Raw genomic sequence first — 57,671 nt, forward strand, 5'->3', positions numbered from 1 at the left:
ACGTCAACTATTGAAAGCGCCGTATACCGAACGGTACGTACGGTGCTGTGAGAGGACGGCGGTTAGTCACCGCCTCCTACTCGATTTAGGATTTAATTTATTAACTGGGGAAGCGGCCTCTCAGTCCTTGAAGGAAACAATAGATAAGGCTTCTTGTTCAGGTTCCATACCATAAGAAACACTAAGAGAGCCAGAATCACCTAAAAGCAAAGGAACTACGCTCAAACTCGGCGTTCGCCTCAAACACGTTCGCTTCGTTCCTTTAACGGTGCTTCTGACTCTCTAACTGTTTCTAACGGCATTCCACATTCACAATAATCCTTATCTATTGTTTCCTTCAACTCGTGACTGGCAGCGGATGTTAATAAATGAAATGCCCGGAAGTGTAACCCAGCGGAAGCCACTACGGTTACGCATTTGCCATTTTATTCGTAAGGCATTTGATACCCACGGAATAAAAAGTAGGAAGCCGTTCCAGTGAATGTGAAGAAGGTGTTGGAAATAGTTAAGCGTCAAAATTATGCGTTGGGTTTTCGAAATTTGCCTGTTTGAGCCGAATGGCGAGTTGCAAATTTCGGAAGCCCGTTTTTAGCATAATTTTGACGCTTTAGTATTTCCCACCGACGGAACCTGAACAGGAACAGCTTCCTACTTTTTATGCAGGTCCGGGTAATCATGCCTTCCTGAATTAAATCCCAAGCAAAATTATTTGTTTAAGTTTTTATTCGCCGTAGAAAGCATCAGTTTCAACCGGTTCAACTGGTTGACTTCGCTTGCACCTGGGTCGAAATCAATTGCTACGATATTAGACTCCGGATAGCGTCTGCGAAGTTCTTTGATAACTCCCTTACCTACGACATGGTTCGGCAGGCAGGCGAATGGCTGTGTACATACGATATTTGGCGCACCACTGTGGATCAGCTCTAACATTTCTCCTGTAAGGAACCATCCTTCACCAGTCTGGTTACCAAGAGATACGATGTCCGAAGCCATCTTTCCAAGATCCTGGATCTTAGCTGGCGGCGTAAAGTGCTTGCTTGCTGCAAATGCTTCAGTTGCCGGAGCACGGAACCATTCCAGAACTTTGATACCAAGATTAGCTGTTGTGGCTTTTTTCTTTTCGAATCCAAGTTTTTCAACCTTGAAGTTCTGGTTGTAGAAGCAGTAGAGCAGGAAGTCCAGGAGATCCGGGACAACAGCTTCAGCTCCTTCACTTTCCAGGAGGTCTACCAGGTAGTTATTGGCAGCCGGAAGGAATTTGACGAGAATTTCGCCGACAACGCCGACACGAGGTTTCTTAATGTCCAGTAATTCAATGTTGTTGTCAAAATCTCCAATGATCTCACGGCAGAGACGTTTGAATTTACGCCTGCTCGGGTAGCCGTTAGACAAGAAGTCCTGGCATACTTTCACCCATTTTCTGTGCATTGCATTGACAGATCCGGTAACTGCTTCATATGGACGCAGACGGTATACACATTTCATAAAAATGTCACCGAATATAGCACCATAGATGCCTCGTAAGATCAGCTTCGGAGTCAGCTTGAATCCCGGATTGTCTTCCAGACCGCTTAAGTTGATGGAGATAACCGGAATATTTCCGTATCCGGCCTTCTTAAGAGCACGGCGGATGAATCCGATGTAGTTGGAAGCACGGCATCCACCGCCGGTCTGACTGATGATCACAGCGATTTTATCTGTATCATATTTACCGGAAAGAATCGCTTCCATGATCTGACCGACTACCATCAGAGATGGATAGCAGGCATCATTGTTTACATATTTCAGGCCTACGTCTACAGCCTGTTTGTTGTCATTAGGCAATACCTGAAGGTTATATCCGGATGCGTTGAATGCAGGCTCCAGAAGCTCGAAATGGATGGGAGACATCTGTGGGCAGAGAATTGTATAATTCTTACGCATTTCTTTGGTGAATACGACCTTTTTTATTGCAGAAGAATGAATGGTACGTTTTTCCCCACGTTTCTCTCTGACACGGATTGCGGCAAGCAGTGATCTGACACGGATTCTTGCGGCGCCTAAGTTATTAACCTCATCGATTTTTAAAGAGGTGTAGATCTTGTCAGAGCCATTCAGTATTGATGCCACCTGATCAGTCGTAACAGCATCCAGACCACATCCGAAAGAATTTAACTGGATCAGATCCAGGTTGTCTACCGTCTTTACGTAGTTTGCTGCAGCATACAGACGGGAATGATACATCCACTGATCCATAACATTGAGCGGATGCTCGGCAGGATTTAAGTGGGAGATGGAATCTTCCGTCAGAACTGCAATATTATAAGAATTGATCAGTTCGGGAATACCATGGTTTACTTCCGGATCAATATGATATGGACGTCCTGCAAGAACGATACCACGGTTTCCGGTTTCGTTTAAGAACCTGATCGTCTCTTCGCCTTTTTTTTGCATATCTTTTCTGCATGCAGCGAGTTCTTCCCAGGCAGTATGCGTTGCTTTTTTGATCTCGTCAGCCGGGATATGGAACTTTCCGGATAATTCATCAACCAGCCGGTAAGAGATGGTGTCTTCGCTGGCAAAAGAAATAAATGGATGAAGAAAATCTACTTCTCCGTGAACAATTGCATCAATGTTGTTTTTGATATTTTCCGGGTAGGAAGTTACAATCGGACAGTTGTAATGGTTATTGGCTTCCGCAAATTCATTCCTCTCATATGGAATGCTGGGATAAAAGATGGTGTGGATACCGTTGTTGATCAGCCATTGTACATGTCCGTGTGCCAGCTTTGCCGGATAACATTCGGATTCACTTGGGATGGAATCAATTCCCAGTTCGTATACCTTGCGGTTTGACACAGGAGAAAGAACAACCCGAAATCCCAGTTCATTAAAGAATGTGAACCAGAACGGATAATTCTCGTACATGTTCAGTACACGAGGAATACCAATGATTCCGCGAGGAGCATTTTCCTCTGCCAATGGTTCATAATCAAAATAGCGTTTTAATTTATATTCAAATAAGTTCGGAAGCTTGTTGGTTGTTTTCTGTTTCCCGAGACCACGTTCACAACGGTTACCTGTGATGAACTTACGTCCGCCGCTGAAATGATTGATCGTCAGGCGGCAGTTATTCGTACATCCCTTGCATTTTGTCATAGTAGTAGAATATTCCATGGCTTCAATATCTTCGATGGAAAGCATGGTTGTACCTTCGCAGTCAACGTAACGCTCACGTGCGATCAGTGCAGCACCGAATGCGCCCATGATACCGGCAATATCCGGACGAATGGCTTCGCAGTTGGCGATCTTTTCAAAGCTCCGCAGTACAGCGTTGTTGTAGAATGTTCCTCCCTGAACAACGATGTGTTTACCGAGTTCAGATGCATCGGACACCTTGATAACTTTAAATAATGCGTTCTTGATTACGGAGTAAGCAAGACCGGCTGAAATATCTGCAACCTCCGCACCCTCTTTCTGAGCCTGTTTTACTTTTGAATTCATGAAAACAGTACAGCGGGTACCAAGGTCAATCGGGTTTTTGGCAAATAATGCTTCATGAGCAAAATCTTCTACCGTATAATTTAGAGATTTTGCAAATGTTTCAATAAAAGAACCGCATCCGGATGAACATGCTTCATTCAATTGTACGCTGTCAACCGTCTGATTCTTGATCTTGATACATTTCATATCCTGGCCTCCGATATCCAGGATACAGTCTACATCCGGTTCAAAGAAGGATGCGGCATAGTAATGAGAAACTGTCTCTACCTCTCCTTCGTCTAACAGGAGGGCAGCTTTGATCAGTGCCTCACCATAGCCGGTAGAGCAGGAGTGAACAATCTCCACGCCTTCCGGCAGTTTACTGTAAATGTCTTTGATGGCAGAGATCGTTGTACCAAGAGGATCTCCTTCATTATTATGATAGAAAGAATATAATAAAGTACCGTCTTCGCCTACCAGGGCAGCTTTGGTTGTGGTGGAACCTGCATCAATACCAAGGAATGCTTTTCCCTGATAAGTGGCAAGATCCTTCACAGGTACCTGATGTTTTGCATGACGGTTTTCGAATTCTTTAAAATCTGCTTCCGTTGCAAACAGCGGCTCCATACGATCCACTTCGAATTCCATTTTGATCTTTCCTTCCAGACGGTGCTGCATATCAATGAGAGGCACGTCCAGATCTTTCTTTGAATTCAGAGCAGAACCGGCTGCTGCAAACAGATGGGAATGTGTCGGGGCGATGATGTGTTCATCGTCCAGCTTCAGTGTGCGGATGAAAGCTTCGCGCAGTTCAGAGAGGAAATGAAGAGGTCCTCCTAAGAATGCAACATGTCCGCGGATTGGTTTACCACAGGCCAGTCCGCTGATAGTCTGGTTGACAACTGCCTGGAATATAGAAGCAGCAAGGTCTTCTTTGGCAGCACCATCATTGATCAGAGGCTGGATATCCGTCTTGGCAAATACACCACATCGTGCAGCAATGGTATAGAGAGCTTTATAATTTTTTGCATATTCGTTCAGTCCGGAGGCGTCAGTCTGTAAAAGAGATGCCATCTGATCGATGAAGGATCCTGTACCACCGGCACAGACGCCGTTCATACGCTGCTCTACATTACCACCTTCAAAGTAGATAATCTTGGCATCTTCCCCGCCGAGTTCGATAGCAACGTCTGTCTGAGGTGCATAGTCCTGGAGAGCAGTAGATACAGCGATCACTTCCTGTACAAACGGTACACCAAGATGTTTCGCAAGAGTCAGTCCGCCGGAACCGGTAATGACCGGTGATGCATGGACAGGACCTAATTTATGTACCGCTCTTCCTAACAGATCGGAAAGAGTTTCCTGGATGTTCGCGAAATGCCTCTCATAATCAGAAAATACCACTTCATTATTCTCATCTAATATGGCAATCTTTACGGTTGTAGAACCGATGTCGATACCAAGTGCGTATAATTCTTTTTGATTCATATTATGTAACTCCTTATCATGTTGATCTATATGTCTTTCTTCTTATTAAATGCATTTTGCTTAATTGCAACCTGTAACATTATACGACAAAAGTTCTCAAAAGACAATTAACAAATGTTGAAGATATGTTAAAAAGAGATGAACTTTACTTGGCACAATTGACAAATATCAGTTGGGAAGGTAGAATATCTACAGTGTGAGAATAAACGTAAAGGAGCAGTTATATGAACAATTGGTTAGATAAACTTGAACGGAAATTTAGCAGATATGCTATTCCAAATTTGATCACATATATTATAATATTATATGCAGCCGGATTTGCGCTGGAGTTGATTAACCCGACGTTCTATAGCCAGTTCTTAAGTCTGGATGCCAGCAAGATTCTCCAGGGGCAGATATGGAGAATTGTTACATTTATTATCCAGCCTCCGTCTGACAGTCTGATCTTTATTGCATTTGCACTGTATCTCTATTATATGATAGGGAAGCAGTTAGAGGCAGCGTGGGGGGCGTTTCGTTTTAATCTGTATTTCTTTTCGGGAATGCTCTTTATTGTACTGGGAGCCATACTGGCATATTTACTGACAGGCACTGTGTTACCAATGGATACATGGTATCTGAATTTATCGTTATTCTTTGCATTTGCAGCACTGTATCCGGATATCCAGCTGTTATTATTTTTCGTTATTCCGATTAAGATCAAATGGCTGGCTATACTTGATGGCTTGTATTTTATCTATGCGATTGTGCAGGCTTTTCTTCCGGCCTACGGCGGAGGTGTTTTCGGTATATATTATAATTATAAGGCGAATGCGCTTGCAGCATTTATCTCAATACTGAACTTTATCATTTTTTTCCTGAGTTCACGTAATATGAAGCCTTACACACCAGGTCAGATGAAAAGAAAGAATGATTTCAAACGCAAGATGAGACATGCGGAAAGACCGGTAAACAGCTATGCAAATGGGGCAAAACACAGATGCGCAGTCTGCGGAAGAACAGAACTGGATGATCCGAATCTGGAATTCCGGTATTGTTCAAAATGTAATGGCAATTATGAATATTGCCAGGATCATTTGTTCACACATACACATGTTAAATAATCAAGAGAGGAATAGGAGAAATATGAAAAAAACAAAAATTATCTGTACAATGGGACCAAATACAAATGATGAAACCATGATGAGAAAGTTAGTTCAGAATGGAATGGACATTGCAAGATTTAACTTTTCACACGGTGATCACGAAGAACAGAAGGGCCGTATGGATATGTTAAAGAAGATTCGTGAAGAAGAGAACAAACCGATCGCAATTCTTCTGGATACAAAAGGACCTGAGATTCGTACAGGTGTATTAAAAGATGGAAAGAAAGTACAGCTTGAAGCAGGAGAGACATTTACCCTGACAACAGACGAGATTGTCGGAGATAACAAGATTGTTTCTATTACATACAAAGGTCTGGTAGAAGATGTCAAAGCCGGAAGTACGATCCTGATCGATGATGGTCTGATTGAACTGAAAGTAAAAGATAAAAAGGGAAATAACATCAATTGTGAAATTGTCAATGGCGGCGAGCTCGGAGAAAAGAAAGGTGTTAATGTACCAAACGTTGCGATCCGTCTTCCAGCTATCACAGATAAAGACCGTGATGACCTGAAATTCGGTGTGGAGCAGGGTGTAGATTTTATTGCAGCTTCATTTGTCAGAAATGCAGAATGTATTCTGGAGATCAAATCATTCTTAAGAGAATGTAAGGCTCCGTATATCCCTGTAATTGCAAAAATCGAGAACTTTGAAGCAATCAAGAATATTGATGAGATTATCCGTTGCGCAGACGGAATCATGGTAGCCAGAGGAGATCTTGGTGTTGAAATTCCGGCAGAGGAAGTTCCATACCTTCAGAAGACAATTATCCAGAAATGTAACGATAACTTTAAACCGGTTATCACAGCTACACAGATGCTTGATTCTATGATGCGTAATCCACGTCCTACAAGAGCAGAGGTTACAGATGTTGCCAATGCGGTATATGACGGAACAGATGCAGTCATGCTTTCCGGAGAGACAGCTCAGGGTAAATATCCGTTAGAAGCTTTACAGATGATGGTTCATATTGTTGAAAATACAGAGGAGCATCTGGATTATGATATGATCCTTAGAAAAGCAGGAGAACACAGACTTAAGAGTGCATCCAGCGCACTTGCAAATGCAACAGTAACAACGGCTAATAATCTTCGTGCTAAATGTATCGTAACACCAACTGTATCAGGTGCTACGGCAAGAGTTGTATCTAAGTTCAAACCTAAGACAGGTATTATCGGTATCAGCCCGGATGAGGCAACACTGAGAAGAATGCAGATTAACTGGGGAGTTATGCCGCTGAAATCAGTTGCTGTATATACAACAGAAGATATCTGTGATACGGCAATCGATCTGATCTGTGCAAAGAAGCTTGCAGAAGCAGGAGACATGGTTGTATTAACGCTTGGAATTCCATCTACAAATGTATCTGAGAACAGAACAGTAAGTAACATGATGAGAATTGCGATGGTAGATGACAGAAAATAAAAATAGTAAATAAGCAGGACTGCTTATAAAGAACCAGAAAGCCCAGGCTGAATCAGCCTGGGCTTTCTGGTTCTTTGCATGTTTTTGAGAAAGTTTCTCCTTGACATACAGCGAAAATTCACTTATAGTGTTCCTGTAGAGAACTACTAAAGAACCAAAAGGTGGATGACGAAGATGGAACAGACATCATTTACAGAGCGCCTGATGGAATTCGGACTCACAAGACAAGAAGCAAGCATTTATCAGTGCTTGCTGACAGAGGGAAAGGTAACTGGATACGAAGTTGCTAAACAGACCGGAATATCCAGATCCAATGCATATAATTCTCTGGCTAGTATGACAGAGAAAGGTGCGGCTTACCTTGTAGAAGAGGCCAGTACCAGAAAATATGTGCCTGTCCCGCTTAACGAATTCTGTAAGAATCGTATCCGTAAGCTGGAGGAATCCGGAAAATGGCTGCAGGAACATATGCCGACGGAGAAAGCGTATGTAGAAGGATACATTACAATTGAAGGCGCAGAGAATATACTGAATAAGATAAAGAATCTGTTATCTCAGGTTGATCAGAGAGTCTATATCAGTTGTACAAGAAATTATCTGTTGCTTCTGATCAGGGAGCTTGATACATTGATGGAAGAAAGAAAAAAAGTGGTGATCATCACCGATCAACCGGCGACCTTTCACAATGCAAAAGTATATTTTGGAGAAAACAGAGGAATGCAGATAGGAATCATTGCCGATTCGAAATATGTACTGACAGGTGAATACGGAGAGGGGAGTATGAATACATGTCTCTATTCCGGACAGAAAAACTTTGTGGAATTGTACAAAACAGCACTTGCGAATGAGATAAAGTTATTATCTATACGAGAGGAGAACAAGGATTGATGAAAAAAGAACCATTTGTAACAAAAGCACAGTTAGACGAGATTATTAAAACTTATCCGACACCGTTTCATTTATATGACGAAAAAGGAATCCGTGAGAATATGAAAGCTTTAAAAGAAGCATTTTCGTGGAATAAAGGATACAGAGAGTACTTTGCGGTAAAGGCAACGCCAAATCCGTTTCTGATCAATATTTTAAGAGAGTATGGATGTGGATGTGACTGTTCTTCCTATACAGAGCTGATGCTTTCTGATGCGATCGGGGCAACAGGAGAGGACATCATGTTTTCTTCGAATGATACTCCGGCAGAAGAATTTGTACTGGCAGACAAGCTGAATGCAATCATCAATCTGGATGATATCACACACATTGATTTTCTTGAAGAAGCAATCGGACATATTCCGGAGACGATCAGCTGCCGCTACAATCCGGGTGGAATGTTCAAGATCAGTAATGACATCATGGATAATCCGGGAGATGCGAAATATGGAATGACTACAGAACAGTTATTTGATGCATTTAAGATTTTAAAGGAAAAAGGTGCCAAAGAATTCGGTATTCATGCATTCCTTGCAAGTAACACAGTAACCAATGAGTATTATCCGATGCTTGCGAAAGTTCTGTTCGAAGTTGCAGTAAAGCTTCAGAAAGAAACAGGTGTACATATCAAATTCATTAACCTGTCCGGTGGTGTAGGTATCCCTTATAAACCAGATCAGGAGCCAAATGATATCCGTGCGATTGGTGACGGTGTGCGCCGCGTATATGAAGAAGTACTGGTACCTGCCGGTATGGGTGATGTGGCAATCTATACAGAGATGGGACGTTTTATGATGGGACCTTACGGATGCCTGGTTACAACGGCAATTCATGAAAAGCATACACACAAAGAATATATTGGTGTAGATGCATGTGCAGTTAACCTGATGCGTCCTGCTATGTACGGAGCTTATCATCACATTACTGTAATGGGTAAAGAAAATGCACCTTGCGATCACAAATATGATATAACAGGATCGTTGTGTGAAAACAATGATAAATTTGCAATCGACCGTATGCTTCCGAAGATTGATATGGGTGATGTGCTGGTAATTCATGATACGGGAGCACATGGCTTCTCTATGGGATATAATTACAATGGAAAATTAAAATCTGCCGAAGTGCTTCTGAAAGAAGACGGGACTATACAACTGATCAGAAGAGCAGAAACACCGGCTGATTATTTCGCAACATTCGACTGCTTTGATATCGGGAAAAAACTGATTGAAAAATAGTTGTGGAAAAAATCGGGTTTAGATATAATGATAGTGTCCTTTCAATTAAGAAACGGGCACTATCATTTTTTATGAGGAGGCAATAAAATGAAAAAACATGGTGTACTGGCGCTGGTGCTGGCCGGAGTGATGTTACTGTTATGCGGATGTGGAGGTATGACAACGGACGATGCAAAGGATTATGTACAGTCTGCTTTGGATTGTGGATACAAAGCAGAAGTTAAGAAGTATGCCGAGATAACGGAGACGACAGAAAAAGAAGCCAAAAAAGAATACGAGACAAATCTTGATACGATTATGAAAGAAGCCGGCTTTGATGACACCGGTGTATCAGATGAATTAAAAGCGGACTATCGTTCGATGTTTGAAAAAATGTTAAAGAGTGCAAATTATAAAGTGAAAGAAGCAAAAGAAACAGAAGATGATGAATTTACTGTAACTGTTGAAGTATGTCCGTTTACGGCATTTTCTACTGTATCAGATGAGCTTGATCAATGGGTGACAGACACATATTCGAATGTAGAATCAATCCCGTCAGATGAAGAACTTAATGAGGCAATCATGCGGAAGATGTATGAAATTATGAGTGCAAAACTTGCAGACCCGACGTATGGCGATAAGATGGAAAAAGAAGTTCACGTAAAGGTGAATAAAGACGGAGCATATTATATTCCGAATGATGATCTCATGGCAGTAGATGATGCACTGTTTCCGCAGAATCAGCTTTAGGTTCCGGTTAATAAAATATGAATTAAAAACTATGTAAAACACAGATTTTGGGGATTGACATCCCTGGAATCTGTGTTGTATTATATACAAAAATAATTGAATAACATTCTGTTGTTCGGTCTTATTTAATTTCAGATAAATGATCAAAAGGCAGGTCATGCTTCTCATATGACGTTGCCAGATAACCCATTTATAATCTATCCAAGTGAATATGGAATAATCTGACAGATTTTACGTTGTGTTTGACATGGAAAGGAGGTATTTACAACGGTCGGATTAATATAAATAACAAGAAAGAGAGGAATTGTATGACGAAGATTCAAAAAAGTAAGAAAACGATAGCTTCGTTACTGGCAGGGATATTGCTATGTCAGGTCTCTGCGTTTGGCGTGTCACAGACCAGTGTGAATGCGGAAAATCCGGCAAGGAAGATGAGTTTTGAAGTTGTAGGAGAAGGTTCCGTAACAGTAACAGATGTAGAGGATTGTATAAGAACGGTCCAATCAGGCAGTGAAATAACAGTGCCTGATGGAATGTGTATACGTGTACAATCGGATGCAGAAGAAGACACCAGGATCAGCATGAAGATACTTGATGAAGAAGGCAGATACGAGCTGGAAGACACTTCGGTGACAGAGGGGAAGAGTTACTGGCGTGATATTACAGCTATGGGTATGAACAAGAAAGTAGTCATAACATTCGGGAATGGAGCAGAAAGAAGCAGTGTATATTCAAGAAGAATGGTACAGGCGCGGGGAAATCAGCAAAAGCCGGAAGTAGGGGATGTATTTACCGGAAATTGTGTGGTCACGGCTGTGAACGGTGGAAATGGTCATACGGTACACGGGGTAACCATGGGTGGATTTACCGGAATCCTTGCCGGCGTTACTGCAAACGGAGGGTGTGCGGATCATACGGCTGCTGCGCCATATACAGGGCAGGAATGCACCTATAAATACACCATCACTGCAGTGAATAAAGCAACGGGAGAAGTTACAGGAAACTTATACTGTACGAGTGTGACTGGGGCAACGGATGGCGTGACAAAAGACAGCAGCGGCAGGCTGATCGGGTATCAGAGAGTCAGCGGAACTGCCGTCATACACCGCAGTTACAACGGGTATGCAAAGTTAAAAAAAGGAAAGACACTGACAACGCTTACAGATGGTAATGCAGAATATTCTTTGGAAGGTGCAGCCTACGGAGTCTATTCAGATCGTGGCGCAACGAAAGAAAACGCTGTATTTACAACGGACAAAAACGGAGAGTCTAATACGCTGGAATTAGAAGAAGGTATGTATTATGTAAAAGAAAAGAAAGCACCAAAAGGATATAAACTGGATGAGAGGATATATCCGGTAACAGTTACATCCGGACAGACAGCAGAAGTAAATGTGAAGGATGTACCGGTGTATTCAGATATAGAATTGCTCCTGGATAAAATCGATCAGGAGAGCAAAGAGGGAAAAGCACTTGGCGGTGGAAGCCTGGAAGGTGCAGAGTTTACAGTACGCTTTTATGCAGGCAGATATACGCAGGAATCTTTGCCTGAAAAACCTTCGAAAGTATGGGTGTTACGTACCAAAAAGGAGAATGACGTCTGCAGAAGTAAACTGGGAAAAGAGTATCAGATATCCGGTGATGATTTTTATTATGCAGAAAATGGAGATAAGCCGGTGCTTCCGCTTGGAACAGTCAGCATTGAAGAAACCAAAGCGCCAAAAGGATATATGCTGGAAAAGGCTTATATAGAAGGAGATAACGGAAAACTTGCAGAAAATTATTACCTGACACAGATCGTTCAGAATGGAAATCAGACCAATATACAGGGTGGAAACAACTATAAAATAGCAGACCGTATATGTAGAGGGGATATTGAATTTCAGAAAAAAGATGAAGAAACACAGATGGCAATGGCAGGAATTCCGTTTCAGATCACATCGGTAACGACGGGTGAATGTCACCGGATCATGACAGACGAAAATGGATATTTTTCATCGGCATCTGATTATACGAAACACAGCAAAGATACCAATAGCGGACAATCTGAAAGTGGTGTGTGGTTTGGAACGAACAGTAACGGAGAAAGTGTAGAGGTAAATGATGCATATGGTGCATTTCCTTATGATACCTATCGGTTGGAAGAACTTCGCTGTGAAGAAAATGTAGATAAAGTTCTGTATAAAGGAACATTCCGTATTTCCAGGGACCGGTATGTTGTTGATCTTGGGACAATACTTAATCCAGATCTTACAATTGCAACATCAGCAAAAGATGAAGCAACCGGAACACATTATTCAAATGCAGATGAAAAAGTAACGATCATAGATACCGTCACTTATACAGGTTTGAAAAAAGGGCAGGAATATGTCATGAAGGGTACATTGATGGACAGGAAAACAGGGGAAATGATTCTGGATGGCGAAAACAGAAATATTACTGCTTCTAAGAGATTTAAGCCGAAGACAGCCGAAGGCAGCGTGGAAGTAAAATTTGACTTTGATGCAAAGTCTCTGGCCGGAAAAAGTATTACAATATTTGAAGAATGCATGTTGGATAATACAGTGATCGCAGTGCATAAGGATCTGGAAGATGAAGATCAGATGATTCATTTTCCCAAATTAAAAACTTCTGTAAAAGACGAAGTAACAGATATGAAGATGGTAAAAGCTGAGAAAGATATGCGGATTATAGATACGGTAGAATATCATAATCTGAAAAAAGGGAAAAAATACAAGATTACCGGAATGTTAATGGATAAGGAAACAGGAAAAGCAGCAAGAAGTGCGTCTGGCAGAAAGATAACAGAAAGTGTAGAATTTGTTGCAGAAGGAAAAGACGGAACAGCGGAAGTAGAATTTGTGTTTGATGGAAGTAATCTTGCAGGAAAGACATTGGTCGCATTTGAAAAATTATATTATGGTGAAAAATTATATGCAGTACATACAGATCTGGAAGATGAAGCTCAGACAATCCATGTGCCGTCAGCAGGAACAACGGCTTCTGACAAAAATACAGGGACACATCATGCATATGCCGGTGAATATGTAGAACTTACAGATACGATAGAATACAGGAATCTACTGCCTGGTGAAACCTACACATTACATGGAACGGTAGTCGAGAAGGAGACAGAACAGCGGTTGAGTGAAGAAAAACAGCAGGAATTTATTCCGGAAAAGGCAGATGGCAGTATTGAAATTGCATTTGAAATCAACGGAACTGATCTGTCTGGAAAAACGGCAGTCATATATGAAGAGATTAAAATAGACGGAAAAAGCATCGCAGAACATAAAGATCCGGAGGCAAAAGAACAAAGTATTTATTTCCCGAAGATTGGTACAAAAGCTATGGATAAAAAGTCAAAGACGCAGGAAGGAGATGCAAGAGAAAAGCAGACAATCATAGATCAGGTGTCTTATGAAAATCTGCTGCCTGGCGAAACTTACATATTAAAAGGCGTTTTGATGGATAAAGTGGACGGGAAAGAAATGACAGATAAAAACAACAGAAAAATCACAGGCAGAACAACATTTACGCCGGAAAAATCAGCAGGAACAGTCGAAATGACATTCGAACTTGATGCACGTGAATTGGGCGGGAAAGCGGTTGTGGTATTTGAGAATCTGTATGATGAGGAAGATCATCTGATTGCAGATGAAGCGAATATAGATAATGCGGATCAGACAATTATATATAAGAATAATGAAAAATCTGCAGTATCGCCGAAAATCAACACAGACAATCCGAAACCATCTTCATCCATCCGTAAATCACCGAAGACAGGAGTGGAAAATCATACATTTTTATGGATGTTGACGCTTGGATCTCTGGGAACAGCGGTTGCGGCCGGAATTGCAATTTATAGAAAAAAACGGGATTGATGAAAGTTAAGCACTAGCGGAAGAAATAGAATCTTCTGTTAGTGCTTTTTGTATAAAAAAAGAAACATTTACTTCTTACGAAACCATAGTAATAAAAATGGTAAAAATAGTAAATGTCTCTAATCGCTAAACCCCTTGATTTTACTGGGTTTTTTGACTGCGGATAGTGGGACTTGAACCCACACGAAGTCACCTCCGCAAGATTTTGAGTCTTGTGCGTCTGCCATTCCGCCATATCCGCATATGTGTTGTTCACACAACAAAATAAATTATAACTATAAATGTATCGTCTGTCAATCTTTTTTTAAAAAAAAGAAAAGGTGAATGTGACAGATAAGGGAAGAATAAGTAGGAGTAAAAATTAGCCTTTTAAAAAGAAGCAAATTGGTGTATAGTAAGATAGTGATTTTATAAGAAAATGAACTATTTAGGTGGAGAGATATAATGAGCAGTAAAATTGTTCTGATAGATGGCCACAGTATTTTGAACCGTGCCTTTTACGGGCTGCCGGATCTGACGAATGCAGAAGGCCTTCATACAAATGCAATATATGGATTTTTGACGATTATGTTTAAACTTCTGGAAGAAGAAAAACCAGACTATCTGACGGTGGCATTTGATGTCCATGCTCCGACTTTCAGACATAAAATGTATGCAGAATATAAAGGCACCAGAAAGCCGATGGCTGATGAACTAAGGCAGCAGGTTCCTGTGATCAAAGAAGTGCTTCAGGCAATGGGAGTGAAGACGATCGAATGTGCGGGTCTGGAGGCCGATGACCTGATCGGTACACTTTCCAAGCGTTGTGAGCGCAAGGATATGGAAGTTGTGGTTATTTCCGGAGACCGTGATCTGTTGCAGCTGGCGACTGAGCATGTAAAGATTCGAATTCCGAAGACAAAGCAGGGCAGAACGGAGATAGAAGATTACTATGCCAAAGATGTTTTTGAACGCTATCAGGTGACACCGGAAGAATTCATCGATCTGAAAGCGTTAATGGGCGACACGGCAGATAATATTCCGGGAGTTCCTGGTATCGGGGAAAAGACTGCGACAAAGATCATTACACAGTATCACTCGATAGAAACGGCGCACGATCATGTGGAAGAACTGAAGCCGCCGAGAGCGTCTAAATCATTAAATGAATACTGGGATCTTGCGGTGCTCAGCAAAGAACTTGCAACAATCAATGTGAATGCTGAGTTTTCATATGAACTTTCAGAAGCAAAACTGGGTAACATATACACGGAGGAAGCATATGTCTTCTTTCAGAAACTAGAGTTTAAAAATCTTCTTTCCAGATTCGATGTTGCGGCACCGGCAAATAAGATCGAGGATGGTTTCAGGATTATCACTTCAAAAAGAGAGGCAGAAGAGATTTTTGCAAAGGCTGAAAAGGCACAGACGACAGGAGCAGTACTTTTTAAAGATATGGAAAATGTATTGCCGTTATTTGCAGATCAGGCCGGACTCGGAGGTATCGGTCTGTGCTTCTCAAATGAAGCAGGCTTTTGTATAAAAACCGGGAATGATATATCAGGAGAATGGCTTTTGGAAAAGCTTGCAGATGTGGCAGAAACGACAGATACATTTTCGATGTTTCATCTGAAAGAATCAATGAATCAGATTAAGATCCGGAAACCGGAAAATTGTTTTGATGTGAGTGTGGCTGCATATCTGCTGAATCCACTTAAGAATAATTATACATGGGAAGATGTTGCGAGAGAACATCTGGACCTGATGGTTGATGAAAAGGCAGATCAGGAAATAAAGGCCTGCTATGAAGCTTATACAAATTATGCATCGGTAGAAGTCCTGAGCCGGAAATTAGCGGATACGAAGATGGATACCTTATTCCGGGAAATTGAGATGCCGCTGGTATTTACATTGTTCGATATGGAGCAGAATGGTATCCGTGTTGAGGCAGAGGCATTAAAACAGTATGGCAATCAGCTCGCCGGCAAGATCGGTGATCTGGAAAAGGAGATCTACGAAGAGGCTGGCGAAACATTTAATATTAATTCGCCAAAACAGCTGGGTGTGGTATTGTTTGAAAATATGAAGCTTCCGGGTGGGCGAAAGACAAAGACGGGTTATTCCACTGCTGCAGATGTTCTTGAAAAACTGGCGCCGGAACATCCGGTAGTTGCAAAGATTTTGGAATATAGACAGTATACAAAGCTCAAATCCACATATGCGGACGGACTGGCAAATTATATTCAGGATGATGGAAGGATTCATGGAAAATTCAATCAGACGATCACGGCAACCGGAAGAATCAGCAGTACAGAACCAAATCTTCAGAATATTCCGGTGCGGATGGAGCTTGGCCGCCTGATCCGTAAAGTATTCATTCCGGAAGATGGATACCGGTTCGTGGATGCCGATTATTCACAGATCGAACTTCGCGTATTGGCACATTGTTCCGGAGATGAGCATCTGATCCGGGCATATAAAGAACAAAGTGACATTCACCGTATTACAGCCTCACAGGTATTTCATATACCGTTTGACGAGGTGACTCCGCAGCAGAGAAGGAATGCAAAAGCCGTAAATTTCGGTATTGTGTATGGAATCAGTTCATTTGGACTGAGTCAGGATCTGAGCATTACACGAAAAGAGGCTGCAAAATATATTGATGATTATTTTGCAACCTATCCGGGAATCAAGACATTTCTGGATCATGCAGTGACACATGCAAAAGAAGAAGGGTATGTGGTAACACTGTTCGGAAGAAGACGTCCGGTTCCGGAGCTTTCTTCCAGTAATTTTATGCAACGTTCGTTCGGAGAGCGGGTGGCAATGAATTCTCCGATTCAGGGAGCGGCAGCAGATATCATAAAGATTGCAATGATCCGGGTGAATCAGAAACTGAAAAAACAGAAGATGAAATCAAGACTTGTCTTACAGGTGCATGATGAACTTCTGATAGAAGCATACGAACCGGAACTGGAAGCAGTTCAAAAGATTTTAAAAGAAGAGATGGAGCATGCGGCCAAATTAAAGGTGCCGCTTGAAATAGACATGCATACAGGAGCGAACTGGTACGAAGCAAAATAAGAGGTGTGAGAGATGAAGATTATAGGAATTACCGGAGGAGTAGGCGCAGGGAAAACACAGATTTTGGAATATCTGAATAATAAATATGGTGCGACTATTTGTATGGCAGATGAAGTAGGAAAGAAACTGCAGAAAAAAGGGACAGAATGCTTTGATGAAATTGTTGCGCATTTCGGAGAAGGGATTCTGGATGAAAAAGGAGAGTTGGACCGGACAAAGCTTTCAGACATTGTTTTTGCCGACAGGGTTGAACTTTCTGTACTGAATGGGATTGTACATCCAAAAGTAAAAGAAGAAATTCAGAAGAAGATTGCAAGAGAAGAACGCAAAAGTACGAATCTGATGCTGATTGAAGGAGCACTTCTGATCGAGGATCATTATGAGGAGATCTGTGATGAACTTTGGTATGTGTATGTGGAAGATTCGATCCGCAGAAAACGTCTGAAATATGCAAGAGGATATGAGGACTGTAAAGTGGATCAGATTTTCGAAGCACAACTTCCGAAAGATCTGTTCATGCGTCACTGTGACCGGGTGATCGACAACAGCGGACAGTTTGAAGAGACGAAGATCCAGCTGAATAAGATCATAGAAGACTTATAGAAAGGCAGATAATATTTAATATGAGATTATGCAGTATTGCAAGTGGAAGCAGTGGAAACTGTATCTATATAGGAGATGATCAGACTCATCTTCTGGTTGATACCGGTATCAGCAAGAAAAGAATAGAAGAAGGGTTGGCAAAATTGGAGATAAAAGGCGATGAACTGGAAGGTATCCTGATCACACATGAACATGTGGATCATATTCAGGGACTTGGTGTGTTCAGCAGAAAATATGAGATTCCAATCTATGCGACACCCGGAACTATTGCAGGAATCCGTAATTATAAAAAATTAGGAAACCTTCCGGATGGACTATTACACGAGGTAGATATAGATCAGCCATTTTCGCTGGGAACACTGAATATTGATCCGTTTGCAATCTCCCATGATGCGAACGAACCATCCGGATACCGGATAGATAATGGAAAAAAGGCAGTCGCAGTTGCAACAGACCTTGGAATATATGATGATTATACCGTAGAACATCTAAAAGATTTGAATGCGGTCGTTCTGGAAGCAAATCATGATATACATATGTTGGAAGTAGGACCATATCCATACCCCCTGAAACGGAGAGTTATGGGAGATAAGGGACATCTGTCTAACGAATTGTCAGGAAAGCTTCTTTGCGATATATTACATGATGACTTGCAGTATGTCGTTCTTGGACATTTAAGTAAAGAGAATAATTATGAAGAACTGGCATATGAGACGGTCAGACTGGAAATCAGCATTGGTGATAATCCTTATAAGGGAAATGACATTCCGATGATGGTAGCTAAACGGGATCAGGTATCTGATATCATTGCATTATAAGAAAGAAACAATGGCGAAGACAATAGGAGGAAAACAAATCATGAAGAAATGTGTAATCACAGTTGTAGGAAAAGACACCGTAGGTATTATTGCAAAAGTATGTGAGTATCTTGCAGGAGCAAATGTTAATATCCTTGATATCTCTCAGACCATCGTAGATGGATACTTTAATATGATGACGATTGTTGATGTAACAAATTGCAGCAAAGAAGTGGCTGTGGTTTCAAAGGAGCTGGAAGAGATCGGAACTTCTATCGGTGTTGCCATTCACTGTCAGAGAGAAGAAATATTTGAAAAAATGCACAGATTATAAGCAAATTAAAAATATTTACGGAAAGGCAGGAAAAACACATGATAAACAGATATGAAGTATATGAGACAAATCAGATGATTGCAGAGGAGAATCTGGATGTACGTACAATTACCCTTGGAATCAGCCTGTTGGATTGTATAGATGCAGACCTTGATAAATTAAATGAAAATATTTACAACAAAATAACTACCGTTGCGAAAGATCTTGTGAAGACCGGAGAGGAGATCGAGCAGGAATTTGGTATTCCGATCGTTAATAAACGAATCTCCATAACACCGGTAGCACTGATCGGCGGTGCGGCATGCAAAAGTCCTGAGGATTTTGTTACGATTGCAAAGACATTGGATAAAGCTGCAAAAGAAGTCGGTGTAAACTTCATCGGTGGTTATTCGGCGCTGGTGTCAAAGTCTATGACAAAAAGCGATGAGAACCTGATCCGCTCGGTTCCGCAGGCACTTGCATGTACAGACCGTATCTGCAGCTCGATCAATGTGGGATCAACGAAGACCGGTATTAACATGGATGCAGTACGTCTGTGTGGTGAAATTGTAAAGAAGACAGCTGAAGCAACAAAAGAAAATGATTCTCTCGGATGTGCAAAACTTGTAGTATTCTGTAACGCGCCGGACGATAATCCATTTATGGCAGGTGCATTCCTTGGTGTAACAGAAGGAGATGCTGTGATCAATGTCGGTGTCAGTGGACCTGGTGTTGTAAAGCATGCGATTGAACAGGTGCGGGGCAAAGGCTTCGAAGAGTTATGTGAGACGATTAAAAAGACAGCATTTAAGGTGACTCGTGTCGGACAGTTGGTTGCCGGAGAAGCATCCAAACGTCTTGGTATTCCATTTGGAATTATTGATCTGTCACTGGCACCGACTCCGGCAATTGGAGACAGCGTCGCAGAGATTTTGGAAGAAATCGGTCTGGAACGTGTTGGTGCGCCGGGAACGACGGCAGCGCTTGCAATGTTAAATGATCAGGTTAAAAAGGGCGGTGTTATGGCTTCTTCTTACGTAGGCGGACTGAGTGGTGCTTTCATCCCTGTAAGTGAAGATAAAGGTATGATCGATGCAGTGGAAATGGGTGCACTCACAATTGAAAAACTGGAAGCAATGACATGTGTATGTTCGGTAGGACTTGATATGATTGCGATTCCGGGTAAGACAAGTGCTTCTACTATTTCCGGAATTATTGCAGATGAGATGGCAATTGGTATGGTGAATCAGAAGACGACCGCAGTACGTCTGATTCCGGTTATTGGAAAAGATGTCGGAGAGACGGCAGAATTTGGTGGGCTTCTCGGTTATGCACCAATCATTCCGGTCAATGAATATGACTGCAGTGCATTTGTGAATAGAAAAGGAAGAATCCCTGCTCCTGTACACAGCTTTAAGAACTAAAAAGAGAACAGAGCTATAAGAAAAACGTGTGGCATATGATAATGAATACAATTTATATTATCATATGCTACACGTTTTTGTGCCTGGACAGGAAAGGAGCGCTGCTGACGAAAGAATGATTTATATACTATACATGTATGATCTGCTTTTGGTATTCGTTTATGAAAGGAATTCCGAACTTGTCGGACACTACGCTTTCGTACAGATCTGATGCAAAAGTGGTCTGATCCAGCATTCGTATTGTTTCCGGAAGAAGCGAATCTGTCTGTCCTAATTTTGTAATAACCGGAATGCTGGCGTTTTCTTTTATCTGACGCAGCACATCGGCATGTTCTTTACGAAATCCAAGAATTCTGGTATAGATGCAGGAAGATTCCCGGTATCTCAACATATCTTCTTTTTTTACGGCTAACAGAATATGCAGCAGACCTCTGCTGATACGGCTGTAAGTCAGTTCTTTTGTTTTTAAAAGCTGACAGAACTGTTCGAAGTTCAGAAACTGATTCCGGTTTCGGATGATACGGTTTGCAAGATCCTCGGATATATCCTGATACTCACATAGAGATCTCCGGGTTTCGCAGAGCAGGCGGTATTTTAATAAAAGGGAGAAATCATTTGTTTCAATGGGACAAGATTGATTCCATGCATCCCGTAACAGACGCAGGGCGTTTTCAGGAAGCTGGTTCTGCAACAGTTCGGAGAATCCGTCCGGTGTCTGCTGAGGATCTGCCGGATATCTGCTGAATGGCTGCTTTTCCCAATGTCTCAGGGCATTCCGAATGGCAGAGGCAGAACTTGACTGTGGCTGAAGTTTTGTGTCGTGGTATCCGGAAGAGTCCCGCTTTAACGTGTATGGTACCATTCTGCTGTTCTGCTTTTTCAGTGCTTTCAGATATTCAATCCCAAGAATATTATTGGGTTCAGAAAGAATCTGTGAAACGGAAGCATCACCGGTTAATTTTTCCAAAGCCTGGTGTCTGGCGGCAGGAAAAGAATGTCCTTTTTTTAATGCATCCTGAAGCATATGGCTGTAAGTATCTGATTCGGAGAGAAGCAGCTGTGCAATATGCTGTAAAACAGAAAGCTCTCCGCATTCACTTCCAAAGCATAATGTATCGATGCATCCCAGACCTTCCAGAATAGAGATGGCGCCTTGGGCGAAGAATTCGGCACTGCCGGATGCATAGCAGACAGGAAGCTCGCAGATAGCCGATGCGCCGTTTAGAAGTGCCATATGCGCACGGGAATGCTTGGATAGAAGCGCAGGAGTTCCGCGCTGTACATAATCGCCGCTCATGACGATTACAACCCGGTCGGCACCGGTTAGTTCCCTGGCTCTTTCTATATGATAAAGATGTCCGTTGTGAAATGGGTTATATTCTGTGATAAGTCCAACAGTTTTCATGAAAATCTCCTTGTATAACATTCTGAAATTGATTATACTATACAATGATTTGGTACGCAAATGGGATGTTTGCCGGGCAAGATCCGAAGAAAGGAGGAGGCATATTATTATGGAAGAAAATATGAATGAGGAAGCCTTAACGGCAGACGGGCAAAAAGACGATGATATTGATTATGTAGAAGACAGAGAAGAACTGACTGAAGAACGTATTAAGGATATGCTGGATGCCCGGGAATATAAAGAATTGAAAGAAGAACTGGAAACAAATATGTATCCGGTGGATCTTGCGGAGATTCTGGAAGAATTTGATCAGAAACACATGGTGCTGGTATTCCGTCTGCTTGCAAAAGAAGAAGCGGCAGAGACATTTTCATATATGAACAGCGATATGCGCGAAGACCTGATCAATGCACTGACGGATTCCGAACTGGAAGAGATCATGGAGGAAATGTATCTGGATGATACCGTTGATGTGCTGGAAGAGATGCCTGCCAACGTGGTAGACAGACTGCTGATGGTGACAGATGCGGAAAAACGTCAGCAGATCAATCAGCTTCTTCAGTATCCGGAGGACAGTGCCGGAAGTGTGATGAATGTAGATTATATTGCACTGCGAAGAGAGATGACGGTTGCTGATTCCATATTAAAAATAAGACAGGTTGGTCTCAACCGGGAGACGATTTATACCTGTTATGTAACAGAACAACGTCATCTGATCGGGCAGGTTGACATAAAAGAACTGCTGACCAGCAGTGAATCCAAGACGGTTGAAGAGATCATGGATACAAATATGTTGTATGCCCGTACGACAGACGATCAGGAAGACGTTGCTAATATCATTACAAAATATGGTCTGATCGCATTGCCGATCGTAGATCATGAAAACTGTATGGTCGGTATTGTAACCGTTGATGATGCGATGCAGGTACTTCAGGATGAGACAACGGAAGATATCAGCATCATGGCCGGTGTCAATCCAAATGAAGACTCGTATTTCGGGACATCAATATTCGAGCATGTAAAGAGCCGTATTCCCTGGCTGTTGTTTCTGATGCTGTCTGCGACGGTAACACAGATGATCATGAACAGCTACGAGAATGCACTGGCACTGATGCCGCAGCTTGCAGGATTTGTTCCGATGCTTACCGGAACCGGAGGAAACTGTGGATCGCAGAGCTCGACACTTGTGATCCGCGGACTTGCTGTCGGAGAGATTGAATTTTCGGATCTGTTTAAAGTAATCTGGAAAGAAATCCGCATTGCATTCTGCATCAGCATCATACTGTCTGTGGTAAATGGAATCCGTATCATGTTGATGGGACAGGGAGATGCCATGATGGCATTTACCATTGGTCTGACGATGGCTTGTACAGTGTTGATCGCAAAAGTAGTCGGATGTACACTCCCTCTGATCGCTAAGAAAATCGGACTTGATCCGGCAATCATGGCGACACCGCTGATCTCTACACTGGTTGATATCAGCACGATCAGTGTATATTTTGCGATCGTGAGTTACGTATTTCGCTTATAACACTGTGAAATTGCAATAGTTTTTGTCAAAAGCAGGATAAATATTGTACATTGTACGCAAAAAGAGACATAAGATTACCGTAAGAGCCCTTGTCCGCAAGGGCTCTTTGTATTATAATGAAAATACTGAGAAAAATATTTGGAAAGGAGTCTATTTATCATGGGATTTATAGATGAAATCAAAGCAAAAGCAAAAAGTTGTAAAAAAACAATCGTTCTTCCAGAGAGCGAAGACATCAGAACTTATGAGGCAGCAGAGGCAATCTTAAAAGAAGGGACAGCTAATCTGGTCCTGATCGGAAGCGAAGAAGAGATCGCTAAGAATAAAGGGGATTTCGATATCACAGGAGCAACAATCGTTGACCCTGCTACATACGAGAAAACAGATGAATATGTAGCAACACTTGTTGAACTGAGAAAGAAAAAAGGAATGACAGAAGAACAGGCAAGAGAGATTCTTCTTACTAATTACTTATACTATGGTGTAATGATGGTTAAGATGAAAGATGCAGACGGAATGGTATCAGGAGCATGCCACTCTACAGCTGACACACTTCGTCCATGCCTTCAGATCCTGAAGACAAAACCAGGAACAAAACTCGTCTCAGCATTCTTTGTAATGGTAGTACCTGATTGTGATATGGGAGAGAACGGAACATTTGTATTCGCTGACTGCGGACTGAACCAGAATCCTACATCCGAAGAGCTTGCAGCAATCGCTCAGTCTTCAGCAGAAAGCTTCAAACAGCTCGTTGGTGCTGATCCAAGAGTTGCTATGCTTTCTTACTCAACAATGGGAAGTGCAAAACACGATGACGTAACAAAAGTACAGGAAGCTGTTAAGATCGCAAAAGCTGAGAATCCGGATCTTATGTTAGACGGAGAGATGCAGCTTGATGCAGCACTTGTTCCTTCTGTTGGAGCAGCTAAAGCACCAGGAAGCCAGGTTGCAGGAAAAGCCAATACTCTGATCTTCCCTAACCTTGATGCAGGTAACATTGGATACAAACTTGTTCAGCGTCTTGCAAAAGCAGAAGCTTACGGACCAATGACACAGGGAATCGCAGCACCTGTTAACGACCTTTCAAGAGGATGCAGTGCTAAGGATATTGAAGGTGTTGTTGCAATCACAGCAGTTCAGTGCCAGAATCAGTAAGAGATAAAGTAAGAGGAGAAATAATATGAAAGTATTAGTAATGAACTGCGGAAGTTCATCTTTAAAATATCAGTTGATCGACATGGAGAACGAGAGCGTTCTTGCAAAAGGTATCTGTGAAAGAATCGGAGCCGATGGATCTGTATTAACACACAAACCAACAGGAAAAGATAAATATGTTGTAGAGCAGGCAATGCCAGATCATGGTGTAGCAGTACAGTTAGTACTGGATGCTTTACAGGATAAAGAGCATGGTGTGATCGAAAGTGCGGATGAGATTACAGCAATCGGACACCGTGTACTGCATGCAGGTACTATTTACAGTGATGCAACACTTGTAACAGAAGACGTGAAGAAAGTTGTTCGTGACTGCTTCGACCTCGGACCTCTTCATAACCCTGCAAACCTGATCGGTATTGAAGCTTGCGAAAAAGCAATGCCTGGCAAACCGAATGTAGCAGTATTCGATACAGCATTTGGTATGAATATTCCAAAGAAAGCAGCTATGTATGCAATCCCATATGAATATTATGAGAAATACAGCATCAGAAGATATGGTTTCCACGGAACAAGCCATATGTTTGTATCTGGTGAAACTGTAAAACTTCTTGGAAAAGAAGATGCAAAGGTTATTGTATGCCACATTGGTAATGGTGCAAGTATCTCCGCATCTATCGGTGGAAAATGCGTAGACACAAGTATGGGACTTACTCCTTTGGAAGGACTTGTTATGGGAACACGTAGTGGAGATGTTGATCCTGCAGTTCTTCAGTTCATCTGCAATCATGAAGATATCAGCGTAGATGAGATGCTGAATATCCTGAACAAAAAGTCAGGACTTCTTGGAATCAGCGGTGTGTCTTCTGACTTCCGTGATGTAAGACAGGCAGCTGTTGACGGAAACGAAAGAGCACAGCTTGCAATGGATACTTACAAATACCGTGTTGCAAAATATATCGGATCTTATACAGCAGCAATGAACGGTGTAGATGCAATCACATTTACAGCCGGTGTTGGAGAGAATGCTCCGGATCTCAGAAAAGACATCTGTGATTACCTTGGATATCTTGGCGTAGAGCTCGATGAAGAAAAGAATGAGAATGTTCACGGAGAGACAACCGTAATTTCTACACCAGAATCAAAAGTAAAAGTAATTGTCCTTCCTACAAACGAAGAGTTAGCTATTGCTCGTGAAACAGCAAAATTAGTTTAAGACTAAATGACTAAAAGAATGTAAATTTCTGTTGACAAAATAATTTTACATGATATAATAGTCTAGTGTGTGAATAGGAGACGATACTATGATATTAAACCTATCCGACGTTCTGTCTGAGCAGCATAAAGCAATACATGAATCTGTTCCGATCGAAATGACTTGTTTCAAGTCTGAGATGGGAGATTATGCAATTACAGAGAAGACACCACTTGAATTGTCTGTAGAATATGCAGGTGACCGCAAGTTGGAAGTGACTGGTAAAGCTAAGATTACATCAGTTGCACCATGTGACAGATGTCTGGAAGATGTAGAAGTGAAGGTGACACTTGACTTCAAGCATAAGATTGATACAGAGTCAGATGCATATGATCAGTCAGAAGATTTAGACGAGAATAACTATATTGACGGATATAGCTTAGATGTAGAACAATTGGTCTACAACGAGTTATTGGTAGGGTGGCCGACGAAAATTCTATGCAGCGAAGACTGTAAAGGTATTTGCAACGTATGTGGTCAGAACCTGAATAAAGGTACCTGTAACTGTGAAGATACGGGGCTCGACCCTAGAATGTCAGTTATCCGTGATGTATTTAAGAATTTTAAGGAGGTGTAACCTATGTCAATTTGTCCAAAGAATAAATCTTCTAAAGCAAGAAGAGACAAAAGAAGAGCAAACTGGAAAATGAGCGCACCAAACCTGGTAAAATGCAGCAAGTGTGGCGAATTAATGATGCCTCACAGAGTATGCAAGGCTTGTGGTTCATACAACAAAAAAGAAATCATTGCTCAGGATTAATTTTTGAAAAATGATAAAAAGAGACGATCGGTTTTGGTCGTCTCTTTTTTTGACTGAATTTTGTATAAAATAGTGAAAAAAAGATAAAATGATTACATTTTGTGTTGCAACATTTTCTGAAAGTGTTATAATTTTAACCAGATATAGAACGTAGTCTATAAATAAACTGCCGATGGGGAAAGTGAAAATTCATTTTACAGGCAAAGAGATGGACTATGTAGCTAAGGAGGAAAACAGAATGACAGAAGTAGCAAAGCGTATTGAAAAGCTTCGCGCACTGATGGCAGAGCAGAATATCGATGCATATGTTGTACCAACTGCAGATTTCCATCAAAGTGAGTATGTAGGAGAGCATTTCAAAGCAAGAAAGTTCATTACTGGATTCAGTGGTTCTTACGGAACGGCTGTAATCGCAAAAGATGATGCAGGTCTGTGGACAGATGGAAGATATTTCACACAGGCACTGACAGAGATGGAAGGCAGTGGAGTACGTCTGATGAAGATGTTCGTTGATGATACACCTTCTACAACAGAATGGCTTGCCCAGAAGATCCCGGAAGGCGGTAAGGTCGCATTTGATGGTCGTGTCCTTTCTATGGGTGAAGGACAGGAATATGAAGAAGTATTGGGTGCAAAGAATATCACGATCGAATATGAAGTAGATCTGATCGACCAGATCTGGGAAGACCGCCCGTCTCTTTCTAAGAAACCTTGTTTCTTCCTGGAAGACAAATACACAGGAGAGAATGTTGCATCCAAGCTGAAACGAGTTCGTGAGAAGATGGCTGAATACGGAGCAACGGTACATTTGATTGCGTCTCTGGATGATAACGCATGGCTTCTGAACTTCAGAGGAGATGATATTGACTTCTTCCCATTGGTTCTTGATTATGTGATCGTACGTAAAGACAGTGTAGATCTGTATATCGATGACAGCAAACTGAATGACCGCATCAGAGAAGAGATGGCAAAGAATAATGTCAACATTCATCCATACAATGACATTTACGAAGATGCTAAGAAGATTGGTGCAGATGAGGTTGCACTGATTGACCCGATGAAGATGAACTATGCACTGTATAAGAGTCTTCCATGTAAGGTAGTAGAAGGAGCTAATCCGACTATCTTGATGAAAGCAATTAAGAATGCTGTTGAGATTGAAAATATCAAAAATGCAGAATTGAAAGACAGTATTGCACTGACGAAGTTCATTTACTGGGTTAAGAAAAATTATGACAAGATGGAGATTACAGAGCTTTCTGCTTCAGATAAACTGACAGCTCTGCGTGCAGAACAGGAAGGATATATCCGTGACTCATTCGAACCTCTGCAGGCTTTCGGTGAGCACGCTGCAATGATGCATTATGCACCGTCTAAAGAGACAGACGTTGTATTAAAAGAAGGCGGTATGCTTCTGAGCGATACAGGCGGCGGATATTATGAAGGTTCTACTGATATTACCAGAACAACAGTACTGGGACATATCACACCGGAACTGAAGAAATATTACACAGCTGTATACAGAGCAATGCAGCACTTAAGCGCAGCAAACTTCCTCTATGGTAACCACGGATGGTCTCTGGATGTATTGGCAAGACAGCCAATCTGGGATATGAACAAAGACTTCCAGTGTGGAACCGGACATGGTTTCGGATATCTTGGAAGTATCCACGAGCCGCCAACAGGATTCCGCTGGTACATCGTTCCTTCTAAGAACGAACATCATCAGTTTGAGCCTGGTATGGTAATTACAGATGAGCCGGGAATCTATGAAGAAGGAGATTTTGGTATCCGTATCGAGAACAACCTGCTTACTGTAAACGGTGAGAAGAATAAATATGGACAGTTCATGCACTTTGAGACTCTGAACTTCGTACCAATCGACCTTGATGGTATCGATCCGGAAGAACTGACAAGATCAGAGAAAGAATGGCTGAATGATTATCACAAAGCCTGCTACGAGAAGGTTGGTCCATATCTGACTGATGAAGAAAGAGAATGGCTGAAAGAATACACAAGAGCTATCTAATACTTCTAAAGTACATAGAAAAAGCTGCAAGTAAGTAACTTTACTTACTCATAAGAAAATTTAACTGACAAGGGGTGTCAGAAAATTATAATAAAAAAATGCCGCGGACCAGCGGTCTGCGGCGTCTTTTAAGAAAAGGAGAATAGGTAAAATGGCAAAAATTACAGAAGGATATATGCCTTTCCATGGCTATCAGACATATTACAGAATCGTTGGAGAACAGAAAGATAACGGAAAAGCTCCGTTGATCTGCTTACACGGTGGACCTGGATCTACACACAACTATTATGAAGTCCTGGATAACGTTGCAGATGATGATGATCGTATGATCGTTATGTACGACCAGTTAGGATGTGGTAAATCTTATCTTGACGGACATCCGGAGATGTGGACACAGGATCTCTGGCTGGATGAATTAGATGCTTTAAGAGAACACCTTGGATTAAAAGAATGCCACATTATCGGACAGTCATGGGGCGGAATGATGCAGATTGCATATGCCATCGAGCGTGGAGCAGAAGGGGTAAAATCCTTCATCATTTCTTCCGGACATCCAAGCAGCAGCCTGTGGGCAAGAGAAGGTATGCGTAGAATTAAGATGATGTCTGAAGAGGATCAGGCAGCAATCAACGATGCTTTGGAGCGCAATGACTTCACAGGAGAAGCTTATCTGAAAGCAGTAGATAACTATATGGACAGATACTGTAATTACTGGAGAGAAGATCTTCCAGAGTGTTGTACAAGACCTAAGAAATCCGGTGGAGAAGCTTATCTGTATGGATGGGGACCGAACGAATTCGTTCCATCTGGTACACTGAAAGACTTCGAGTACATCGACAGACTTCACGAGATCAAAGTTCCATCACTGATCATGAGTGGTATCTCTGATCTGTGCTCACCATTAGTTGCAAAGACTATGGCAGATGAAATCCCGAATTCTAAATGGATCCTCTGGGAGAGAGCAAGACATACAACATTCGTAGACAGACACGATGATTACTGCGTAGAGCTGATCAAGTGGATGAACGAATACGATAAATAAAATACATAAAATGATTTGAAAAAGATCTCCGTCATTTGACGGGGATCTTTTTCAAATGCGATATCTGTAAATTAATAGTGACTTCACTGCGTAAATGTGATAAAATAAATCGTCTGGCATATAAGAATAATCAATGTCTGATAATATAATCTGATAAGAAAGAGGGAAAGTTCTGATTGTAATCATGGAAAATCAGAACTGAAAGAGAGATGGAAAAAGAAAAAAATAACAGAAGTTCCTTTTCAGGAAAAATAGGATTCGTTCTGTCTGCGGCAGGCGCATCCGTCGGTCTGGGAAATATCTGGAGATTCCCCTATCTGGCCGCAAAATATGGTGGAGGTATATTCCTCCTGATCTACATCCTGCTTGCGCTGACATTTGGTTATACAATGATCGTTGCGGAATCAGCTCTTGGACGTATGACAAGAAAGAGTCCGGTTGGTGCGTTTAAAGCCTTTGGCAAAAAGGCCGGATGGTTGTCGTTCGGTGGATGGATCAATGCAATTATTCCTGTGTTGATCGTACCGTATTATTCTGTCATCGGTGGATGGGTAATTAAATATTTTGTGGAATACCTGAAAGGGAATGGCGCAAAATTAGCAGAAGATGGATATTTTTCAAACTTTATATCCAATGGTCTTTCTACGGAAATATGCTTTATTGTTTTCTGTATGTTCACATTGATCATTATCTATGCGGGTGTCCGTAATGGAATTGAACGTGTTTCCAAGTTTATGATGCCGATACTGGTGGTACTGTCTGTGATCATTGCAATCTATTCGGTGACAAGACCGGGTGCGCTGGCTGGTGTGAAATACTTCCTTGTACCAAATCCTAAAAACTTTTCATGGATGACGGTTGTAACAGCCATGGGACAGATGTTCTATTCTCTGTCAATTGCTATGGGTATTTTGGTCACATTTGGCTCTTACATGAAAAAAGACACGTCCATCGAAGATTCGACAAGGAATGTTGAAGTATTTGATACTGCAATTGCAATTATGGCTGGTCTGATGATTATTCCGGCTGTATTTGCATTCTCTGGTGGAGATCCGGATACGCTGCAGGCAGGTCCGTCATTAATGTTTATTACAATTCCAAAGGTATTTGATAGCATGGGATTTGGAACGTTTGCAGGAATCCTGTTCTTTTTACTTGTATTATTTGCTGCTGTTACAAGTTCTATCGCATTAACAGAAAGTTCAGTTTCTACTGTAGAAGACGAATTAAAATGGAGCCGTAAGAAATCCACGGTTATTGTGGGATTCATTATGATTATTCTTGGAACATTGTCATGCCTTGGATATGGACCATTATCATTCGTAAAGATTATCGGAATGCAGTTCCTGGACTTCTTTGACTTCCTTACCAATTCTGTGATGATGCCGATTGCTGCGTTGATGACAAGTTTATTTGTATCTAAAGTAGTTGGTGTGGATCGTATGGAAGAAGAAATCCGGCATGGGGAAAGTAAATTCCGCAGAAAGAAGATATTTGTCGTAATGATCAAGTATCTGTGCCCAATCTTTGCTATTATTATTCTGGTCAGTTCGGTAGCAAATGCATTTGGGTGGATTTCAATGTAAGTGTATTGGGATTTAATTTATTAACTGGGGAAGCGGCCTCTCAGTCCTTGAAGGAAACAATAGATAAGGCTTCTTGTTCAGGTTCCATACCATAAGAAACACTAAGAGAGTCAGAATCACCTAAAAGCAAAGGAACTACGCTCAAACTCGGCGTTCGCCTCAAACACGTTCGCTTCGTTCCTTTAACGGTGCTTCTGACTCTCTAATTGTTTCTAACGGCATTCCACATTCACAATAATCCTTATCTATTGTTTCCTTCAAGTCGTGACTGGCAGCGAATGTTAATAAATAAAATGCCCGGAAGTGTAACCCGGTGGAAGCCACTACGGTTACGCATTTGCCATTTCATTTGTAAGGCATTCGCCACCCACGGAATAAAAAGTAGGAAGCCGTTCCAGTGAATGTGAAGAAGGTGTTGGAAATAGTTAAGCGCCAAAATTATGCGTTGGGTTTTCGAAATTTGCCTGTTTGAGCCGAATGGCGAGTTGCAAATTTCGGAAGCCCGTTTTTAGCATAATTTTGACGCTTTAGTATTTCCCACCGACGGAACCTGAACAGGAACGGCTTCCTACTTTTTATGCAGGTCCGGGTAGTCATGCCTTCTAAATTAAATCCCAAATCGATTTAAATAACGGGTCGCACAGTGCGCCAGACACGCAGCCCCGATCGGACACACATCCTCATTAAACTGTACCTTTGGGTTATGTGCAGAATACTTCCCGCGATCATCCATATATCCGGCAGACAGATACATGAAAGCGGATGGTACCTGTTCTGCAATATTTGCAAAATCTTCAGAAGCACTTGCGGATATGCCTGGGTAAGGGGTTAGTTTCGGAATATCCAGTTCCTTCATGAAGCCGACGATCTGTTCGGTAAATTCCGGATTGCAGATCAGAGGCGGTACTTCCGAGATCATAGTGATTTTGGCTGTTCCTCCGAAAGTTTCGGCTGTCCGGATTGCCGTTTCTTTCATTCTTCGTACCAGAAGTTCTCTGGAATTTTTATCGTTCGTTCGAATAGTTCCTTCGAGAACGGCAGTATCAGGAATGATATTGGCGGCGGTTCCGGCCTGGAATTTACCGACGGTCATAAGACAGGCTTTGGAAGGATCTGTCTCACGGGCGATTACAGACTGCAGTGCAAAATATACATGGGCTGCAATATTGATCGGATCAACGGAATTCTGAGGATAGGCACCATGTGCTCCCTTTCCTTTGATTTCGATATGAAAACCGTCAACGGAGTACATCATAGTTCCTGTATTGTTATACATGTAGATTCCAACCGGCATCTGCCCTGGAGATACATGATAGGCCAGTGCCGCATCTACTTTCGGATTCTCCAGGATACCATGTTCTATCATATTTTTACTGCCTTCGAATGTTTCTTCCGCAGGCTGGAACATAAATTTGACTGTGCCTTTTAACTCGGCCTCATTTTCTTTTAGCATTTTTGCAGCGGTCAGTAACATGGCAGCGTGAAAATCATGTCCGCAGGCATGTGCTTCTTTTCCGGTCGGGCAGGCAAATGGAAGTCCGCTTTCTTCCGGCATTGGGAGGGCATCCATGTCCGCACGTAATAATAAGACTTTACCGCCATTTCCGACAGTAGCAGTCACACCTTCTCCGCACCTCGAAGGCACCAATCCATATTCGGTTAATTTGTCCATTACATATACGCAGGCCATTGGCATATGAAGACCGGCCTCTGCATTCATATGAAAGTAACGTCTGTTTTTTATGGTTTCATCGTTGAGTTCAAGAGCTCTCTTATAATAATCCATTTATTGATCCCTTTCTTTCTATAATTTCATATCTAATTTTGATGATAAAAGGTATTATACCAACCGGATCATATATTATCAAACTTCTGATAAATATTTTTGAAAATATTGATTTTTGCATGGATGTTTAGTAGAATAAATTCAGTAATATTAGGAGGAATTAATATGTCAGAAAATACGGTGATCGCATTGGACGCTATGGGCGGGGACAATGCACCGGGTGAGATGGTAAAAGGGGCAGTCGATGCCCTTGGACGTGAACAGGACATAAAAGTATATCTGCTTGGCAAAGAAGATATGGTGAATGCTGAATTACAGAAGTACACTTATGACAAGAACAGACTGGAAGTTGTGAATACAACCGAAGTTATAGAAACTGCTGAGCCGCCGGTGAATGCGATCAGAAGAAAGAAAGACTCTTCCATCGTAGTCGGAATGAAGATGGTAAAGGAAGGAAAGGCTGATGCATTTGTATCTGCCGGAAGTTCCGGAGCAATTCTGGTGGGCGGACAGGTAATCGTTGGAAGAATCAAAGGTGTAGAGAGACCACCGCTTGCGTCTCTGATCCCGACAGAGAAGGGGGTAGCACTTTTGATCGACTGCGGTGCAAATGTAGATGCCAGAGCATCACACCTGGTTCAGTTTGCCAAGATGGGTTCTATTTACATGGAGCATGTGATTGGTATTAAGAGTCCAAAAGTCGGAATTGTAAATATCGGAGCAGAAGAAGAAAAGGGTAATGCATTGGTAAAAGAAACATTCCCTCTATTAAAAGAAGAAAAAGAACTGAATTTTATCGGCAGTGTGGAAGCAAGAGAGATTCCGCATGGGCAGGCAGATGTCATTGTGACAGAAGCATTTTCGGGCAATGTAATCCTTAAGTTATATGAAGGCGTCGGTGCGGTATTGATCAGTAAGGTGAAAGAAGGACTGATGTCCACCCTCAGAAGTAAGATTGGTGCATTGCTTATCAAGCCGGCGTTGAAATCAACTTTAAAATCGTTTGATGCAAGTGAGTATGGCGGAGCGCCGCTGCTTGGATTAAATGGTCTGGTTGTAAAGACGCATGGAAGCTCGAAAGCAAAAGAAGTCAGCAATACATTAATCCAATGTGTAACATTTAAGAAGCAGAAGATCAATGAAAAGATCAGGGAAAGTATTCAATCGGAGCAAAAATCCGCTGAATAATATATTACTAACTATGATAAGAAAAGGAGATTTGATATGGAACTTGAAAAATTAAAAGAAATCATCGCTGATGTATTAAATGTAGAAGTGAATGATATTACAGAGGACACAACATTTGTAGATGATCTGGGAGCAGACTCCCTTGATATCTTCCAGATTATTATGGGAATAGAAGAAACATTTGACATTGAGATCGATAATGATGACGCTGAGCAGATCTCTACAGTTGGAGATGCTGTTGAGCAGATCAAGAATGCAACAAATAATAACTAGGCAGATATAAAAAGAACGAAAGGGCCCTGCCAGGGGCTTTTTTCGTTCTTTAGGATGGAGTTTACAATGAGCAAAGACCTTAAAGAATTAGAAGGAAAGATTGGTTACAAATTTGATGACTTTACCCTGTTTACAAAGGCGATGATTCACAGCTCTTATGCCAACGAAAAGCATCTGCCAAAGTATGAGTGTAATGAACGTCTGGAATTTCTGGGAGATGCGGTTCTTGAACTGGTGTCCAGCGAATTCCTGTTTCACAATAATCCGAAGCTTCCGGAAGGGGAACTTACAAAGACAAGAGCAAGTATGGTATGTGAACCGGCACTGGCATTCTGCGCAAGAGATCTGGATCTTGGTGAATACCTTCTGCTTGGTAAAGGAGAAGATGCTACCGGAGGACGAAAGAGAGAATCTGTAACATCGGATGCAATGGAGGCTCTGATCGGAGCAATTTATCTTGATGGTGGTTTTGCTAATGCAAAAGAGTTTATACATCGATTTATTTTGAAAGATTTGGAGAACAAGAAACTCTTTTTTGATAGCAAGACTATCCTGCAGGAAATCGTGCAGGCGAATTTTAAAGAAGTAATCTCGTATCATCTGATTGGTGAAGAGGGACCGGATCATAATAAGACTTTCCGTGTTGCGGTACATATCGGAGAAGAAGAATACGGAGTCGGAGAAGGCCGGACGAAGAAAGCAGCAGAGCAGGAGGCTGCATATATCAGCATTTTGAAACTGCATGAAAAGAATATAAAGTAGGTGTGGAATGTATTTAAAAAGCATAGAAGTGCAGGGATTTAAATCATTTGCCAATAAAATTAAATTCGAATTCCATAATGGAATCACCGGCATTGTCGGTCCGAACGGAAGTGGAAAAAGTAACGTAGCAGATGCGGTCAGATGGGTGCTTGGGGAACAGCGTGTGAAGCAGTTAAGAGGCGGCAACATGCAGGATGTTATTTTTTCCGGTACTGAGAACAGAAAGCCGCTTAGTTATGCATCGGTGGCGATTACTCTGGACAATTCAGACCATAAGCTTCCGGTTGATTACGAAGAAGTTACGGTAGCAAGAAAGCTATACCGTTCCGGAGAAAGCGAATATCTGATCAATGGAAGAGCATGCAGATTAAAAGATGTAAATGAACTTTTCTATGATACAGGTATCGGAAAAGAAGGGTATTCGATTATCGGACAGGGACAGATTGATAAGATCTTAAGTGGTAAGCCGGATGAGAGGCGGGAACTTTTTGATGAGGCGGCAGGAATTGTTAAATTCAAACGAAGAAAAAGTATGTCAGTCAAAAAGCTGGAAGACGAACGCCAGAATCTGGTCCGTGTCAATGATATTCTGTCTGAACTGGAAAAACAGGTCGGACCGTTAGAACGTCAGTCTGAAAAGGCGCGGGAATATCTGAAACGCAAAGAAGAATTAAAAACATACGATATCAATATGTTTCTTTTGGAAATGGAACGTATCCGGGATCAGATCCGGAATCTGGATGAAAAACTGCGTATTACAAAAGGAGAACTAGAAGAAGCAACCAGCAAGTATGCAGATACAAAGACAGAATATGAGTCGATTGAAGAACAGGTGGAAGTGATCGATGATTCCATTGAAAAAGCGAACCGTCAGTTAAATGAGACAACCATTCTGAAGCAACAGTTAGAGAACCAGATTGCATTGTTAAAAGAACAGATCCACAGTGCGCGGATGAATGATGAACACTTCGATCAGCGTGCCGGTGTTATTGATTCGGAGATAGATGTCCGTGAAGGACAGCTGAAAGAACTTCACACGGAAAAAGATTCCATTGAAAAACAGATGGAAGAAAAGCGGTCAGAAGAAGATAAGATCAAAAATGAACTGACGGAATTGCAGGAGAAGATTGCTCAGATTACCGGATCTGTCGATGAAAAAAAGAATCATATTATGGAAATACTGAATAACAGAGCATCCACGAAAGCTCAGATTCAGAAATTCGATACAATGATGGAGCAGATTCAGGTAAGAAAATCGCAGATTAACCGTGAAATCCTTGCAAATGACAGTGAGATCGCAGAAGAGAATGAGAGTCTGAATAAATTCCAAATGGAATTGAAAGTTATTTCCGACAAGATCATTTCACTGAATGACGAGAATAAAGAATATGAACGCAGGATCAGGGAATTGCAGACTAAGATTTCGAAAGAATCCCAGAAGCTGCAGATCGGACAATCTGCTTTTCACAGGGAACAGTCCAGACTGGAATCATTAAAGAATATTACGGAACGGTATGACGGATACGGTAACAGTATTCGTAAAGTCATGGATAATAAGGACCGGGAGCAGGGACTTCTGGGTGTAGTAGCAGATATCGTGAAGGTTGAAAAAGACTATGAGATCGCTATTGAGACTGCACTTGGAGGAAATATCCAGAATATCGTAACGGAGGATGAGGATACAGCAAAACGAATGATTCATTTCCTGAAGAAGAATAAGTTTGGACGTGCAACCTTTCTGCCGTTAACGTCGATCCGTGCGAATTCCGGGATTAACCGGCCGGAAGTACTGAAAGAAACGGGAGTTATCGGGACAGCCAACAAATTGATCCAGGTGGAGAGCAAATATAAAACCCTTGCAGATTATCTGCTGGGAAGAACACTGGTAGTAGATCATATTGATCATGCAACAATGATTGCAAGGAAATACCACCAGTCTATCCGTATCGTAACACTGGAAGGCGAGCTGATCAATCCAGGTGGTTCCATGACCGGTGGAGCATTTAAAAACTCAAGTAATCTTCTGAGCAGACGACGGGAAATCGAAGAATTTGAAAAGACCGTGCAGAAGCTTAAGCAGGAGATGACGGAGATGAAACAACAGATCTCTGGTCTGAAAGAAGAACGTGCAGGGTATTATGAGAAGACCGATGCAATCAGTACAGAACTGCAGAAAGCATATGTCGTACAGAATACGGCGAAGATGAATGCAGATCAGTCATCAACCAGGATCAGAAGCTTCAGACAGCAGTTTGATAATCTGCGGAATGAAGCTGCGAAACTCGATGCACAGATCACGGAGATCATGGACAATCAGGAATCTATTAATATTGAGCTGGATACATCCGAAAGTCTGGAGAATGATCTGAATCTCACCATTGAGAAAGAGCAGAAAGAACTGGAAGATGTTCATACAAAAGAGAGTATTAAGACCAGAAAATCAGAACAGATTCATCTGGAATATGCAGGATTAGAGCAAAAATATACATTTATCACGGAAAATATTACCCGTATCTGCGAAGAGGTCGATAAATTCCGGACTGAATTGGAAGAGCTGACAAAGAATAAAGGCGGCAATTCCAGGGAGATCACCGAAAAAGAGGAGAAGATCCACGAGTTAAAAACAACAATTGATCATTCCGGAGATTTGTTTGAAGAGATCAAACTTCAGATCGAACATTCAAAAAGTGAACGAATGGAACTGAATAAACGTCACAAAGCGTTCTTTGAAAAACGTGAAGAGATCTCGAAACATATGGCGGATCTTGATAAAGAAGTTTACCGTCTGGAAAGCCAGAAAGAAGGCTGCGAAGAAGCTTCCGAGAAGCAGATTAATTATATGTGGGAAGAATATGAACTCACACTGAATCATGCAAAAGAGCTTAGGAATCCGAATCTGACCGATCTTGCAGATATGAAGAGACGGATCCAGGAATTAAAAAGTGAGATCCGTGCACTGGGAAATGTCAATGTCAATGCGATAGAAGAATATAAAAGTGTATCCGAACGGTATGAATTTCTGAAAGGACAGCATGATGATCTGGTTGAAGCAGCCGAAACACTGGAGCAGATCATCGAGGAACTTGATAATGCCATGCGCAAGCAGTTTAAAGAGCAGTTTGCCAGAATTGCCGCAGAGTTTGATCAGGTATTCAAGGAGATGTTCGGCGGTGGAAAAGGAACGCTGGAACTTATGGAAGATGAGGATATTCTGGAAGCAGGTATCCGGATTATTGCCCAGCCGCCAGGAAAGAAGCTGCAGAACATGATGCAGTTATCCGGAGGCGAAAAGGCACTGACAGCAATAGCACTTCTTTTTGCAATCCAGAATCTGAAACCGTCACCATTCTGCCTGCTGGATGAGATAGAGGCGGCGCTTGATGATAACAACGTAGACCGTTTTGCGCAATATTTGCACAAATTAACAAAATATACGCAGTTCATTGTAATTACACACCGACGAGGAACAATGACCGCAGCAGACAGACTGTATGGTATTACTATGCAGGAAAAAGGTGTCTCTACACTGGTATCTGTCAGCCTGCTGGAAAATGAACTGGATAAATAGGAGGAAGGTATGGGATTTTTTGAAAAACTGGTTGCCGGTCTTGGCAAGACCAGAGATAATATTGTATCAGGAATGGACAGCATCTTTCACGGATTCTCCCGTATCGATGATGACTTTTACGAGGAATTGGAGGAAGTACTGATCATGGGAGACCTTGGTGTACAGGCAACCTATGATATTCTGGATGATCTGAAAGCAAAGGTAAAAGAAAAACACATCAAAGAACCGATGGAGTGCCGGGAACTTCTGATTGAAAGTATCAAAGAACAGATGGATATCGGGGAAACGGCATATGAATTTGAAAACCATACATCCGTAGTGATGGTGATCGGTGTCAATGGTGTGGGAAAGACTACAACGATCGGAAAGCTGGCCGGAAAACTCCGCGCAGAGGATAAGAAAGTGGTAATTGCAGCGGCTGATACATTCCGTGCTGCAGCAGGAGAACAGTTAAAAGAATGGGCGAACCGTTCGCAGGCTGAGCTGATCGGCGGACAGGAAGGCTCTGACCCGGCATCGGTAGTGTTTGATGCTGTTGCGGCAGCAAAAGCACGGCACGCAGATGTATTAATGATAGATACAGCCGGTCGTCTGCATAATAAAAAGAATCTGATGGAAGAACTCAGAAAGATGAATAAGATCATCGACCGGGAATTTCCTGAGGCATACAGAGAGACGCTGGTGGTTCTGGATGCAACAACAGGGCAGAATGCTCTGCAGCAGGCAAAAGAATTCAACGATGTGGCAGAAATTACAGGAATTGTTCTGACAAAGATGGACGGAACCGCAAAAGGCGGTATCGCAGTTGCAATCCATGCAGAACTTGGCGTTCCGGTAAAATATATCGGTGTAGGAGAGACCATTGATGATCTGCAGAAATTTGATGCGGATGATTTCGTGAATGCGTTATTCGAAAGACCAAAAGATGATGAGACTTCAGAAGAGGTTTCAGAAAACAAATAAGAGGAAGAGAGGAAATACGAGATGTTAACATTAGAAAAATTCAAGCAGGCGAGTGAAATCGTAAAAGAAGTAACCCTTCCAACCAAGCTGGTATACAGTGAATATTTAAGCAACCAGACAGGTGCAGAAGTATATCTGAAACCAGAAAATATGCAGTACACGGGTGCTTACAAAGTACGTGGCGCATATTATAAAATCAGCACAATGAGCGAAGAAAACAGAAAGAAAGGTCTTGTTACAGCATCGGCCGGTAACCATGCACAGGGCGTAGCATATGCAGCAAAAAAATTTGGCTGCAAAGCAACGGTCGTTATGCCGACAGTTACCCCACTGATCAAAGTTAACCGTACCAAGAGTTATGGTGCAGAAGTTGTATTACACGGGGATGTCTATGATGATGCCTGCGCATATGCGATGAAATTAGCAGAAGAAAACGGATATACGTTTGTCCATCCGTTCGATGATCTGGATGTCGCAACCGGACAGGGCAGTATCGCTATGGAAATCTTTGATGAACTTCCGGATGTAGATTATATCCTCGCACCGATAGGTGGCGGCGGACTGATTACAGGTGTATCTACACTTACAAAACTTCTGAATCCAAATGTAAAAGTAATCGGTGTAGAACCGGCAGCTGCTGCAAGTATGACAGAAGCATTAAAGGAAAGACATCCTGTAACACTTTCCAGTGCAAACACCATCGCAGATGGTACTGCTGTGAAACGTGTAGGAGAGAAGATATTCCCATACGCAGAGAAAAATATTGATGAAGTGATCACTGTTGCAGATGATGATCTGATTGGGGCATTCCTCGATGTAGTAGAAAATCATAAGATGATAGTAGAAAATTCCGGACTTCTGACGGTGGCAGCCCTCAGACAGCTTGATTTGAAAGGAAAGAAAGTCGTATCTATCTTAAGCGGCGGAAATATGGATGTGATCACAATGTCGTCAATCGTACAGCATGGATTGATACAGCGAGACAGAATCTTCTCTGTATCGGTACTGCTTCCTGACAAACCAGGTGAACTGGTACGTGTTGCATCTACGATTGCCAAAGCAAACGGTAATGTAATCAAACTGGAACACAACCAGTTTGTAAGTACCAACCGAAACGCAGCAGTAGAACTTCGAATCACACTGGAAGCCTTCGGAACCGAACACAAGCATCAGATTATGAAAGCGTTAGAAGACGAAGGCTTAAGTCCTAGAGAAGTCAATGCCAAGCTTTATTAATATGATACCAGAGAACTTTTTCAGCGACTATTCAAAAAATGATTATGGAAATCCCATAATCATTTTTTTTGAATAAATATCCATAATAATACTTGACAACACATGTATCATTGTATACAATTATACATGTTGAATTTAGTACTTTACTACGAAAAATTATTTTTAGAAAGCAGGCGATGAAAGAATGGAAAACAGGAAAGTATACCTGGATAATCATACAAATTTATTGCAACTGGAAGAACACATGTACCCGTTGGTAGATGTAAAGACGCCGAATGTGTTTCGTAATCTGTTCCATTATGATGAGATTCCGAAAATCGCATTCAATGACCGAATTGTTCCGCATTGTATGCCGGATGAAATCTGGATTACAGATACAACATTCCGGGATGGTCAACAGTCACGTGCCCCATACAGTACGGAGCAGATCGTAACATTATATGATTATTTCCATCGTCTGGGTGGTCCAAAAGGAAAGATCAGACAGTGCGAATTCTTTCTTTACAGTAAAAAAGACAGAGATGCTGTATACAAATGTATGGAAAGAGATTATAAATTTCCGGAAGTAACAAGTTGGATCCGCGCAAGCAAGAAAGATTTTCAACTGGTAAAAGAGATTGGAATGAAAGAAACAGGTATTCTAGTGAGCTGTTCGGACTATCATATTTTCTATAAATTAAAAATGACCAGACGTGAGGCAATGGAGCATTATCTGTCTATTGTAAGGGAATGCCTTGAGACAGGAATCAGTCCGAGATGTCATCTGGAAGATATCACCCGTTCCGACATCTACGGATTCGTGATCCCGTTCTGCCTGGAACTGATGAAACTGATGGATGAGTATAAGATTCCGGTTAAGATACGTGTCTGTGATACGATGGGATATGGAGTAAATTATCCGGGAGCAGTAATTCCAAGATCTATTCCGGGAATTATCTATGGTCTGCGTGTACATGCAGGTGTTCCGAGTGAACTGATCGAATTCCACGGACACAATGATTTCTACAAAGCAGTCAGCAACTCTTCAACCGCATGGTTATATGGTGCTTGTGGCGTAAACTGTTCGCTTTTCGGAATCGGGGAACGTACCGGCAATACACCACTGGAAGCGATGGTATTCGAATATGCACAGCTTCGCGGTACACTGGATGGCATGGATACAACAGTCATCACAGAGATGGCAGATTATTATGAAAAAGAGATTGGTTACCGGGTTCCTTCCAGGACACCATTCGTTGGCAAGAACTTTAATGTGACCAGAGCCGGAATCCATGCAGATGGACTCTTGAAAAACGAAGAGATTTATAATGTATTCGATACCGATAAATTCCTGAACCGTCCGCCGCTTGTGGCAATTTCCAATACTTCGGGACTTGCAGGTATTGCCCACTGGATCAATACATATTTTAAGCTTCCGGATGATAAGAAAGTGGATAAGAATTCAGAACTGGTAAACGCAGTAAAAGACTGGGTAGATGAACAGTACGAAGAAGGACGTGTAACCGTTCTTACAGATGATGAGCTGATCGCAGTTATTGATCAGAACTGCAAAAGACTGGGTATAGATTTGATTTAATTGGGGTGTTTTTATGGAAGAATATCAGGACAGATCCTTACGAGGAAGAGTGTTCCGGCATCTGCGGGAAGATATTCTGAATGGGGTATATAAAGATCATGAAGAATTAAGGGAAGTAACAATCGGTGAAGAACTGGGGGTAAGCAGAACACCGGTAAGAGAAGCCTTAAGACAATTGGAGTTAGAAGGACTGGTTACGATCATTCCGAATAAAGGTGCATATGTGACAGCCATTACCAGAAAAGATGTGAAAGATATCTATAAGATACGTTCGCAACTGGAAGGGCTGTGTGCCAACTGGGCAACAAAATATATTACGGACGCGCAGATTGAAGAACTGGAAGAAGTGATTCTTCTGTCAGAATTTCATTTACATAAGAAAGGATCCGGACAGATTGAACAGATGTCAGAAATGGATGGTAAGTTTCATAAGATATTGTATGAGGCATCCAACAGCAGGATCCTGGAACATGTATTGACAGATTTTCACAAGTATGTACAGCTTGCAAGGACGATGTCGATTGAAGCACCGGAGCGTGCCGAAAAGTCAATAGAAGAACACCGAGAAATACTGGAGGCAATCAAGGCAAAAGATGCGGCAAAAGCAGAACAGCTTGCAAACGAACATATATTACATGTGATGGAAAATCTGCATCTGGAAGAATAATGAAAGATGCCGCGAACAGATAGAAAGGAGACAAACATCATGGCAAAAATTAAAATGACAACACCAATCGTAGAGATGGACGGGGACGAAATGACAAGAATCCTCTGGAAGATGATCAAAGAAGACCTTCTGGAGCCATATATTGAACTGAACACAGAATATTATGATCTGGGTCTGGAGCACAGAAATGAGACGAATGATCAGGTGACTATCGATGCAGCCAATGCGACCAAGAAATATAAAGTAGCCGTAAAATGTGCAACCATCACACCAAATGCAGCACGTATGACAGAGTATGATCTGAAAGAAATGTGGAAGAGCCCGAACGGAACGATCCGTGCAATACTGGACGGAACAGTATTCCGTGCACCGATCGTTGTAAAAGGAATTGAGCCATGTGTAAAGAACTGGAAAAAACCAATCACTATTGCAAGACATGCATATGGAGATGTATATAAAAATACAGAGATGAAGATTCCTGGACCTGGAAAAGTAGAACTGGTATACACGGCAGAAGACGGCACAGAGACCAGAGAACTGGTACACAACTATGCAGGACCGGGTGTTGCACAGGGAATGCATAACTTATGCGGATCTATTGAAAGCTTTGCGAGAAGCTGCTTTAATTATGCATTGGATACAAAGCAGGATCTGTGGTTCGCAACAAAAGATACGATCTCTAAGAAGTATGACCATACATTCAAAGATATTTTCCAGGAAATCTTTGACAAAGATTATGCCGAGAAGTTCAAAGAAGCCGGAATTACATATTTCTATACTTTGATCGATGATGCGGTTGCAAGAGTTATGAAATCAGAAGGTGGATATATCTGGGCATGTAAGAACTATGACGGAGATGTAATGAGTGATATGGTTTCTTCCGCATTTGGTTCTCTTGCAATGATGACATCTGTTCTGGTATCACCGGACGGAAATTATGAATATGAGGCAGCTCATGGAACGGTACAACGTCATTATTACAAGCATCTGAAAGGGGAAGAGACTTCTACAAACTCTGTAGCTACAATTTTTGCATGGACAGGTGCTCTCAGAAAACGTGGTGAGATGGATGGAAATTCCGAATTGACAGCGTTCGCAGATAAGCTTGAAAAAGCAACCATCGATACCATTGAAGAAGGTAAGATGACAAAAGACCTGGCATTGATCACGACACTGGAAAATCCAACTGTATTGAACAGCGAGGGATTTATTAAGGCAATTGCCGAGAAATTAAAGTAGATAATATATGACAAAAACACCATACAATGTGAAAATTTCCGAATGAATTTGACGGATCACAGTGTATGGTGTTTTTATGTATGAATGAACAGCGTATAAATTAAGCGTCTTCCGCTAATTCCTCCCATTTCATATATAATTCTTCTAATTCTTCCGCTATGGTGGCTTTTTCTTTTGCCAATTCCTGGCATTTTACAGAGTTGGTGAAGATTTCTTCCTGAACCATCAGGGCATCAATCTCACCGTCGCGGTCTTCCAGTTCACCGATACGTTCTTCCGTTTTTTTAAGCTCATTCTGACGTTTGCGGAGTCTTGCCTGGGCTTCCTTTTGCTCCTGCCAGCTGAGTTTTGACTCGGATACATTCTTGTCTGTACTGTTATCTGAAACGGATGAAGATGTAGAAGCTGCTCCGGCATATGCGGTAGTGAGTTCTTCTTTTTTCTCCAGATAATAGTCATAATTTCCGATATAATTTACAAATGTATGATTGACAAGATCTAGAATCCGTGAAGCGGTCTGATTGATGAAATAACGGTCATGAGAGACATAAAGTACGGTGCCGGTATAATCATTCAAAGCATTCTCAAGGATTTCTTTGGATGCGATGTCCAAATGGTTGGTCGGCTCGTCGAGGATCAGGAAATTTGCTTCAGAGAGCATCAGTTTCGCAAGAGATACACGTCCGCGTTCCCCACCGCTCAAAGAACTGATCTGTTTGAAGACATCATCACCGGTAAAAAGAAATGCTGCAAGCACATTCCGGATTTCCGTATTCGTAAGAGTCGGATAATCATCGGAAATCTCGTCAAAAATTGTTTTCTCCATATGAAGGACATGATGTTCCTGATCGTAGTAGCCGATCTTAACATTGGAGCCAAGTGTATAAGTACCGGAATCGGCAGATACCACACGGTTTAAAATCTTAAGAAGCGTAGTCTTTCCTGTCCCGTTATCACCGATTACTGCAACATGTTCACCTCGTTTGATCTCAAGATTAACGTCTGTAAAAAGCTCCTGTCCGGGGAAAGATTTGCTTAAATGTTCAACAGTCAGGACATCATTGCCGCTTACACAGGATGGTTCCAGTTTCAGATGTATATCTGTATTAACTTCTATCGGTTTTTCGATAGTCTGCATCTTTTCCAACATCTTTTCACGGCTTTCGGCACGTTTGATGGATTTTTCACGGTTGAAAGAACGAAGCTTTTCGATAACTGCCTCCTGATGCTTGATTTCCTGCTGCTGGTTAAGATACTCCTTCAGGCGTATGTCGCGAAGCTGCTGCTTCTTTGCTGCATAGTCACTGTAGTTTCCCATATAAGTACGAAGTTCTCCAAGCTCGATTTCAAGAACTTTCGTGACAACTTTGTTCAAAAAATAACGGTCGTGAGACACGATCAGCACAGCTCCCTGGTAGTTTAGAAGATAGGTTTCAAGCCATGCAATGGAATTCAGATCCAGATGGTTGGTTGGCTCATCAAGAAGCAAAATGTCTGGTTTCGTTAACAGAAGCTTGCCAAGAGATACACGGGTTTTCTGTCCTCCGGAGAGAGTGTCGACCGGTTTGGTGAAATCATTTTCCGTAAATCCAAGTCCTTTTAACACACCGGTAATCTCACTTTCGCAAGAATAGCCATTCTCACGTTCAAAAGTGGCCATAAGGCGATTGTAAGTTTCCAGACGGTCGTTCAGAGCGTCACCGGAGAGATGCTTAAGTTCCATCTCAATCTCGCGGATACGGCGCTCCATAGCGATTATATCGGCCTTTGCGGTGCGGACTTCTTCATAGATCGTATTACCGCTTTGCATCTCCTGATGCTGGGCAAGATAGCCAAGCGTCTTACCTTTTGTCAGAATGACGTTGCCGTCATCCGGGGCTGATTCGCCTACAATCATTTTGAGCAGAGTAGACTTACCGGCACCGTTCGGTCCGACAAGAGCTGCTTTTTCGTGATCTTCTATATGGAAGGATCCATCTCTGACGATGAGGTGTTCACCGAAAGATTTCTGGATCCCGTGACATGCTAATATCATATATTTCCTCCTGCGTTGTGGATAATTGATACATTCGTATTCGTAAAATGCATTTGCACATGCTATTTTATTATAACGGAAATTGTATAAAATTCAACAATAGTTTGACAATAATCTTTCAATTTTATATAATTATTTCAGACTATGATTGGAAGGGTGAATATAGTGGAAGAAAGAGAGATTTCTCGTGCAGTCATTCGTAGATTGCCGAGGTATTACAGATATTTGGGTGAACTGCTGGAAAATGGTGTAGAGCGTATATCTTCGAACGATCTGAGTAAGCGTATGAAGGTGACTGCATCACAGATTCGTCAGGATCTGAATAACTTTGGCGGATTCGGCCAGCAGGGATATGGTTATAACGTAAAGTATTTATATACAGAGATCGGAAAAATTTTAGGATTGGAAGAAGATCATAATATCATTATCATCGGTGCCGGTAATCTTGGACAGGCACTGGCAAATTATGCAGCTTTTGAGAACCGTGGATTTATCCTGAAGGGAATCTTTGATGTAAATCCAAGACTTCAGGGTGTCTCTATCCGAGGCGTACCGATCCGCATGATGGATGACCTGAAAGCATTTGTACAGAACAATAATATTGATATTGCAGTGCTGACGATTCCAAAAGAGAAAGCAATTGAAGTGGCGAATATGCTGGTTGATAACGGAGTGCGTGCAATTTGGAACTTTGCGCACACAGATCTGAATCTTCCAGATAATATTGTTGTCGAGAATGTACATCTGTCAGAAAGCCTGATGCAGCTGTCATACAATATCAGTCGTTACAAAGAGGATCATAAGTAAATTATTATAAAAGAAAAAGGCGTGTAGGAGTAGTCCGGAAGATGGACATATTTTTACACGTTCTTTTGTTGCGGTAAGTATAAAGCAGGACTTGATGGGAGATGATTGGATGCAGCTTTGGGTGAATGCAGCACAGATGAAAGCAGCAGATCAGTATACAATTCAAAAATTAGGGGTTCCTTCCCTGGAATTGATGGAACATGCGGCGCAGGCGTGTGTACAGGTATTAGAAGATGAAAAGGTTGATCTTTCGCATGTCTGTGTTGTCTGTGGTTCGGGTAATAATGGAGGGGACGGTTTCGCAATTGCCCGCATTTTACAAAATAACAGATACTCCGTAGAGACATTTTGTGTGGGAAACCCGGAACATTATACCGAGGAAACACAGGAACAGATGCACCGCTTACAGGAATGCGGCGGGAAGATTACTTATGGAATGCCGCAGGAAGACTCCTATAGTGTGGTCATAGATGCTGTCTTTGGAGTGGGGTTGAGTCGTAAAGTAGAGGGCAGATATCGTCAGGTGATCGAACAGATGAACCGGATGAGGGGAACAAAATTTGCGGTAGATATCCCGTCCGGACTTTCTGCCACAACAGGCTGTATCCTGGGCTGCGCTTTCAAAGCGGACTATACAGTGACATTCCAGTTAAAAAAGATTGGTCTGGAACTGTCACAGGGCAGAACTATGGCCGGCAGGGTTATCGTGCCGGATATCGGCATTTCTACAGATTCTATCTGTGAGGATCAGGAAATAGTCCGGACAGCCGGAAAAGATATCTATCGGAAGATGCTGCCGGACAGACCGGAAGATTCAAATAAAGGCACGTACGGAAGACTCCTCGTGATAGCCGGAAGCAAAGGAATGGCCGGGGCCGCTTATCTGAATGCGCATGCCGCTTACATGACAGGAGCAGGACTGGTGAGAATATACACTTCCTCAGATAATCGGGAAATCTTACAGACACTCCTTCCGGAAGCAATTGTCACAACATATGAGGAATATAATAAAGAAGAACTGTTATCACTTCTTACATGGGCAGATAGCGTATGTATCGGTTCGGGCCTTGGAATGAGCAGGCTTTCCGAAAAAATATTAAAAACTGTGATTGAATATGTAAAAGTACCGTGTCTGATCGATGCAGACGGACTGAATCTTCTTGCAGAAAATAAAAATTATCTGAATCAGATGGCCGAGCGCAGATTTGTGATCACACCGCATATGAAAGAAATGTCAAGACTTACAGGCACTCCTGTAGAGGAACTGAAAGCAGACAGGATCCAGATCCTGAAAGATTTTATTTCAAGATACCGGATTACCTGTGTACTGAAAGATTCGAGAACTCTGATCGCAAGCGAAGAGAAAGGTATACGTATGAACCTTACCGGGAACAGTGCGATGGCAAAAGCCGGATCGGGAGATGTTCTCGCCGGCGTGATCTCCGGATGGATGGTGCAGGAAAAAGAAGCGGAAGATGCTGCAGAATTAGGCACATATATACATGGATTGTCCGGTGACCTTGCAAAATTTGAAAAAGGCGTATATAGTGTAATGGCGAGAGATCTGATAGAATATATCAGTAAAGCATTAATGAAACTGGAGGAAGAATAACAGTGAAGCAATATACAAGAGTTTTAGCCAGAGTCAATTTAGATGCGGTTGAATATAATATAGAAATGATGAAAAAAAATATTCATAAGAATACCCAGATGATGGCAGTCATCAAAATGGATGGTTATGGGCACGGGGCTGTCCAGATCGCAAAACTTTTGGAGCCGATGGATTACATCTGGGGATATGCCGTTGCCACATTGGACGAGGCGATACTGATCAAGGATGCATGCCTGAAAAAGCCAGTACTGGTACTGGGATGCATTTTCCCTGATCAGTGGGATGTAATGATCCGTAACGAGATACGTATGACCGTTTACAGCTATGAGATGGCAAAAGAAGTATCTGAGCTTGCCGAAGCTATGGGATGTAACGTCTATGTCCATATTAAGCTTGATACAGGAATGGCAAGACTTGGTTTCCAGATTACGAAGGAAAATGCAGATGAGATCGCCAGAATCAGCAAGCTGCCGAATCTGGTAATGGAAGGTATGTTCACGCATTTTGCCAAATCCGATGAAGAAGATAAGACATTTACAAAAGAACAGTTGGAGAAATACCTCTGGATGAAAGAGGAATTGAAAAAGCGTAACGTTACATTCACGTATTATCATTGTTCCAACAGTGCCGGCATCATTGATCTGGAAGAAGCCAATATGGATATTGTGCGTGCGGGAATTACAACATATGGAATGTATCCGTCCGATGAGGTGGAAAAAGATAAAGTACCATTAAAACCTGCAATGGAACTGATCAGCCATGTTGCACATGTAAAATGGCTGACGGAAGGAAAGCCGGTAAGTTATGGAGGAACTTATATCACAACACGTCCGACAAAGGTGGCGACGATTCCGGTCGGATACGGAGACGGGTATCCAAGAAGTCTGTCCAATAAAGGCTACGTCCTGATCCACGGACAAAAAGCACCGATCATCGGTCGTGTATGCATGGATCAGTTCATGGTTGATGTAACGGCAATTGAAGATGTAGAATTCGGAGATAAGGTTGTCATCTTCGGACGTGATGGAAAAGAGTTCCTTTCTGTTGATAAACTGGGAGAACTTTCCGGTAGATTTAATTATGAATTTGTGTGTGTGTTAAATAAACGTATTCCGAGAGAATACATCCGGCATGGAGAAGTCGTAGAACAGGTCGACAGTTTTTAAATGGCCGTGTGTTCTTGAAATTTTGCAGAATACATCCGAGAAAAAGGGAAATACTTAGTATATCTTAAGAATCGGAGTGTGAAGCAAGGTGCAGGTGAAACGAGGAGATATTTATTATGCGGATTTAAGTCCGGTAGTCGGATCGGAACAGGGTGGAATTCGTCCAGTCCTGATCATACAGAATGATGTTGGCAACAGGCATAGCCCGACCGTCATCTGTGCGGCGATCACCTCAAGGATGAACAAAGCAAAATTACCGACACATGTGGAAATTGACGCAAGAAGGTATCATATTGTCAGAAATTCCGTGGTTTTACTGGAACAGATCCGTACGATCGATAAGCAGAGACTTAAGGATCTGGTATGTCATCTGGACGAAGAGATAATGAACAAGGTTGATGAAGCAATTCGAATCAGTTTCGAGCTTCATACATAGAGAAGGAGTTAAGGATAATTAATTATGGAAGAGGGAAGTTTATTCCAACGAATGAAACAGATATTTCACGAAGATGAAATGGACGAAGAGATGCAGAAAGAAGCGGCAGGTCTGATCCGCAATATTTTCCGTTATATGGATAAGGATGCAAAGGATATTATGACCCACCGAAAAAATATTGTAGCAATCGATGGAGACTGGTCACTGGAAGAGGCTTTGCAATTCATGCTGGATGAACGCTTTTCAAGATTTCCGGTCTATCAGGAAGATATCGATGAGATCATCGGGATCATTCATCTGAGAGATGCAACGTCCGGCTATCTGGACAAGTCAAAACGGCAATGTCCGGTAAAAAATCTGGAGGAATACCTCCGTCCGGTTACATATATTCCTGAAACAAAGAGCATTGATACTCTTTTCAAAGAAATGCAGGCGGCTAAAAATCATATGGTCGTTGTGCTGGACGAATACGGACAGACTTCCGGCCTTGTCGCAATGGAAGATATCCTGGAAGAGATCGTCGGAAATATTCTGGATGAATATGATGAAGAAGACGAAATGATCAAAAAACAGAATGACGGAAGTATGATTGTCAATGGTCTGACTGAACTGGAGGATCTGGAAGATCTGATTCCGGTAACATTTGACAAAGAAGATTATGAGACACTGAATGGATTTCTGATCGATAAACTGGAACACATCCCCGGAGAAGACGAAACCTGTGTTGTTGACTATGACGGCTATCGTTTCACGGTATTACAGATCGATAATAATATAATTCAGACAGTTAAGATTGAAAAAGTTTTCGAAGCGTGATAGAATAGACAACGTGTGTAATAATACAATTTTAAAAAAAGATAAAAACAAATAGATAAAGAGAGGTAAAAGACATGTCAGGACATTCAAAATTTGCCAATATTAAGCATAAGAAAGAGAAAAATGATGCTGCAAAAGGAAAGATTTTTACAAAGATCGGTAAAGAGATTGCAGTAGCTGTAAAAGAAGGCGGAAGTTCTGATCCTTCTAACAACAGCAGATTACGTGACGTAATTGCAAAAGCAAAATCTAATAACATGCCGAATGATACCATCGAAAGAAATATCAAACGTGCATCCGGAGATATGAGTGCGGCAAACTATGAGCACATTACATACGAAGGCTATGGACCGAACGGTACAGCTATCATCGTAGAGACTCTTACAGATAACAAGAACCGTACAGCATCTAACGTAAAGAACGCATTTACAAAGGGAAACGGTAATGTAGGAACACCTGGATGTGTATCATTCATGTTCGATAAGAAAGGTCAGATCGTAATCGATAAAGAAGAATACGAAGGCGATGCCGATGAGCTGATGATGCAGGTACTCGATGCAGGAGCCGAAGATTTTGTAGAAGAGGAAGACAGCTTTGAAGTATTGACTGATCCGGACGATTTTAGTGCAGTCCGTCTTGCAATGGAAGAAGCAGGAATTCCTATGGCATCTGCTGAAGTAACAATGATTCCTCAGACATATGTAGAACTGACAGACGCAAAAGATATCGCCAATATTCAGAAAACTCTGGATATGCTGGATGATGACGATGACGTTCAGGATGTATATCATAACTGGGATGAATAAAAAGAATCCGATACCTCCATACTAAGAAAAAAGTATGGAGGTATTTTTTATGAGTGAAGAGAAAAAGGAAAAAGAAAAAAGTGCGGAACCGACTGAAGAACTGAAAGAAACAGGAAGCGCCAATCTTGAGAACAGCAGGGACAGCCACCGGATCAAATTACTTACTATTGTAGGAGAGATTGAAGGCCATGAAGCAGTATCGGGAAACACCAAGGCAACCAAATACGAGCACTTACTTCCTTTGCTTGCGGAAGTCGAAGACAGCAATGAGATCGACGGATTACTAATTCTTCTGAATACACTTGGCGGCGATGTGGAAGCAGGACTCTCCATTGCAGAAATGATCGCCTCACTCAGTAAACCGTCTGTGTCACTGGTTCTTGGAGGAAGTCATTCCATCGGAGGCCCGCTTGCCGTATCTGCGGACTATTCCTTTATTGTGCCAAGCGGGACAATGATCATTCATCCGGTGCGCTCGAACGGGATGTTTATCGGTGTGCAGCAAAGCCTGGATAATATGCTGAGAACACAGGACAGGATCACCAGATTCCTGGCAGATCACTCGTCTATGACACAGGAGCGGATCGAGACCCTGATGTTAAATCCGACAGAACTGGTAAAAGATGTCGGGACATTGCTGGAAGGAAAAGATGCGGTACACGAAGGACTCATCAATGAAGTCGGCGGATTAAAAGACGCATTGAATAAATTGCACGAAATGATCAATGAAAGAAATAAAAAAAAGAACGAAAATGTGTAATGACATCAAAACCCCTAAATGCTATAATTATAATTAGTATTGCCATCATAAGGGGGAGTTGTAATGGCAGCAAAGTCTACCAAAAGTAAAACAACTGGAAAAAAGACGAATACGATAGCAAAAAAGCCGTCTTCGAATAAAAAAACAACAAGAAAAGCAACGAAAAAAACAACCGGGAAAAGAAAAACTGCCGGCCGGAAATCAACCGGAAACGGTAATAGTTTTCTGATAGATGAGATTCTGATCTGGACAACTCTTGCAGTCAGCATTATTCTTCTGATCAGTAATTTTGGCATTGCAGGATTCTTAGGAGATGCGATATCTGGATTTTTATGGAATGTCTTTGGTGTTGCAGCCTATGTGATCCCTTTTATCCTGTTCGGACTTGTATCATTTCTGATATCGAATAAAGACAACCGCAATGCATATGTCAAGAGTCTGATCGGCGTGATCCTTCTGATCCTTGCAGAAGTATTGTTACACCTTATCGATGACATGGGCGGCAAGATCGGAAAATCTGTAGCATCTGTTCTGACACCTGCAATCGGTGTGGCAGGAACTTATGTTATTACGATCATCTTTATGATTATTTGTCTCGTCATTATCACCGGAAAGTCAGCATTAAGAGGTGTAAAGGCCGGCAGTGATAAGGCATATGCGAGAGCAAGAGAAGATGCCAGACGGCACAAAGAACTTGCAGAAGAACGAAAACGCGAACGCATGGAACAGCGGACGCAACGTGAAAGAGAACGGGCAGAAGCGGAAGCTTCCGGCACGGAAAAACGAAGAGACAAACATGTAGAAGGGGTTTCCTTTGATACCTCTATTGCGAAGAAATCACCGGAAGTAAGAGAACTTCCGATCGATCCAAAGACAGCGAAAGGACCGGAAAAACCGGAATTTGTCATTCACCGTGCGGATCCGGAACCGGAAGCATCTGATACGGCAGATACAGGAACGGAACCTGTTAAAAACGCTGCAGAATCTGCAGCAGGTACAGCACCGGAAGAAAAACCAACGCGGCGGAAAAATCCTAAGATGGGTGCTGCAGGAATGGCAGATGAAGTTGCGGATGTTGCAGCCAGTGTTGCAGCCGATTCTACAAAACCGAAAAAGGCATACAAATGCCCGCCGTTATCACTGCTTCAGCACGGAAAACGCGGCGGCGGTGAATCAGATGCACATTTGCGTGAAACAGCTATGAAGTTACAGCAGACACTGGAAAACTTTGGTGTAAATGTAACGATTACGAATGTAAGCTGTGGTCCGTCTGTCACCAGATATGAATTACAGCCGGAAATGGGTGTTAAGGTCAGCAAGATCGTCGGACTTGCCGATGATATCAAGCTGAATCTTGCAGCCGCAGATATCCGTATTGAGGCTCCGATCCCCGGAAAAGCAGCAGTAGGAATCGAAGTCCCGAATAAAGAGAACAGCGCAGTTATGCTGCGTGACCTTCTGGAATCACCGGAATTCCAGAACAGCCCTTCCAAGATATCATTTGCCGTCGGTAAAGATATCGGAGGAAAGACAGTCGTTGCGGATATTGCAAAGATGCCGCATGTCCTGATCGCCGGTGCGACCGGTTCCGGAAAATCCGTATGTATCAACACCCTGATCATGAGTGTGTTATACAAAGCGGATCCCGATGAAGTAAAACTGATCATGATCGATCCGAAGGTCGTAGAGCTGAGCGTCTATAACGGCATTCCACATCTGCTGATTCCGGTTGTCACCGACCCGAAAAAAGCGGCAGGTGCACTGAACTGGGCAGTGGGAGAGATGTCCAGACGTTATCAGGCATTTGCCAAATATAACGTCCGCGATATGAAGGGATATAATGAGAAGATCAAAAGCCTCGGCGTGCAGACAGAAGAGGGAGAAAAGCTGGATCCGATGCCGCAGATCATTATCATCGTTGACGAGCTTGCCGATCTGATGATGGTTGCTCCGGGAGATGTGGAAGAAGCCATCTGCCGTCTGGCACAGCTTGCCAGAGCAGCCGGAATCCATCTGGTGCTCGCAACACAGAGACCATCTGTGAATGTCATCACCGGATTGATCAAAGCAAATATGCCTTCCAGAATCGCATTTTCCGTATCATCGGGAGTCGATTCCAGAACGATCATTGATATGAACGGGGCAGAAAAGCTTCTCGGAAAAGGTGATATGCTGTTCTATCCATCCGGATATCAGAAACCGGCCAGGGTGCAGGGTTCCTTTGTGACGGATAAGGAAGTACAGCAGGTTGTGGAATATCTGTGTGAACACAACGGAGATGTTACATATAATCAGGAAATAGAGACTCACATGAATACGGTTCCGACCGGCAATCCACTTGGCGGAGCAGGCGGAAATGATGATAATGAAAATGATGCATATTTTGCAGATGCAGGAAGACTGATTATCGAAAAAGAAAAAGCATCCATCGGAATGTTACAACGGGCTTTTAAGATAGGATTTAACCGTGCGGCAAGAATTATGGATCAGTTATGTGAGGCAGGAGCTGTCGGACCGGAAGAGGGGACAAAACCTCGGAAAGTTCTGATGTCTTCTGAAGAATTTGAACAATATTTGAATGAGAAAAATGGATAAAAGATAGTATTCACAGTAGGAGGATGGCATAAGATGAGATGTAGGTATTGTGGTCAGAGAATACCTGAAGGGGAATTGTATTGCAGACATTGCGGAAAAGAGGTCCGCATTGTTCCGGACTACAACCCATTAGATGATATGCTTACAGCACAGATCAAAGGTGCAATAGATGGTGATGAAGATATATACAATGACTCATATACGACACGTTCAACCCGAAATAGAAATAATAGAAATGCGGGAAGAACTGCAGGAGCAGCAAGAAATGCTTCCGGCCGCAATCGGAACACCAGCCATAGTGGCGGCCGGCAGATGAGCGAAGAAGAACGCAGGCGTAGAAACCGTGAACGTGCAAGACAGAAAGCAAGACGTAAGAAAAAGAAAAAACGCGCTTTATTACTTGCCATGTTTTTGCTTCTGATCATAGCTGTGGTCGGCGTATTTGCTTATCTGACATCGTATATCGGTGCAGTGAACAAAGGAAATCGGGCGCTTGGCCGGAATGACTATACGACCGCCGAGGACAGCTTCCGCAACGCACTGGCAAAAGATGATACCAGACCGGAAGCCTATACCGGCCTTTCCAAGGTATATCAGGCACAGGACAATGCAGATAAAGCAGAACGTTTATTTACATCTGCACTGAAAAAGCAGGGGGAGAATATAGAATTATACCGTGCATGTATCAAATTCTATATTCGTTCTGATCAGAAAGAGAAGATTCCGGAACTTCTGGATGAAGCTGATTCTTCGATATCAGACGCACTTCCGGAATATATAGTAAAAACTCCGAAATTCAGTCTGGATGACGGAGAAGATTATGATGATGTCCAGCAGTTAAAGCTGACGGCAGCATCCGGATGTAAAATTTATTACACAAAGAATAAGAAAAAACCAACAACAGGAAGCCACAAGTATACCGGACCGATCCAGATTGAAGAAGGTGACACAACTATCTATGCAATTGCGGTAAATAAAGCCGGCATTCCAAGTCTCCCTGTAAGGAAATCATATACCGTAGAACTTCCAATTGAGGATGCACCGGCAGTATCTCCGTCAACCGGACAGTACAGCAGTGCCCAGGAGATTGAGATTAAAGTACCGGATGGATATACGGCATATTATACAACCGACAAGTCAGAACCGACAACTTCATCCACGAAATACACCGGACCGGTAGAGATGCCGGAAGGCGAGACTATCTTTAAGGCAGTGCTTGTCAATGCCAAGGGAAGAGTCAGTGGAATTACGACCAGAAATTATGTATTGAATTAGTGTCATACAGAAAGATGACAAGAGAGGCATATATATGGAACCTGGATTAGCTTTCACATTATGCGGGTTGGGAATTTGTTTTCTGATACCGGCCTTTATCTTAGGATTTATTAACAGGAGTAAAACAACGAGATGCTCAGTTACAACAGTTGCAACAGTGAAGGATATTTTGGCTAAAAATTCCGGAGACAGTCTGAGTTTCTATCCATTATACGAGTACGAAGTTAACAATGTCCTATATACGAATACTGGTGCATATCTATCACATCATGTCCCACAGAAGGGGGCAAAAATCGAGATACGATATAATCCAGACAATCCAAAGAAGTCGTATATTCCGGGCTACGATACCAAAGTATATAAGTTATTAAGCATTATATTCAGTGTGATTGGTATGATTCCAATGCTTGTTTGTGCCATCATATTCTTTGCAATTAATTAAGTTATTGCAGTCGGTTGATTTTATTAAAAGATGGAGTGATACTGAAAGATTTGAAGAATAGCGGGAATCAGGATGCATTTTATCAGGAAATTCTCGGAAAAGCGAAAGAGTTGTAGAAGATTCACAAAAATTGAGCATTTCTAAATTACATATTGAAAACAGATATCAGGCATGTTATTCTATCAACACGCAGATGAATTCTAACATCTGCACATATACAAATCATGTGTTATCATATTTGTAAGGATAAAGGGTTCTTCTTTACAGGAATAGTATCTGTACAAGAGAGGAGAACTGCTTATGAAGCAAAAAGATTTCTGAATACCAGGGGCAAACATCCGGAGCTGGTGTCACCAGAGTTAATAGAACTTTTGAAATATATGGAACACAGCACGGATGAAATATCAGAGGCA

Annotated in this window: 42 protein-coding genes and 1 tRNA gene; 38 read left to right on the forward strand and 5 right to left on the reverse strand. The window is 42.1% G+C overall.

Annotated features, from left to right (window positions below):
* Positions 1-705: 705 nt before the first annotated feature.
* Positions 706-4,950, reverse strand: a complete 4,245-nt coding sequence (locus tag OCV72_RS14065; RefSeq protein ID WP_055284457.1) for a 2-hydroxyacyl-CoA dehydratase — start codon at positions 4,948-4,950, stop codon at positions 706-708.
* A 224-nt stretch (positions 4,951-5,174) separates the two neighbouring features.
* Between OCV72_RS14065 and OCV72_RS14070 the strand changes: the two genes are divergently transcribed.
* The 6 genes from OCV72_RS14070 (at position 5,175) to OCV72_RS14095 (ending at position 14,293) form a co-directional block, all read left to right on the forward strand.
* Positions 5,175-6,053, forward strand: coding sequence for a rhomboid family intramembrane serine protease (locus OCV72_RS14070; protein ID WP_055284459.1), 879 nt, complete (start codon positions 5,175-5,177; stop codon positions 6,051-6,053).
* 22 nt (positions 6,054-6,075) lie between these two features.
* A complete protein-coding gene (pyk, locus tag OCV72_RS14075) occupies positions 6,076-7,518 on the forward strand; it encodes a pyruvate kinase (protein ID WP_055284462.1) in 1,443 nt (480 codons plus the stop codon).
* 174 nt (positions 7,519-7,692) lie between these two features.
* Positions 7,693-8,406 carry a TrmB family transcriptional regulator gene (locus OCV72_RS14080; protein WP_028086151.1) on the forward strand — a complete coding sequence of 238 codons (714 nt, stop codon included), beginning with the start codon at positions 7,693-7,695 and terminating at the stop codon, positions 8,404-8,406.
* A complete protein-coding gene (locus OCV72_RS14085; RefSeq protein ID WP_055284464.1) occupies positions 8,406-9,680 on the forward strand; it encodes a diaminopimelate decarboxylase in 1,275 nt (424 codons plus the stop codon). The genes OCV72_RS14080 and OCV72_RS14085 overlap by 1 nt, the downstream gene beginning before the upstream one ends.
* An 87-nt stretch (positions 9,681-9,767) precedes the next feature.
* Positions 9,768-10,409 carry a hypothetical protein gene (locus tag OCV72_RS14090; protein WP_055284466.1) on the forward strand — a complete coding sequence of 214 codons (642 nt, stop codon included), beginning with the start codon at positions 9,768-9,770 and terminating at the stop codon, positions 10,407-10,409.
* Positions 10,410-10,717: 308 nt separating this feature from the next.
* Complete coding sequence (locus OCV72_RS14095; RefSeq protein WP_055284468.1) at positions 10,718-14,293, forward strand: VaFE repeat-containing surface-anchored protein; 3,576 nt, start codon at positions 10,718-10,720, stop codon at positions 14,291-14,293.
* A gap of 158 nt (positions 14,294-14,451) precedes the next feature.
* Here the strand turns inward: OCV72_RS14095 and OCV72_RS14100 are convergent.
* A tRNA-Leu gene (locus tag OCV72_RS14100) sits at positions 14,452-14,534 on the reverse strand.
* 203 nt (positions 14,535-14,737) lie between these two features.
* Between OCV72_RS14100 and polA the strand changes: the two genes are divergently transcribed.
* The 5 genes from polA to OCV72_RS14125 are packed head-to-tail and all read left to right on the forward strand — an operon-like array spanning position 14,738 to position 20,490.
* Positions 14,738-17,353, forward strand: a complete 2,616-nt coding sequence (gene polA, locus OCV72_RS14105; RefSeq protein WP_055284470.1) for a DNA polymerase I — start codon at positions 14,738-14,740, stop codon at positions 17,351-17,353.
* 12 nt (positions 17,354-17,365) lie between these two features.
* Positions 17,366-17,956 carry a dephospho-CoA kinase gene (gene coaE, locus OCV72_RS14110; RefSeq protein ID WP_055284472.1) on the forward strand — a complete coding sequence of 197 codons (591 nt, stop codon included), beginning with the start codon at positions 17,366-17,368 and terminating at the stop codon, positions 17,954-17,956.
* Between the two features lie 20 nt (positions 17,957-17,976).
* Positions 17,977-18,774, forward strand: a complete 798-nt coding sequence (locus tag OCV72_RS14115; protein WP_055284474.1) for an MBL fold metallo-hydrolase — start codon at positions 17,977-17,979, stop codon at positions 18,772-18,774.
* Between the two features lie 40 nt (positions 18,775-18,814).
* Positions 18,815-19,087, forward strand: coding sequence for an ACT domain-containing protein (locus OCV72_RS14120; protein ID WP_055284476.1), 273 nt, complete (start codon positions 18,815-18,817; stop codon positions 19,085-19,087).
* A gap of 38 nt (positions 19,088-19,125) precedes the next feature.
* The gene (locus OCV72_RS14125) at positions 19,126-20,490 is read left to right on the forward strand and encodes a PFL family protein (protein ID WP_055284478.1); all 1,365 of its coding nucleotides are present in this window, start codon (positions 19,126-19,128) and stop codon (positions 20,488-20,490) included.
* Positions 20,491-20,617: 127 nt separating this feature from the next.
* Here the strand turns inward: OCV72_RS14125 and OCV72_RS14130 are convergent, their stop codons facing one another.
* Positions 20,618-21,895, reverse strand: a complete 1,278-nt coding sequence (locus tag OCV72_RS14130) for a nucleotidyltransferase (protein ID WP_055284480.1) — start codon at positions 21,893-21,895, stop codon at positions 20,618-20,620.
* A gap of 193 nt (positions 21,896-22,088) precedes the next feature.
* On the opposite strand from OCV72_RS14130, the gene mgtE reads away from it, so the two are divergent.
* The 8 genes from mgtE to OCV72_RS14170 all read left to right on the forward strand — a co-directional run bounded on the left by mgtE (position 22,089) and on the right by OCV72_RS14170 (position 31,250).
* On the forward strand, positions 22,089-23,426 hold the full coding sequence (gene mgtE, locus OCV72_RS14135) for a magnesium transporter (protein WP_171029357.1): 1,338 nt from the start codon (positions 22,089-22,091) through the stop codon (positions 23,424-23,426).
* Positions 23,427-23,585: 159 nt separating this feature from the next.
* Positions 23,586-24,581: a phosphate acetyltransferase gene (pta, locus tag OCV72_RS14140; protein WP_028086205.1), complete on the forward strand. Its 996-nt coding sequence runs from the start codon at positions 23,586-23,588 to the stop codon at positions 24,579-24,581.
* A gap of 25 nt (positions 24,582-24,606) precedes the next feature.
* A complete protein-coding gene (locus OCV72_RS14145) occupies positions 24,607-25,794 on the forward strand; it encodes an acetate kinase (RefSeq protein WP_028086206.1) in 1,188 nt (395 codons plus the stop codon).
* 88 nt (positions 25,795-25,882) lie between these two features.
* Positions 25,883-26,410, forward strand: a complete 528-nt coding sequence (locus OCV72_RS14150; RefSeq protein WP_028086207.1) for a YceD family protein — start codon at positions 25,883-25,885, stop codon at positions 26,408-26,410.
* A 3-nt stretch (positions 26,411-26,413) separates the two neighbouring features.
* Complete coding sequence (rpmF, locus tag OCV72_RS14155; RefSeq protein ID WP_005332600.1) at positions 26,414-26,593, forward strand: 50S ribosomal protein L32; 180 nt, start codon at positions 26,414-26,416, stop codon at positions 26,591-26,593.
* Between the two features lie 238 nt (positions 26,594-26,831).
* Entirely contained in the window at positions 26,832-28,622 is a 1,791-nt protein-coding gene (locus tag OCV72_RS14160; RefSeq protein ID WP_006426676.1) for an aminopeptidase P family N-terminal domain-containing protein, read from the forward strand.
* Positions 28,623-28,773: 151 nt separating this feature from the next.
* A complete protein-coding gene (gene pepI / locus OCV72_RS14165) occupies positions 28,774-29,664 on the forward strand; it encodes a proline iminopeptidase (protein WP_055284482.1) in 891 nt (296 codons plus the stop codon).
* Positions 29,665-29,873: 209 nt separating this feature from the next.
* A complete protein-coding gene (locus tag OCV72_RS14170) occupies positions 29,874-31,250 on the forward strand; it encodes a sodium-dependent transporter (RefSeq protein ID WP_055284484.1) in 1,377 nt (458 codons plus the stop codon).
* Between the two features lie 607 nt (positions 31,251-31,857).
* On the opposite strand, the gene OCV72_RS14175 is transcribed toward OCV72_RS14170, so the two are convergent.
* On the reverse strand, positions 31,858-33,036 hold the full coding sequence (locus tag OCV72_RS14175) for a M20 family metallopeptidase (RefSeq protein ID WP_055284486.1): 1,179 nt from the start codon (positions 33,034-33,036) through the stop codon (positions 31,858-31,860).
* A gap of 165 nt (positions 33,037-33,201) precedes the next feature.
* Here OCV72_RS14175 and plsX point away from each other — a divergent pair, with 165 nt between their 5' ends.
* The 9 genes from plsX to OCV72_RS14220 all read left to right on the forward strand — a co-directional run bounded on the left by plsX (position 33,202) and on the right by OCV72_RS14220 (position 44,508).
* Positions 33,202-34,224, forward strand: a complete 1,023-nt coding sequence (gene plsX, locus OCV72_RS14180; RefSeq protein WP_055284488.1) for a phosphate acyltransferase PlsX — start codon at positions 33,202-33,204, stop codon at positions 34,222-34,224.
* Between the two features lie 36 nt (positions 34,225-34,260).
* A complete protein-coding gene (acpP, locus tag OCV72_RS14185) occupies positions 34,261-34,497 on the forward strand; it encodes an acyl carrier protein (RefSeq protein ID WP_006426671.1) in 237 nt (78 codons plus the stop codon).
* A gap of 66 nt (positions 34,498-34,563) precedes the next feature.
* On the forward strand, positions 34,564-35,259 hold the full coding sequence (rnc, locus tag OCV72_RS14190) for a ribonuclease III (protein ID WP_055284490.1): 696 nt from the start codon (positions 34,564-34,566) through the stop codon (positions 35,257-35,259).
* Between the two features lie 7 nt (positions 35,260-35,266).
* The gene (gene smc / locus OCV72_RS14195) at positions 35,267-38,827 is read left to right on the forward strand and encodes a chromosome segregation protein SMC (RefSeq protein WP_055284492.1); all 3,561 of its coding nucleotides are present in this window, start codon (positions 35,267-35,269) and stop codon (positions 38,825-38,827) included.
* 9 nt (positions 38,828-38,836) lie between these two features.
* Positions 38,837-39,790, forward strand: a complete 954-nt coding sequence (ftsY, locus tag OCV72_RS14200; protein ID WP_028086214.1) for a signal recognition particle-docking protein FtsY — start codon at positions 38,837-38,839, stop codon at positions 39,788-39,790.
* 21 nt (positions 39,791-39,811) lie between these two features.
* On the forward strand, positions 39,812-41,026 hold the full coding sequence (gene ilvA / locus OCV72_RS14205) for a threonine ammonia-lyase (RefSeq protein WP_028086215.1): 1,215 nt from the start codon (positions 39,812-39,814) through the stop codon (positions 41,024-41,026).
* Positions 41,027-41,210: 184 nt separating this feature from the next.
* Entirely contained in the window at positions 41,211-42,602 is a 1,392-nt protein-coding gene (locus tag OCV72_RS14210) for a beta/alpha barrel domain-containing protein (protein WP_055284494.1), read from the forward strand.
* Between the two features lie 13 nt (positions 42,603-42,615).
* Entirely contained in the window at positions 42,616-43,269 is a 654-nt protein-coding gene (locus OCV72_RS14215) for a GntR family transcriptional regulator (protein ID WP_055284496.1), read from the forward strand.
* A 39-nt stretch (positions 43,270-43,308) separates the two neighbouring features.
* The gene (locus OCV72_RS14220) at positions 43,309-44,508 is read left to right on the forward strand and encodes an NADP-dependent isocitrate dehydrogenase (protein ID WP_055284498.1); all 1,200 of its coding nucleotides are present in this window, start codon (positions 43,309-43,311) and stop codon (positions 44,506-44,508) included.
* Positions 44,509-44,608: 100 nt separating this feature from the next.
* On the opposite strand, the gene OCV72_RS14225 is transcribed toward OCV72_RS14220, so the two are convergent.
* Positions 44,609-46,543: an ABC-F family ATP-binding cassette domain-containing protein gene (locus OCV72_RS14225; protein ID WP_055284501.1), complete on the reverse strand. Its 1,935-nt coding sequence runs from the start codon at positions 46,541-46,543 to the stop codon at positions 44,609-44,611.
* 165 nt (positions 46,544-46,708) lie between these two features.
* Between OCV72_RS14225 and OCV72_RS14230 the strand changes: the two genes are divergently transcribed.
* The 10 genes from OCV72_RS14230 (at position 46,709) to OCV72_RS14275 (ending at position 57,258) form a co-directional block, all read left to right on the forward strand.
* Positions 46,709-47,350: a redox-sensing transcriptional repressor Rex gene (locus OCV72_RS14230; RefSeq protein ID WP_028086220.1), complete on the forward strand. Its 642-nt coding sequence runs from the start codon at positions 46,709-46,711 to the stop codon at positions 47,348-47,350.
* A gap of 94 nt (positions 47,351-47,444) precedes the next feature.
* Positions 47,445-48,962, forward strand: coding sequence for an NAD(P)H-hydrate dehydratase (locus OCV72_RS14235; RefSeq protein ID WP_242859270.1), 1,518 nt, complete (start codon positions 47,445-47,447; stop codon positions 48,960-48,962).
* 2 nt (positions 48,963-48,964) lie between these two features.
* Positions 48,965-50,128 carry an alanine racemase gene (gene alr, locus OCV72_RS14240; RefSeq protein WP_028086222.1) on the forward strand — a complete coding sequence of 388 codons (1,164 nt, stop codon included), beginning with the start codon at positions 48,965-48,967 and terminating at the stop codon, positions 50,126-50,128.
* An 88-nt stretch (positions 50,129-50,216) separates the two neighbouring features.
* On the forward strand, positions 50,217-50,564 hold the full coding sequence (locus OCV72_RS14245) for a type II toxin-antitoxin system PemK/MazF family toxin (protein WP_055284503.1): 348 nt from the start codon (positions 50,217-50,219) through the stop codon (positions 50,562-50,564).
* A 24-nt stretch (positions 50,565-50,588) separates the two neighbouring features.
* Positions 50,589-51,380: a hemolysin family protein gene (locus OCV72_RS14250; protein ID WP_055284505.1), complete on the forward strand. Its 792-nt coding sequence runs from the start codon at positions 50,589-50,591 to the stop codon at positions 51,378-51,380.
* Positions 51,381-51,454: 74 nt separating this feature from the next.
* Positions 51,455-52,186 (forward strand): YebC/PmpR family DNA-binding transcriptional regulator, encoded by a 732-nt coding sequence (locus tag OCV72_RS14255; RefSeq protein ID WP_055284507.1) that lies wholly within the window; start codon positions 51,455-51,457, stop codon positions 52,184-52,186.
* 49 nt (positions 52,187-52,235) lie between these two features.
* A complete protein-coding gene (locus tag OCV72_RS14260; protein WP_055284509.1) occupies positions 52,236-52,946 on the forward strand; it encodes a ClpP family protease in 711 nt (236 codons plus the stop codon).
* Positions 52,947-53,009: 63 nt separating this feature from the next.
* Positions 53,010-55,541, forward strand: coding sequence for an FtsK/SpoIIIE family DNA translocase (locus OCV72_RS14265; RefSeq protein ID WP_081021083.1), 2,532 nt, complete (start codon positions 53,010-53,012; stop codon positions 55,539-55,541).
* 33 nt (positions 55,542-55,574) lie between these two features.
* Positions 55,575-56,816: a chitobiase/beta-hexosaminidase C-terminal domain-containing protein gene (locus OCV72_RS14270; RefSeq protein ID WP_055284511.1), complete on the forward strand. Its 1,242-nt coding sequence runs from the start codon at positions 55,575-55,577 to the stop codon at positions 56,814-56,816.
* A gap of 34 nt (positions 56,817-56,850) precedes the next feature.
* Positions 56,851-57,258: a DUF3592 domain-containing protein gene (locus tag OCV72_RS14275; RefSeq protein WP_055284514.1), complete on the forward strand. Its 408-nt coding sequence runs from the start codon at positions 56,851-56,853 to the stop codon at positions 57,256-57,258.
* The last annotated feature ends 413 nt before the right edge of the window (positions 57,259-57,671 follow it).

The sequence above is a fragment of the Dorea amylophila genome (genome assembly GCF_025567265.1).
Lineage (GTDB): Bacteria > Bacillota > Clostridia > Lachnospirales > Lachnospiraceae > Dorea_A > Dorea_A amylophila.

Coding starts and splice junctions, on each gene's coding strand:
- OCV72_RS14255 (WP_055284507.1), top strand. CDS start 51,455: ATGTCAGGACATTCAAAATTTGCCAATATTAAGCATAAGAAAGAGAAA.
- OCV72_RS14275 (WP_055284514.1), top strand. CDS start 56,851: ATGGAACCTGGATTAGCTTTCACATTATGCGGGTTGGGAATTTGTTTT.
- OCV72_RS14065 (WP_055284457.1), bottom strand. CDS start 4,950: ATGAATCAAAAAGAATTATACGCACTTGGTATCGACATCGGTTCTACA.
- rpmF (WP_005332600.1), top strand. CDS start 26,414: ATGTCAATTTGTCCAAAGAATAAATCTTCTAAAGCAAGAAGAGACAAA.
- OCV72_RS14175 (WP_055284486.1), bottom strand. CDS start 33,036: ATGGATTATTATAAGAGAGCTCTTGAACTCAACGATGAAACCATAAAA.
- OCV72_RS14260 (WP_055284509.1), top strand. CDS start 52,236: ATGAGTGAAGAGAAAAAGGAAAAAGAAAAAAGTGCGGAACCGACTGAA.
- OCV72_RS14160 (WP_006426676.1), top strand. CDS start 26,832: ATGACAGAAGTAGCAAAGCGTATTGAAAAGCTTCGCGCACTGATGGCA.
- OCV72_RS14220 (WP_055284498.1), top strand. CDS start 43,309: ATGGCAAAAATTAAAATGACAACACCAATCGTAGAGATGGACGGGGAC.
- rnc (WP_055284490.1), top strand. CDS start 34,564: ATGAGCAAAGACCTTAAAGAATTAGAAGGAAAGATTGGTTACAAATTT.
- plsX (WP_055284488.1), top strand. CDS start 33,202: ATGTCAGAAAATACGGTGATCGCATTGGACGCTATGGGCGGGGACAAT.
- OCV72_RS14085 (WP_055284464.1), top strand. CDS start 8,406: ATGAAAAAAGAACCATTTGTAACAAAAGCACAGTTAGACGAGATTATT.
- OCV72_RS14125 (WP_055284478.1), top strand. CDS start 19,126: ATGATAAACAGATATGAAGTATATGAGACAAATCAGATGATTGCAGAG.
- OCV72_RS14210 (WP_055284494.1), top strand. CDS start 41,211: ATGGAAAACAGGAAAGTATACCTGGATAATCATACAAATTTATTGCAA.
- OCV72_RS14250 (WP_055284505.1), top strand. CDS start 50,589: ATGGAAGAGGGAAGTTTATTCCAACGAATGAAACAGATATTTCACGAA.
- OCV72_RS14170 (WP_055284484.1), top strand. CDS start 29,874: ATGGAAAAAGAAAAAAATAACAGAAGTTCCTTTTCAGGAAAAATAGGA.
- pepI (WP_055284482.1), top strand. CDS start 28,774: ATGGCAAAAATTACAGAAGGATATATGCCTTTCCATGGCTATCAGACA.
- pta (WP_028086205.1), top strand. CDS start 23,586: ATGGGATTTATAGATGAAATCAAAGCAAAAGCAAAAAGTTGTAAAAAA.
- OCV72_RS14265 (WP_081021083.1), top strand. CDS start 53,010: ATGGCAGCAAAGTCTACCAAAAGTAAAACAACTGGAAAAAAGACGAAT.
- pyk (WP_055284462.1), top strand. CDS start 6,076: ATGAAAAAAACAAAAATTATCTGTACAATGGGACCAAATACAAATGAT.
- OCV72_RS14145 (WP_028086206.1), top strand. CDS start 24,607: ATGAAAGTATTAGTAATGAACTGCGGAAGTTCATCTTTAAAATATCAG.
- OCV72_RS14090 (WP_055284466.1), top strand. CDS start 9,768: ATGAAAAAACATGGTGTACTGGCGCTGGTGCTGGCCGGAGTGATGTTA.
- polA (WP_055284470.1), top strand. CDS start 14,738: ATGAGCAGTAAAATTGTTCTGATAGATGGCCACAGTATTTTGAACCGT.
- OCV72_RS14080 (WP_028086151.1), top strand. CDS start 7,693: ATGGAACAGACATCATTTACAGAGCGCCTGATGGAATTCGGACTCACA.
- acpP (WP_006426671.1), top strand. CDS start 34,261: ATGGAACTTGAAAAATTAAAAGAAATCATCGCTGATGTATTAAATGTA.
- OCV72_RS14120 (WP_055284476.1), top strand. CDS start 18,815: ATGAAGAAATGTGTAATCACAGTTGTAGGAAAAGACACCGTAGGTATT.
- OCV72_RS14130 (WP_055284480.1), bottom strand. CDS start 21,895: ATGAAAACTGTTGGACTTATCACAGAATATAACCCATTTCACAACGGA.
- OCV72_RS14270 (WP_055284511.1), top strand. CDS start 55,575: ATGAGATGTAGGTATTGTGGTCAGAGAATACCTGAAGGGGAATTGTAT.
- ilvA (WP_028086215.1), top strand. CDS start 39,812: ATGTTAACATTAGAAAAATTCAAGCAGGCGAGTGAAATCGTAAAAGAA.
- OCV72_RS14070 (WP_055284459.1), top strand. CDS start 5,175: ATGAACAATTGGTTAGATAAACTTGAACGGAAATTTAGCAGATATGCT.
- coaE (WP_055284472.1), top strand. CDS start 17,366: ATGAAGATTATAGGAATTACCGGAGGAGTAGGCGCAGGGAAAACACAG.
- OCV72_RS14115 (WP_055284474.1), top strand. CDS start 17,977: ATGAGATTATGCAGTATTGCAAGTGGAAGCAGTGGAAACTGTATCTAT.
- smc (WP_055284492.1), top strand. CDS start 35,267: ATGTATTTAAAAAGCATAGAAGTGCAGGGATTTAAATCATTTGCCAAT.
- OCV72_RS14150 (WP_028086207.1), top strand. CDS start 25,883: ATGATATTAAACCTATCCGACGTTCTGTCTGAGCAGCATAAAGCAATA.
- OCV72_RS14225 (WP_055284501.1), bottom strand. CDS start 46,543: ATGATATTAGCATGTCACGGGATCCAGAAATCTTTCGGTGAACACCTC.
- ftsY (WP_028086214.1), top strand. CDS start 38,837: ATGGGATTTTTTGAAAAACTGGTTGCCGGTCTTGGCAAGACCAGAGAT.
- OCV72_RS14215 (WP_055284496.1), top strand. CDS start 42,616: ATGGAAGAATATCAGGACAGATCCTTACGAGGAAGAGTGTTCCGGCAT.
- OCV72_RS14095 (WP_055284468.1), top strand. CDS start 10,718: ATGACGAAGATTCAAAAAAGTAAGAAAACGATAGCTTCGTTACTGGCA.
- OCV72_RS14235 (WP_242859270.1), top strand. CDS start 47,445: ATGGGAGATGATTGGATGCAGCTTTGGGTGAATGCAGCACAGATGAAA.